This window comes from Pseudomonas sp. ES1 (assembly GCF_050586605.1).
In the GTDB taxonomy this organism is placed as follows: Bacteria; Pseudomonadota; Gammaproteobacteria; order Pseudomonadales; family Pseudomonadaceae; genus Aquipseudomonas; species Aquipseudomonas sichuanensis.
The window spans coordinates 1-57,671 of record NZ_JBOBDM010000034.1; the positions used below are offsets into that span (position 1 = coordinate 1).

Genomic DNA, 57,671 nt, shown 5'->3' on the forward strand with positions numbered 1-57,671 from the left:
TCCATCAGGCATGCACTAAAAAATTTAGTAGAAACAAATTCAGCCATAAAGCCACCTTGACTAGGTCATTAACCCATTAAAAGCCCCTTAATAACATTCTATTTCCGTACACACATACCCTCTCACTCGATAGCACTAAGCCTTATCTAACCGCCTTGCATAGCACAACAACCACTCTCACTTACGCTTCCCCAAGCCACTTTCACCATAAAATGACATCAATTTATTACACACATCCAGAACACCCCCTATCACGATAAACTCCCCTCTCACACCAATCCCGTATAATTTCCGCCCCTCTGGCATAGTACATACGGAGCTCTTACCCATAAACTCAAAAGCCATTGACTCCCCGCACCCATCAATCACAGCTAAATGCCCAAAACCTCACTCCTCTTTAGCTTCCCCTACAACCGTTAGCGACTTCTGAGCTTTCAACCTCTCCAAACAACAACACCATCTCAGCACATTTCTCAAGCACCCTCTCCCTATTCTCCGAAACGTTAACTTCACACCATTGCAAAACAGCTAGAGCCCCTTCAGTCATTGGACAAACAAAATACTCACCCATAAATTCAAATGACATATCAAAACGCCCTACAAAAACATTGCTCGGAATGTCTTCCGGCCCTGCGGGCTCTGCATCACACCCAAGAAAGACGCTTGACATCTCCATACCCATACCCTCAAGTCTTAAAAGCGAGTCAATCATTACCTCAAGAAGACTTCCGCACTCCACATCTCTGCAATCCCTGAAGTCTGTTAAACACAAGTCAAATACCTCACACTTCATGACACTCATAATTAAAATCACTCCGCTTTCGGATGAAAATTTCTTACCGCCTTTGTCTCCGCATCCAAATACACCCTAAAGCTTATGCCATTGAAAGTCGAATCATACATTCTACCTCCTTTTTTAATCGCCTCATCATAGCCTAACAATGCGGCCCGTAACCCTGACAAATATACCTTATTTATTGAGATAACCTCGCCATCGAACACCGTCTTTGGAGACCGAAAATTTTTCGCCCCCGCAACAGTCATATCTGAATTGAAGATATTTCTCCCATACTTCATCTGAGTAATCCCAGGAATATCCGTAGTTTCCTCCGAAACAATGAAAAGCCCATTATCTTCTACAGCCTTTATAAACTCATCACTCTGATGTGCTCCCTTGATACCGCGTTTGTTTGAGTAACCATCAAATCCTTGCAGGTGTTTCTTTATTCCTGAGTTAACCGACATCCCCCGGTAGGTAAATATTTCCGGACAACACGCCTCCAACCCCAACGGATCCACCCACCCCGTCGGGTTCACACCATACAAATACCCATTAACCCCACCCGCCAGTCCAATCGGATCCGGCGTCAGGTACCGCCCGGTCTGAGGGTTGTAATAGCGGTGCCGGTTGTAGTGCAGCCCGGTTTCTTCATCGTAGTACTGCCCCTGGAACCGGAGGGGGTTGTCGACGTGGTCCACGCCCAGCCGCAGCACGTGGCCGTATATTGCCAATTTTCACGTTCACACACGCCCCTTCACACAGAGTTATCCAAACACAAAAAACTGCCAATTAGCCATAATCACCGTACAGACAAACCAAACGATCACACTTATTCATCACCTCCTCTTTATCCTTACTCACATTCACCTCGCACCAATCAAAAATCATTCTTGCACCCTCAGACATCTTATACACAGCAGACTCCCCAATAAACTCGAACGCCATTCCGCTTTCAAAATCAACTAGGTATGCTGGCATATTATTCAAATCTTCATCTTTCTGAACGAACACGCCAGACATCTCAATACCGACACCCTCAAACTGCAGCAAGCAATCAAGCAAAACATCAAGATAGCTCTCTACATATTTTGCCCCTGAATCTCGAAAATCCATTAAGCACGCACTAACAATTTCAGCAGAACCAAATGCAGCAATAAAGCCACCTTGACCAGATCATTAACCCATTAAAAGCCCCTTAATAACATTCTATTTCAGCACACACACCCTCTCACTCGATAGCACTAAGCCTTATCTAGCCGCCTTGCACAGCACAACAACCACTCTCACTTACGCTTCCCCAAGCCACTTTCACCATAAACTGACACCAATTTATTACACGCCTCCAGAACAACTTCCCTATCACGATAAACTTTCCTCTCACACCAATCACGTATAATTTCCGCCCCCTCCGGCATAGTACATACGAAGCTCTTACCCATAAATTCAAAAGCCATACAACCTTCTCGACCAACCAAGTACGATGGAATCATTTGAAAATCCTCATCACACTCCAAGTACACACCAGATTCTTCTACGGCAATACCCTCATAGACCAATAGCTTTCGCAACATTACACCTATGTAGCTATCCGCACAGCTACTAGAACACTCTCTAAAACCCACCAAACAATCCCATATAACAGATTTATCGCCTCCAAGTTTCATTAGCCTTACCTCATGGGCGAATCTAAAACCACACCAGAAATACCTTTATAAACTTCAAGCCCCACCCCTTACACGCCGCTTTACAAATCCCTGATATACAAACTACGCACACCACCGCCAATCCAAAAATTTCTCACAGCACTCAAAACCTCCAGATCACCATGAAGAGCGGAATAAGCACTTGAATAAAGGCAATGAACGACTCCCTCACATCTCTTTAAATCAAATAAGCTCTCCACTAGGATGCAGCCAATTGCGGCCTGCACCATCCAAGGCTCCTTATTCGCGTCAATAACTTTAATCGCCGATGCAATCAAGGAAACGTCAGCCAAAATAATCCCCTAATCCTCTCCCATGTCCTCAGCTGAGAGGCTTAACAACTTTGTAACTCGCACTCACACATCCGGCGGCGCGCCAACGCACTCCATAAATTCCTCTCAACCAAACTCCCAGTCCATCTAATAAAATCGCATCCGAACAAATTATAAAACCCTGCAAGACCTATCCATCTACAGAACGCGCCTAGCGCGACAAAAACCATCACAGAGCTCCACCAACTTATCACAAGCAGCTATTATCGCTACTTTATCTGAAGCATCACCTACGGAATGGATATTATTCTTACACCAATTTTTAATATAACTAGCACCTACCAAAATAGAACAAGTGATACGCTCACCCATAAATTCAAAGACCATACTCCTATCACAGCCAAACACCTCCCCCTCCTTCACATACACCCCAGCGATGCCCACTCCCATACCCCCACCTTTAACCAAACAATCCAACAACTGTAAAATCTTACTATTTCCACACGTATCCAAAGAAAGAAAAACAGCAAGCAGACACTCACCTGAAATCTCACTCCGAGTGAGGCTACTCATCCCGCCATACAGGCTAACCAACTTACTACATGCTTTTAGTGTTGACTCCCTTTCAACGACCACATTTCTATAACACCACTCCTCTATAAACCTCGCGCCAACCCCCATAGGGCAAACTACATGCTCATCATTATATTCAAACGACATATCAAACCCATCAGGATCCAAGTAATTTGGAATACTCAGAGGATCACTATCACAACCCAATGAAATATCCGACATTTCCGTACCCACCCCTTCAAAATCAAGCAGCCGATCAATCAGCACCCCAATGAAGCTCACACCTTCAACATCTGCAGAGATTTTGAAATCAAGCATACAGATGCTCATTATCTCTTTATCAACTTCACTTAGCATTTGACTTACCTACGGAAGGATGGAAGTTTGTAACTGCCTTGGTATCCCTATCAAGATAAACCCTATAACTAATCCCATTATAACTTGAACTATAAACAGCCTGACCGCCTTCAACAGCCTCTTCATATTTAAGAAGCGCCGCCCTCAGACCTCCAAAATACACCCTATCCGTTGGATGCTTAACATCATCATAGACAGTTTTCGGCCTATCAAATTTCTTTACACCAATCACAGTCCCGTCCCGCTCCAGTAAATCCCGCCCATAAAAAACCTGAGTAACCCCATCCACATCGCCTGGAGCTTCCGAAATAATATGCAACTGCATTTCATCCACTACCCTCACAAATTCACTTCGACTATGTGCCCCTTTAACTCCATGTTTTTTGGAAAAACCATCATACCTCTCCATATGTTGCTTTATCCCCTTGTTAACTGGCATTCCCCGATAGGTGAATACCTCCGGACAACACGCCTCCAACCCCAACGGATCCACCCACCCCGTCGGATTCACACCATACAAATACCCATTGACCCCACCCGCCAATCCAATCGGATCCGGCGTTAGATACCGCCCTGTCTGTGGGTTGTAATAACGGTGCCGGTTGTAATGCAGCCCGGTTTCTTCATCGTAGTACTGCCCCTGGAAGCGCAGGGGGTTGTCGACCTGGTCCACGTCCAACCGCAGCACGTGGCCGTAGGCGCGGTAGCGCGCCGACCAGCGGATGCGGCCATTGACGGCGGTCAGCTCCTGGGGAGTGCCAAGGTGGTCGAGGTGGTAGTGCAGGGCCTCGGCGGGGGTGTCGCCGTCGCGTAGCAGCATCACCATCGGGCGGAAGCTGCCGGGTTCGTACACGTAGCTGCGCCAGCGACCCTGGCAGTGCTCGGCCAGCAGGCGCTCGCCTTGCCAGATGAAGGCGGTTTCGGTGCCGTCGACGTCCTTGGACACGCGCCGTCCGAAGGTATCGTAGCGGTAGCGGGCTTGGCGGCCGTCGGGCAGCTGGACGCTGGCAAGGCGGTGCTGGCTGTCGTACTGGTAATCGGTGACCAGCTGCTGGCCGTGGCCGCGGCGTTCGCTGGCCTGGTTGCCGAAGCGGTCGTAGCTGTAGTGGCAGTCGCCGTGCATCAGTAGGCGGTTGGCCTGCACCTGCACGTCGCGGGGGTCGCCGCGCAGGCCGCTCTGGGCCAGGAGGTTGCCGGCGGGGTCGTGGACGAAGTACTCGGCCAGTTCGCCGCGCACGCTGGTCAAGCGGTCGAGCGGGTCGTAGTGGTAGCTGCGGGTGCCGCGGCGGGTGTCCTCCAAACGCGCCAGGTTACCGCTGTCGTCGTACTGGTAGCGGCGCATGAACACCGGGCCTTCCTTGCGATCGACCCGTTGGCTTACCAGGCGGCCCTGGCCGTCATGCTGGAACTGGCTGAGCAGCTCGCCCTGCTCACGGGCCAGTTCCTGGCCGAGGCCATGGCGGTGGGCGGTGAGGCGCTGGCCGTCGAGGTCGATGGTTTGCAGGTGGCCACCGGGCTGGTAGCGGTAGTCGAGGCGGCTGCCGTCGGGCAGGCGGCAATGGCTGACCTGGCCCATCACGTCGTAGCCGTAGTGCAGGGTCGCCCAGCCCTGGTGCTCGGTAACCAGGCGGTCGCACAGGTCGTACTCGTAGGCCAGCGGCCAGTGGCCGTCGTCCACCCGCACCAGGCGGCCCAGGGCGTCGTACTGGTGGCTGACCTGCTGGCCGTCGGGCAGGGTCTTGACCAGTAGCCGGCCTTGCTTGTCGCGGGTGTAGCGGGTCAACCAGGGCTCGCCGTCGTCGCCCAGCTCGGTCTTTTCCAGTAGCTGGCCATTGAGGTCGTAGCCGTAGCGGGTGACGCGTCCGTCGAAGCCGGTTTCCTCGGCGAGCAGGCCGTTGGCGTGGTAGGCCAGGCGGTAGCATTCGTCGCGCTCGTTGATGACTTGCGACAGTTGCAGCTGGCCGTTGTCGTAGCGGTAGTGCAGGCAGCTGCCATCGGGGTTGATGCGCCGCGACGGCAGGTGCAGGCCGCCTTCGTATTCGAAGCGGGTCACCCGGCCCTGCTCGTCGCTTTGCGCGGTCACCCGGCCATAGGCGTTGTACTGATAGCGGCGCACACCGCCGCCAGGCAGCGACACTTCGCTCAGGCGCCCGGCCAGGTCCCAGGTGTACTGGGTGGCCGAGGCATTCTCGCGCAGGCGCATCACCAGGCGGCCGAGGGCGTCGTAGCGGTAGCGCCGCGAACCACCGCCGGGCAGGGCTTCGCTGACCAGTTGCCCAGAGGCGTTCCAGCCCAGCTCGTGCAGGCCGCCGTCGGCCTGGCGGATGGCGACCAGGCGGCCCTGTTCGTCATAGCGGTAGCCGGTGACCTGCCCGCAGGGGTCGGTCTGGCTGAGCACATCGCCCTGGGCGTTGCGCTGGTACAACCAGCGCGCCTGGCCACGGCGCACCTCGCACACATGGCCGTCGCGGTAGTGGTAGTGGGTAGCCTCGCTGTCCTCGGGGCGCACCGACAGCAAGTAGCCGGCGTCGTCGTAGCTGTAGAAGGTTTCGGTGCCCAGCGGGTTGCGCTCGCCGATCAGCCGGCCCTTGGCGTCGTAGGTCTTGTGGTGCTCGGCGCCGTCGGCGTCTACCTGGCGCACCAGCCGGGCCTTGTCGTCGTGCTGATAGAACTGCTGGCTGCCATCGGCGTTGTGCACCGTCACGCCGCCCTGGCCGTCCCACTGGTAGCGGGCCTCCAGGCCCGGCACGCTGGACCAGTGGCGCACGCAGCGGGCGTGCCGGCCCTCGCCTTCCCACTCCCAGTAAAACGCCGCGCCCCCCGCCAGCTGGCGTTCGAGGATGACGTTGGCGGCGTCATAGCGGTAGCGCTCGCGCTCGTCCAGGCCATTGCCGGCTTCGGTCAGTTGCCCGGCGTCGTTGTAGTGGTAGGTGGCCAGGGTCGCCACCCGCACCCAGGGCGCCTGCTCGCGCCCCTTGCTGTCGTACATCGACTGCCAGAACTGCTGCTCCACCGTCACCAAACGGCCTTGCTGGTAGCTCAGCAGCAGGCGGTTGCCGGCGCCGTTGTCGATGTGCTGCAAGCGGCCGCTGTGATCGTACGCCAGGCTTACGCGGTTACCGTAGGCATCGCTCAGGGCCATCAGCCGGCCATCGATGAAGTGCAGGTAGCGTGGGCGCGCGCCGGCCTCGGCGATCACCAGCTCGCCGTCGGCCTGGCCTAGGTAGATGGCCGCGCTGCACAGGCTGTTGCCGATCACCGGGCGCTGGCTGTCCGGCATCGGGAAGTGGGTGCGGCGGTTTTCGTGGTCGCACCACAGCACGCCCTGGCCGTCGGCCTGCAAGCGGTGGCACAGGCTGTGGCTCCAACCGGGGCCCAGGCCGTGGTCGATTTCAGCCGCGCTGGTGCGGTACAGGCGCACCCACTCTACCGGCAGCACGCCGAACAGCTCGGCATCCTTGAGGGTGAGCAGCTCCTCGCCGGTGACCATCGACACCGGGCAGCGGTGGGTGGCGGTCTCGTCGGCGCGCTGGGCGGGCTTGTCGCTGGGGGTGCGCGGCTGGCTGGGGGCATCGGGCAGGTCGAGCTCCTGCTCCACCCGCAGCGTGCTGTGGCGCTTGCCACGCACCACCGACACGGCGTCGTCCACGACCAGGTCGAGGTCCTGCGCGGCGCTCTTGATTGCCAGCGGTACCTTGGCCGCGCTGTTGACCTCGATACTGCCGCCGGTCAAGAGCGTCTGGGCGCGTTTGGTATGGGTCGCCAGGGCATGCTGGCGGCTGAGGTCGATCAGCCGTTGCAGGCCGTCCAGCAAGCCGTCGGCCCCCCGGGCGGTATTGCTGGCGTACTTGAGGCCCTTGGCGGTGAGGCGGAACGCCAGCCCCAGGCCGCCGGACAGCACGATCCCCAACAGCACATCCAGCAACAGCCCGGCATTGAGCATGGCGTAAGCCTGGGCCTGCCATTCGGGCGGGCTCAGGGCCAGCCACTGCAGGATCGCGGTGGCGTAATAGAACATCAGCAGCTCGTCGTCGAGCATCAGGAAGGCGGTGTGCAGCAGGCTGCCGGCCTGGGCCTTGAGCTTGTCGAAGTCGGCCTCGCTGATGAACTGCAACAGCTGGTCGCGCGCGCCGTCGAGGTTGAACAGCAGCTTGACCAGGGCCTTGAGGTCGTCGAACAGGTTCATCAGCACGCTGCCGACACCCTTGGCCATCGCCTTGTGGATGTCGCTCACGCGCTGCATCGACCCCACCGGCGGCATGCGGTCCCAATGTGGGGCAATACGTTCAGCCCACTCGCCGTCCAGCCAGCCCTTGAGCTGGTCGAGCAGGCTGTCGTACGAGGCGTACAGGGCCTGGACCTCGGCCGGGCTGACCTTGGGATGGAAGTGCAGGCGATAGCGGCGGTTGGCGTGGCAACCGCTGATGGTTGCCTGGCCGTTGGCATCGAGCACCCCTTCGAAGCGTTGCGGGGTCTGGCCCGCCGCCACCTGCTCGACCAGCTGGTAGGGGGTGCCGCCGATGGGCACGAAGGCCAGGCTTTCGAAGCGGTGCACGATGTTCAGCACGCCATTGGCCGGGCAGTTGGCGTAGCCGGTGATGCGCCGTTCGCCAAGGCCCTTGGCTTGGCGCATCACCTCGTTGCCGGCACTGTCGGTGAAGCGCAGCTCTTGCTCCAGGTCCAGCGCCCAGCCCAGCAAGAAGCTGTCCTGCAGCGCTTCGAAGGTGGCGAGACTGTGCTGGCGGAAAGCGGCGATGCGAGCCGGGCCATCGGGCTTGTGAGCATCGAGATTGTCGAGGAGGAACTTGGCGTAGATGATCAGGCTCATGGCGTGATGTCCTTGTTCACGTGCGCCAGCAACCGTTCCAGGGCCGGCGGGTCGAGCGGAGCACCCAGGGCCAGGCGCGCGACCTTGCAGCGCAGATTGGCCTCGGGGAGGGCGAAGTAAAGGTCGGCATGGGCCTCGCGCAGCCATTGCATGAGGTTGTCCAGCACCGGGCCGGGGTCGTGGCGGTGCAGGCGCTCGAGTAGCGCGGCACTCACCTGCCACCAAGGGAAGGGTTCAATGTTCAGGCGCTGCGCCTGGCGCAGCGGACGGGCCTGGCCGTTGCACCAGACGCGGCTGAATACCGGCAGCAGCGGCGTCTCGCCTGGCGCGTGGTGATCGAGCAGGGCCAGCAACTGATGGCCGTCCCACAGACGCAGGAACACCGCGGTGCCGTCGGCCAGCTTCACCTGGGTCAGGCTGCGCAGGTAGTCGAACACCAGGGTCGGTGGGTGCGAGGACACCGCCAGCCAGCCCCAGTCAAGGCAGCGTTGGTTACTGCACCAGGTGAGGAAGTCCCCTTGCGGCGCGGCCTCCACCAGGTAAGGCATGGCCTCCAGCCAGCCGGCATAGGGGGTACCTTTCCACAGCGGCTGGGGCACATGGGAGCCATCGAGCTGCCGGTAGGCAACCAGCGTGTTGGCCTTTGCAAGGCTGCCGAACACCAGGTAAAGCCGCTCACCATCAGCCAGCGGGCTGGCTGCCAGCCAGTCTTGGGGAGTAAGGGATTCACAGCTCACAGGCACCCTCCTTGCACCGCTCGCATTCCTCGCAGAACGCGGCATTGCGCCGGAAGGTGTCGAGCTGCGCCTGGGTCAGCGGCAGGCCTGCCTCCGAGCGTTCGGCCTCGGCCGTGATACCCGGCAGCAGTGGCGCGGCCGGGGTGCCGGCGGCGACCTGGCCGCTGGAGTCGACATACAGCGCGCCCCCCACGGTCACCCCGCCAGCCGCGATCCGTACGAAACCGCCGCCCGCCCGCAGCACCACCTCGCTACCGGCATCCAGCACCAGGCGCTTGCCGGCCGACAGGTGGATTTCCTGCCCGGCCTCCACCAGCAAGGCCTGGCCCAGGGTGATATGCCGGCTGTTGGCGACGGTCAGGTGGTCGTCGCCGCGCAGCTCGGTCTTGCGATCGCCGTGCACGGTGCGGTGTTGCTGGGCGTGGTAGTCGCTGTGTACATCGGCCAGCACAGTGTCGTGGCGCTCATGGCCAACGTGGCTGCGCTGGTCGTGGCCGATACGCTGTTCCCAGTCACGCTGGGCGTGGATGTAGATCTGCTCCTGGCCGGCGCGGTCCTCGATACGCAGCTCGTTGTGGCCTTCGGCGGCGGGCGAGCTGCAGGTCTTGAACACGCTGCGGGTCTTGTTGGCGGGCAGCTCATAGGGCGGCTGGTGCTCGGCGTGGTACAGGCAGCCGGTGACCAGCGGCCGGTCAGGGTTGCCGTCGAGGAAGCTCACCAGCACTTCCATGCCAACCCGCGGGATGACCAGCCCGCCGTACTGGTTACCGGCCCACTGGCTGGCGACGCGCAGCCAGCAGCTGGTCTTTTCATCGAGCCGGCCATCGCGATCCCAGTGGAACTGCACCTTGATCCGGCCAAGGCGGTCGCAGTGGATCTCCTCCCCTTGCGGGCCGGTCACCCGGGCGGTCTGGGCGCCGTGCACGCGAGGCCGTGGGCTGGGGGCTGGAGGCCGGTAGGGGGTGCCCCAGGGCAAGGCTTTGAAGGTGTTGCGGTAGCCTTGCCAGGCCTCGCCGGCGGTGCTGGCGGCGGCCTCCTCCAGCACCTGGGGCTGATGGCCCTCGTGGGTCACCTCCGCCAACAGCCAAAGCACGTTCCAGGCGGCGCGCGGGTGTGCTTCGAGGGTGAAGAAATGACCGCAGCGCAAGGCCGGTTGGTCACTGTTGCCTTCGGCTTGCAGGTAGTCGGCGCGGTGGCCTTCCAGGGCCCGCTGGCTCAGTTGGCGGCCACGCTCGCGGTCGGTGAAATCCCCCGGGTAGCCGTAGTCCTCCAAGTCCGGCTGGGGCACAGGCAGTTCGGGTTGATGCTGGGCTTCGAGCAGCAGCTTGGGCTTGAGCGGGTCGTAGTCGCGCCGGCTGACCCGCCCGGTACGCGCCGCCACCCGCGCGCCGAACTGGCTGACCACCGGCTGCTGCGCGACCTGGCCGCTGTCCGGCGCGAAAGGGGTGGGCCGCGCCAGGCGCGGGAAGGCGCTCTGCTCGTCGCCGAACACCAGCAGGTGGGCGTCGGCGCTGTGCTCGAAGTGGTAGTGCAGCCCCTCCTCCTCGCATAGGCGCTGCACGAAGGCGAGGTCGGTCTCGTCGTACTGGGTGCAGTACTCGCGTTTTGGGTATGGGGTGGGGCCGAGGCGGAACACGTAGGCGTCGGCGAGGATACCGTGAGCCTTGAGCACCCCAGCGATGATCTGCGGCACGTTCTGCTGCTGGAAGATCCGCAGGTTGCGGCAGTGCGCCAGGCTGGCCAGGCGCGGCACCAGCTCCAGCCGGTAATGGGTCAACCGCCGCCCGCTGTCAGCCTGAGCGACGCTGGCAACCTGGCCGTGGAAGCACTGCTCATCGTTGCCGACCCGCAGCGTGGCCAGTTTGTGCAGCAGGCTTTCGAGGTCGAGCGACGGGTCTTCACTGACCAGTTCGAGGTGGAATGAATAGGGGCAACTCAGTGCCTCTACCCCTTTGAAACGCAAAACCTGCAAGTCCGTTTGAACACCATGAACCTGCAAACTGAAAGGGGCTTGATCGCCAGGGCCGGACATTCACATTCCTTATGACAGGTACGTCCAAAGCGCCCCACTTACATTCCGTGCAAGTAAGGAGTCGCTCTAGAGCGGTAAATAAGCACCCGAATCATAAGACAATGAAAATGCGCAAACTTCTGCGTAATGGAACACAAGCGAATGATTTAAAAGAGGAATTACGAAATTATTTCAAATCGTTATTTATAAAAACACCGGGATATTTTAACTTCTCTGCATTTATCAATTCGGACGCTTCCTATAGGCACATCGGAAACATCCGAATAATAAAGCAAACAATTAAACAAACTTATAAACACCGCCCGGCACGACCAGTCCGTTTCAGACGGGAACAGCCAGAATGAACTCGCGATACCCAGACAAGATCACGTACACCGCGAAGTAACAGAAGATCGCCGCCGACAGCAGGTACGACCAGGTCAGCAGCCGGTCGCCGAGCAAGCGCCCGCCATGGCTGGCGATGCCGCACAGCGACAGGCACCAGACCAACCCGGCAGCGAAGAAGCCGGTAAGGAACATCCCGGCTTCGAACAGGCTGCCGCCACCCGAACGGGAGATCAGCACCCCGCCCACCGCGGCGAACCAGAGGATCGCACTGGGCGAGGACATGGCCAGGAAGATCCCGCGCAGGAACTCGCGCCAGCCCGACTCCACCACCACCTGCCCACGCCCCTCCAGGTGCCCGCCGCGCCAGGCCGCCAGCAGCATCTTCACGGCAAACCACACCAGCAGTACCGAACCGCCCAGCCACAAGCTCCAGCGCACGGCTTCAAACTGCAGCAGCACGGTCATCCCGGCCAGCGCCGCCACGGCGTAGATCAGGTCACCGACGCAGGTGCCCAGCCCCAACCAGAAGCCCTGAAGAAAGCCCCGCTGCATGGCCAGGGTGATCATGGCGATATTGGCCACGCCGATGTCCAGGCACAGGGACAGACTGAGGAGGAAACCGTTGGAAAAAGGCATGGCGCACTCGGTGCAGTGAGAAAGTTGGCCAATTGAACACTGGGCTAAGCGCGCCGGTATTGGAAAAAATTGCGCCTGCTCAGGCCATCGCCGCTTGCTCGAAGACCTCATCCGCCCATTGGTTGAGGCTCTTGCCGGCAGCATGGGCGGCAATACTGGCGGCTGCATGGACTTCCGGACGGATGCGCAGCATGACTTTGCCAGAGGCTGGTTTTTCAGGGGTGATGCCCTGCTCGGCGCAATCAGCCAGGTAATCGTCCAGCGCCTCGCGAAACGCTTCATGCAGCTCGGGTACGGAGCTTGCGTGGAAGCTGATGATATCGCGCAGGCCAAGTACACGGCCGACGAAGATATCGTCACGTGCGTCGTAATCGATGCGGGCGGCATAGCCCTTGTAGCGCATGCAGCTCATGGTCGGACTCCTGCCCGCAGCAGAAACTCGCGGGCTTCTTCAATCTGATACCGCCTGGCCTCCTTGCCAGGATGTGGGCGGTGGCATCGCCAGCACTGCTCACCCAGCAGGATCTTCACTCGGGAGCCCTGCCGCTCAAGTACCTGGCCGCCGAGATACAGCACCAATGCCTCGATTTCGGCGAAAGGCAGTGATGCCGTGGTCGGCGTTCTGAAAATACTGTCCAGGATCTTGCGATATCGTGTGTTCATCGGAAAATGCTATCAAATTAAGATAGCACTTCCGTCCACGACATTCATTCAGGATTTTTCATCACCCGCCAACACCCGCGCATAGCGTTCACGGTCCACATTCGCCCCGCTCAACACCACCGCCACCCGTTTGCCGGCCTGGCGCCCACGCTCCTGCATGAGCGCTGCCAGCGCGGCGGCCCCTGCGCCTTCGGCGGTGTTGTGGGTAGTTTCGTGATACAGGCGCATGGCGCCGGCGATCTCGTCATCGCTCACCCGCACGATACGTGCGGCATGCTCGCGCACCAGCGCAAAGGCCTCCGGATGGGGAACCCGGCAGGCCATGCCGTCGGCAAAGGTGTTGGCGCTGGCGGTGGTGACGATGCGGCCCTGTTCGAAGCTTTGCGCGTAGGCATCCGCCGCGCTGGAGACCACACCGACGATCTCGGTGCGCAGCCCCAGCAGGTTGCGCGCCTGGATCAGCCCGCAAATGCCCGAGCCCATGCCGATCGGCACATACACACAATCCAGGTCGGCGACCGCCTCGAACAGCTCCAGGGCGTAGGTGGCAACGCCCTTCACCAGTTCCGGATGGAACGACGGCACCATGGCGTAACCACGTTCTTCGGCCAGGCGGGCCGCCTCTTCACGCGCCACGTCGAAATCGACGCCATGCTCCACCAGTTCGGCGCCGAGGGCGCGCATGGCGGCGTTCTTCTCCCGCGAGTTGCCTTCTGGCACCACGATCACCAGGGGCAGGCCAGCCTGGCGTGCCGCCAAGGCCATGCTCTGGCCATGGTTGCCACGGGTGGCGGTGACCAGACCACGGGGCAACACAGCCTGCGCCAGCAGCGAACGCACATAGACCAACCCGCCGCGCACCTTGAAAGCGCCGGTGGGCGCATGGTTCTCATGCTTGACCCACAACTGGCAGCTAACCCGCTCGGCCAGCAGCGGCCAAGCGTGCTGCGGGGTCGGCGGGACGTGCTGATGGACGTAAGTGGCCGCTTCACGCAGCGCAGGCAGGTCGAACATGACGATCATCCTTCATCGGTACGAGGTTGAACCGATCCTAAGCGCCGGGCATTGTATGGGTCCAAAGTTATATTGCATGGGTAGCAATATCGTGTGGACTCCAACCCTGGCCGATGACGGCCAGCCGCGTTACCTGGCATTGGTGGCAGCCATTGCCGATGCCATCGAACGCGGTGAACTCAAGGTGGGTGAGCGCCTGCCGCCCCAGCGCCGGCTGGCCTGGACCCTCGGCCTCAACCCCAGCACCACGCAGCAGGCCTACCGTGAAGCGGCGGCGCGGCACCTGGTGTCCGGCGAGGTGGGGCGTGGCACCTATGTGCTGGCGGGAAGCAAGGAGGCGACGCTGTTCCGTCTCAAGCAAGCGGACCACCAGCAGGCGGTCATCGACCTGTCGACCAACGTGCCGGTAGCCGACCCGCATAACCTGGACCTGCAGCACAGCTTGCAGGCCCTGCTCGGCCAGGGGCAAACCGCGCTGCTCGAACACTACCTGGGGCCCGAGCAATTGCTGCTCGGCCGTGTGCAGGGTGCCCGCTGGCTGGCCAACCGCGGCCTGACCCTGGCGCCGGATGAACTGCTGCTGTGCGGCGGTGCCCAGCAAGGCCTGACGACGATATTGCAGTCGCTGTGCCAGGCCGGTGAACCGGTCATGGTCGAGGCGCTGACCGCCCCCGGCATCAAGGCCGCTTGTCGCCAGCTGCGCCTGCCGGTGCACGGTGTGGCGCTGGATGAGCAGGGCCTGTGCCCAGAGCAACTGGACCGGGTTGCCCGCGCCAGCGGTGCGCGCATGCTGGTGACCACCCCGACCCTGCACAACCCGACCGCTGCCTGCCCCAGCGCCGCACGGCGCCAGGCCCTGGCCGACGTGGTCAGGCGCCACCAACTGCTGGTGATCGAAGATGACGTGTATGGGGCGCTGGCAGACAGCCCGCCGCTGTATCCGTTGCTGGAGGGCCGCGGCATCCTGATCAGCAGCCTGTCCAAGACGGTCGCCGCCGGGCTACGCCTGGGCTGGATCACCGCCCGCCCGGGCTTGCTCGAACAGATCGACCCCCATGCCCAGGCCACCCACTGGCCGGTTTCGCCGCTGAATTTGCACATTGCCTGCCAGTGGATTGCCGACGGCACCGCCGCTCGGCGGCTGGCCTGGCAAAGGCAGGAGATCGGCGAGCGCTGGCGCCTGGCGCGGGCGACATTGGGCGATCACCTTGTGGCCGGCGCAGTGCCTTCACCGCATGCCTGGGTTGCCACGCCTGGCGATGCCGAAACGCTGGTGGGGCGCTGCCGCGCGCAGGGTGTCGAGGTGGTCCCGGCGAGCGTGTTCGCGATTGGTACACAGACGCTGCAGGCGGTGCGGATCAGCCTGTCGGCGGCACTTGGCCGCGCCCAGTTGAAGCAGGGGCTGGAAATTGTTGCCCGGGTGATGGCGCAACAGGGGTAAAGGACCAGCGGTTTGCAAGGCCTGTACGGGCCTCATCGCTGGCAAGCCAGCTCCCACTCTGATCGCGCACGGCTCGAGGTCAGCGCGGTCGAGGTGGGAGCTGGCTTGCCAGCGATGAGGCCCGCACAGACAACACAGGACAGTTGCTCCCACAGGGGAAAGCAGCGGCTTGTCGGTGATGAAGGGGTCAGGCTCACCCCTGCTGGCAGCCCTCGCCCATGGCACGGTACTGCAGCGTGTGCACCTGCCCTTGATGATCCTCATAGGTCATGGTGGCGGGTACCACTTCACAGACGTTGGGAATGGTCGACAGGTTGATCACGCGCTTGATGTCGAGGTTGGTGGAGTAGTCGTACTGCTCGACCACGGGTTGGCTGGTGGCGGGCTTGGCCTCGTCTGCCAGGGCGAACGAGGACATACCGACCAATGCAAGAATCAGTAGGGCTTTCATGGGCAACGACCTTGATGGCTATCAAGCTGATCGAGTGACTTCTGATGCCGTCAATGGCGCGGAGAAGTTGTCATCGGCGATGCAGATGACACGAAGTACCGATCCCGCTGTGTCGTACTGCTGGGGGGATGAGGAAAAGTCTACTCCCCGCCTGGAATAGTTGAACCCCGAAGTAGGACAATCACCCTTGCCGGTTTTGCAACAATCTGCGACAAAGCCAGGCCCAGATCGTTACCCGCCATTGCATCGCCTTTGACCATGCCCACACTGACCTTCACTCACCTCCCTCACCTGCAACGCCGCCTGCTGGACCATTTCTACCGCCAGCACGGCTCACGCATGCGCGCCGCCGGTGAGGGCGAGCAGTGGGTAGCGCGCGCAGGCGACATGATCGCAGGGATGAACCTCATAAGCGTGGCGGACGGCCGCTGGCTGACCGGGCTGTTCGTCGCGCCGGGCTGGCGCGGCCAGCGGGTGGCAGCACGGCTGATCGAAGCAGGTCTGCAAGGCAGTGCTGGCCCCACCTGGCTGTTCTGTGAGCCGCAACTGGTAGCCTTCTATGAGCGGCTGGGCTTCTGCGTTACCGAGCAGTTGCCCGAAGCCCTGGCCTCGCGCCTGGCCCGCTACCGGCGCAGCAAGCCATTGGTGGCGCTGGTGCGCAATCAGTCCTCGGCCACATCAAGCCCGGGGAATAACACCTCGGTGTAGCCGAATTTGCTGAAATCCTGGATTCGCGAGGGGTAGAGCCGGCCGATCAGGTGGTCGCATTCATGCTGCACCACCCGGGCGTGGAAGCCGTCGGCAAAGCGGTTGATCGGGTTGCCCTGCGGGTCGATGACTGAATAGCTGATGTGCTTGTAACGTGGCACCACACCCCGCAGGCCCGGCACCGACAGGCAGCCTTCCCAACCGTCCTCGACCTCCGTGGCCAGCGGCGTGATCACCGGGTTCAACAGAATGGTCGTGGGCACCGGCTCGGCGTCCGGGTAGCGCTCGCTGCGCTCGAAACCGAAGATCACCAGTTGCAGGTCGATACCAACCTGCGGCGCCGCAAGCCCCACACCGCCGACGTGACGCATGGTCTCGAACATGTCGTCGATCAACTGTTGCAGTTCGGCGCTGCCGATCATCTTGGCGGGCACGGGCGGGGCGATGCGCAGCAGGCGTTCGTCGCCCATCTTGAGGATGTCACGGATCATCGGGTGTTCGACTCGTGGGGGTGAGGTTCGGGTGTCACCGGGTGTTCATGGCCAAGCACGGTGATGGTTTCCTGCGGATTGTCATGGGCAAAGCCCTTCTCGCCAGGGTTCTTGCCCTCGCTCGACATATGCTCGATCACCGCGTTCATCTCCGCACCCAGCAGCAGCACGGCGGCAGAAATGTAGAAATACAGCAAGAGCACGATGATCGCACCAATGCTGCCGTACATGGCGTTGTAGTCGGCGAAGGTCTTCACGTAATAGGCAAAGCCCAATGACGCGATGATCCACACCACCACCGCCAGCACCGAGCCTGGGGTGATGAAGCGAAATTTCTGCTTCACGTCGGGCATCACAAAGTAGATGAGCGCCACCGCCACCATCATCAGGATGATGATCGCCGGCCAGCGCAGCACGGTCCAGACGAAAACCACCGCCTCCTGCAGGCCCACCTGGGCGGCGATCCACTCCATGACCTGCGGCCCGAGCACCATCAGCGCAGCGGCGGCCAGCAGCATGCCGGCGATGCCGATGGTGTAGATCACCGACAACGGAATCCGCTTCCACAACGGCCGCCCCTCGGGCACGTCATACGCGGCGTTCATCGCGCTCATCATCAGGCGCACGCCCGCCGACGCGGTCCACAGGGCAATCACGATACCCACCGAGAGCAAGCCACCTTTGGATTGCTGCAACTGGTCGATCACCGGGTTGACCTGCTCCAGCGCCTGCGGTGGCAGCACCAGCTCCGACTGCAGGCGCAGCCAGGAGAAGAAATCCGGCAAATGCAGGAAACCGATCAGGGCGATCAGGAACAGCAGGAAGGGGAACAGCGAGAACAGCATCTGGTAGGCCAGCGCGGAGGCGTAAGTGGACATCTCGTCGTCAAGGAACTCCTTGACGGTGCGCACCAGCACGCGGTGCAGGGGCAGGCCGCGCAGGTCGGGGAAAATCATAGCGTCTCCTTTCGCCGCTTGATCGTCTGAGGGTCTGGCTCACTACAGGGGAAGGCCTGTCAATGCAGACAAGTCTAATAGACCCTGCCGCAGCTGTGGTTGCTCAGTGCGCCTTTGAAGAAAAACCCTACACCCGCCCCCACGCGACCGTGGGCGCGGGCTGCCCCGCGATCAGCCGTTCAGGATCAAGGTTTCTTCAGCGCATCCTTGGCCTTGCCCACCGCCTGCTGCGCCTCGCCCTTGAGCTCCTGGGCCTTGCCTTCGGCGCGCAGCCGATCGTTGTCGGTCACCTTGCCGACGCCTTGCTTGATGTTGCCCACGGCCTCGTTGGCCAGGCCTTTGGCTTTGTCTTTGGTGCCACTCATGGGATGTCTCCTTGCGCGAAAGACACGGGAAATCGTGCCGACAGTGGGTCGACCCGCGCCCCTTTGCCAGAGTTTCAATCGGTTCGATTGTCGCCAGCCGAACGGTAAACAGCGGGCGAATACCGCACCGATTCACCTGCCACGGCGCCGCGAAGGCGAACGGCTGCCCTAGAATCGCCCCCAGACAGCCCGCCCGAGCACGGCGCGGCGCATAACAACAAACAGTCAGTGGAACCCCGCACCATGCGCCTGATGCCTGCGCTGGCAGCCCTGCTGCCGCTACTCCCCTTGTCCGCCCACGCCGTTGCGCCTGCCCAAATGCAGACGCTGACGGTCAACCGCTATGCCGACGACGGGCAACCCGGCACCCTGCGCTGGGCCATTGAAACCAGCAACCTGAACCCCGGCCACTACCGCATCGATATCGCCGCCGTGGGTAAACCGCCCCATGTGATCCGCCCGAACCGAGCGCTACCGGAAATCAAGGGGCCGGTCAGCATCACCGGCCTGGCCTGGGCCCGCGACGGCCAGTACATCACCCTCGATGGCTCGGGTTATATCAAGGACCAGGGCGTACACACCTGCCCTGGCGCCCTGCCCGGCCAGTACGGCACCAACGTACGCACCACCACCAACCCCGGCCTGGTGCTGCGCGATACCCAAGGCGTGCACCTGCAGGGCCTGGAAGTGCGCAACTTCTGCATCGGCATCCTGGTCAACCGCGCCAGCTACAACGTCATCGAAGACAACCGGATCGTCGCCAACAAGGGCGGCGCCGGAATCATGCTGACCGGCGACGACGGCGCCGGCAACCCGACCGCCACCACCACGAACAACAACAAGGTCCTGCGCAACCAGCTGATCGACAACGGCGATGGCCTGGAGCTGACCCGTGGCGCGGCCTTCAACCTAGTAGCCGACAACCTGTTCCGCTCCACCCCGGCCAACCCGGAACCCTCCCAGGGCATCGAGATCCTGCTGGGCAACGACAACAGCGTGGTGCGCAACCGCTTCGAGAATTACTCCGATGGCCTGCAGATCAACTGGGGCAAGCGCAACTACCTGGCCGGCAACACCTTCAGCGGCAACTCCATCGGCGTCAGTGTCACCGGCGAGGGCAATATCCTCGACGGCAACCTGATCCACGGCAACCGCATCGGCGTGGCGCTACGCCCGGAGCCGGAGATCACCGCCACCCGCCTCACCGCCAACCGCATCTGGGGCAACAGCCAGGATATCCGCCGCTGCGAAGCCGGGGGCTCGTGCGTGGCCGACCAGCGCACCGGCGCCATCGTGTTCGGCGTGCCGGCCCAGGCCCATGCGCTGTACGTGGGTTCGCGCGGCATCGGGGCGCAGTTGGCGAAGCAGGACCAGGCCATCATCTGCGACGGCAAGGGCGAACCCAAACCCTGCCAGCCGCTGCCCAACCATAACCAGCAGCCGCCGACACTGCTCGCCCTGCAAGGCAATGTGCTGCGCGGCGAGGTGCAGGGGCCGGCATCAAGCCTGCTGCGGGTCGAACTGTTCGGTAATGCCGAGGCGGAGGCGACCGAGGCCGAGCAGTATCTGGGTGAAGTGCTGGTGAACAGCGATGCCAAGGGGCAGGCGCGGTTTGCTCAGGTGCTTGAGCAAAGCGAAGGGCTGCAAAGCTTCACCGCGACCGTCACCACCGCTGATGGCGCCACGTCGGCATTGAGCGCAGCGCTGCGCCGTTGAGGCCACAGACCTTATCGCCGGCATGCCGACGATAAGGTCGCCCCGCGCCCCAGGCAGCCATTGCAGATTTCACGTAGCATGCGCACATTCCCACCACCACTGCCCATCGCCATGCTGATCCCCTACGAGCAACTCGAAGCCGACACCCTCACCCGCCTGATCGAGGACTTCGTCACCCGCGACGGCACCGACAACGGCGACGACACGCCCCTGGAAACCCGTGTGCTGCGGGTGCGCCAGGCGCTGGCCAGGAAGCAGGCATTCATCCTGTTCGATTTCGAGAGCGAGCAATGCCAGTTGCTGGCCCGGCATGATGTACCGCCGGAATTGCTGGCACCCTAGGCCTTTTTTATGCCCGCGCTTTCGCCTGCTGCTCCTTGATCCGTTCGTACACCTCTACCCGGTGCACATCGACATGGCGCGGTGCGCTGATGCCGAAGCGAACCTGGCCATTCTCGACCGACACCACCTGGATGCTGATGTCGTCTCCGATGAAAATCACCTCACCCACTTCACGTCCGATTACCAACATGCTCCGATCCTCCAGCCATAGGGAAAACCGGAGACTGCCTTGATGGCTTTCTCCTACTCAATCACTCCAGGGTGAAAGAGACCTAGCCTACCAACAGAGGTAAAAGGTCCTACAAAAATGCGGCTCAACCATAATGCCAGCCAGTCAAGCCAATTGGGGCCGCTCTGCGGCCCTTCGCGGGTAAACCCGCTCCCACAGGATTGCGCAAAATCTCAAGCTAGCGCTGTACCTGTGGGAGCGGGTTTACCCGCGAAGGGCTGCAAGGCAGCCCCATTAGTGGCTTTGAAGCGCTATCTGACTGGCATTAGGCTCAACCAGCACTTTTGCCGGCCTTGGCGCGCATCTTGACCGCCATATCGGCCATTTCGTCATACAGCCGCTGGGGCGCCTGGCACTTGAGCTGCCATGCCTGGCGCCCGGCCTCGTGGGGCAGGATGAGGAACTCGCCGGCAGCCACCTGTGCATGAATGTACTCGGCAATATCGGCAGCACTGATGGGCGAGCCTTCCAGCAACTTGCCCACCTGGGCCTTCATTGCCGGGGTCGGCCCACGGAACGAATCAAGCAGGTTGGTCTGGAAGAACGACGGGCAGACCACGTGCACCGCCACCCCGACCTGGCGCAGCTCAACCAGCAGGCTTTCCGACAGTGCCAGCACCCCGGCCTTGGCCACGTTGTAGTTGCTCATGCCCGGGCCCTGCATCAGCGCGGCCATGGAGGCAATATTGATGATCCGTCCACGGCTGCGTTCGAGCAGCGGCAGGAACGCCTTGCAACCCTTGACCACGCCCATCAGGTTGACCGCGATCTGCCAATCCCAGTCTTCCAGCGACAGCTCGCTGAAGAAGCCGCCCGAGGCCACCCCCGCGTTGTTGACGATCACGTCGCAGCCACCCAGACGCTGTTCGCAGGCTTGGGCCAGGGCGGTGAGCTGGCTGTAGTCGCGCACGTCGCAGCGCTGGACAAAACCATCGCCACCGGCGGCGCGCACCTGCTCCAGTGTCTCGCGCAGGCCCACCTCGTTGACATCGGCCAACGCCAGTTGCCAGCCCTCACGGGCCCAGCGCAGGGCAATCTCACGGCCCAGGCCGGAACCGGCCCCGGTGATCATCATTCGCTTGTGCATGGTCGCTGCCTTGTCCAGAACAGTGGGAATGCCTGGCAGTCTAGCGACAACCAAGGCTGCGCCGGTGTGGCATCAGGCAGCTGAATGTGGGGGTATCGGGCGACTCTGGGGGGGACTGGCCGGCGTGTACCGACGGCCGATTGAATTTTTACCGGCACGCACCGGTCGGAAATTGTGAGCGGCCAGCATTGTTCCGCGGCCCTTGACCCCCAACCACGCAAGGACTCCGCCATGACCACGATCCTCATCATCATCCTGATCCTGCTGCTGATCGGTGGCTTACCGGTCTTCCCCCACTCGCGCAGCTGGGGCTATGGCCCTTCGGGCATCGTCGGCGTAGTGCTGGTGGTGCTTTTGATCCTGGTGTTGCTGGGGCATATCTGACCTAGCCAGGCGGCGGCACCAGTCGCATGTCACCGCGCAGGCGCCGCAACAGCGCCTCGCGGTCCAGCGGCAGTGCGAGGTAGTCGCCCTGGGCGCTCTCGCAGCCCATCCCCAGCAAGGCCAGATGCTGTTCGGCGCTGGATACCCCGACCACCGTCAGGTGCTGTTCGAGGGCCAGCGCCAGGTTCAGGCAATGCTGCACCACGGCCCGGCATCGGGCTTCGTGGGGCAAGCCGCGAATGAAGCGCTCAGCCAGTTTGATCCGGGTGAACGGCAGCTGGCACAACAGCTGGCTGCCTGCCTGGTCGCTGCCGAACTCGGCCAGGCTCAGCTCGCAGCCCAGCGCCCGCAACCGCAGCAAGTTCTCAAGTTCCACCACGGTGATGTGGTAGAGGCTGCGCCCGCTCAGCTCGAAACACAGGTGACGCACATCGAAGCGCTGCTGGTGCAGCAAGGTGCGAATACGCAACACCAGAGAGCGGTCCAGCAGTTGCGGCCCCTTCAGGCGCAGGGTGATGCGCAACCGGCGCCCCTCGGCCTGTAGTTCGCTGTGCAGCGCCAGGCCCTGCTTAAGCAGTAGCAACGCCAGTTCATCGAGCAAGCCACAACGTTCCACGACGGGCAGGAAGACCTCAGGAGCTAGCACCCCCATCAACGGATGGTGCCAGAACGGTATCAGGTCGACGCCAGTGATGCGCCCGTCGCGCAAGTCGAAACTGGGTAGGTAGAACGCCGTGAACTGCCCATCGCGCATGCCGCGGCGCACCCCTTCCTCACCCGGCCAGAGTACCGCCGGGCGGGGTGACGTGCTATCTGACGACAGCGGATTCGGCAGGCACTGGCGCAGCATCTCCACCGACAAGGGTGGGTCCATGTCGGCGATGAAACGCATGCCCAGCCGCTCCACCAGCTGCTGTACGCTGCGGCGCATGCTCGGGCTCAGGCTGCAGGTCAACAGCACCGCCCCCGCCAACCTGGCCTTGCCCAGTCGATGGAGAAACTCCAGGGTATCCATGCCGCCGTCGCTCCCACCCGTCAGGGCACACACCGCCAGATCGACCCGTCCGGCCCGCTGCAGGCACAGCATGGCTTCGTTGGCATCCTGTGCCTGCAACACCTCGGCACACCCCAGGTAACCAAAGGTCTTCACCGCGATCACCCGCTGGAAGCGGTGCTCTTCGACTACCAGCACCCGCAACCCGTCTACTTCCATGTTCCACCTCTCGCTGCTCAACCCTGGCCGACGTGTCTGTCACGTGCGGCGCTGTTCTGTGTGCTGTAGCGCTGCAACACCCGTTCGAGCTCACTCAGTGCCTGGCAAACGGCCTCCAGTTGCCCGGGCGGGAGCGTGCCGCCGGCACAACTGCGCTCGACCTGCTCGCAGGCTTCGATCACCTTGCGGGCGCGAATGATCCGCGCCCCACCCTTGATTCGGTGAGCCAGCGCAGCCAGTGCCCCCAGATCCTCGTCTTCGCCATGGCCGAGCAGTTGGCCAAGGTCTTTGCGGTTGCTGGCCAGCAGGTCATTGAGCAGTGCGTCCAACGCCTGCTGGTCCCCCCCGGTCAGGCGCTCCAGGCTGCTCAGGTCGAAGCCGTCGCCCACGGCGACGGGCGCGTCGTCACTCACCCGCTGCGTGCCCACCAGTGCCAAGGCCAGCGCCTTGAGCCCCAACGGTTTGAAATGGCAGGCATCCATGCCGGCACGCTCGCAGCGCTGGCGCTCGCCCACCAACGCATTGGCAGTCAGCCCCAGCACCCGGCAGGCCCGGCGCCCCTGTCGACGCTCGTGCAGGCGAATCGCCCGGGCCAGGGTGTAGCCATCGAGCACGGGCATGTTGCAGTCGCTGATCACCACATCGAAATCGCCCTGCAACCACGCGCGCAAGCCCTGGGCGCCATCTTCGGCAACGCTGGCACGATGGCCCAGGTAGCCCAGCTGATTGGCCAGCAGCAGGCGATTGGCCGGATAGTCGTCCACCACCAGCACACGCAGCTGGCCGCCGTGGTGCGGCTCGAAGACATCGCCTGGCACCACCTGGCTCGCCAAACCCTCGAAGCAGGCCGTCACCCGCAGCCCCAGATCGATGCGCGTACCCACACCCAGGGTGCTGCGCAAGTGCATGTGCCCGCCCATCAGCTCGCACAGCGTACGGCTGATGGACAAACCCAGGCCCGCACCACGCCGGGCCGAATGGCGGTTGTTGCTGGCCTGCCAGTAAAGCCCGCCCAGGCGCGACAGTTCGGCCTCGGGGATACCGACCCCGGTATCTTCGATTGTCAACGCCAACTCCAGGTCACTGCCTGCAGGGCAGGCGCGCAGGCTGACCCGCACACAACCCTTGTGGGTGAACTTGATGGCATTGCTGATGAGGTTGGCCAGGATCTGCTTGAAACGCAGAGGGTCCAGCAGCACCTCGCATTCCGCCTGCCCATCCACCTCCAGCACCAGTTGCAGGCCCTTGGCCCTGGCCTGCTGCTCGAACAGGGTGACCACGCCCGTCACGTGCTGGCGCAAATGCACGCGCTGCGGCGCCAGTTCCAGATGCCCCGACTCGATGCGCGTGACATCGAGGATGTCGCCGATCAGCTCCAACAAACCGCGAGCGGCATCGGAGGCCACCTCGATGGACAGCCGGTCCAGTACGCCCTGCTCGGCCTTGCGCATGGCCAGTTCGAGCATGCCCAACACCGCGTTCAACGGGGTACGGATCTCATGGCTCATGGTCGCGAGGAAGTGGGTCTTGGCCTGGTTGGCACTGTCGGCGTCCTCCTTGGCCTCCTGCAGCGCGGCATGCAAGCGCTGGCGCTCCGACACATCAATCCAGCCGGCGATGACCCCGGCCTCGCCCTGGCTGCGATAGGGCAGCATCCAGTGGCAGAGCGTCCTGGTCTGCCCCTTGGCCAGCGCCACCTGGCAATCCTCGATGCGCGCCTGGCCGGTGGCCAGCACCTGGCGCCACCCACGTTGCCAGGCCATCTCGTCGGTCTCTCCTACTGGCTGGCCGATCGCTTCGGCTTTCCTCAGCCCCAGTGCTTTCAGGTAACTGCTGTTGCAGGTCTGCAAACGGCCCTCCTGATCACAGACATAGATCGGGTGCGGAGTGCCATCGATCATCACGCGCATGAACGCCAGTTGATTGGCCAACGCCTGCTCGGCCTGCTCGCGCACCCGCACCAGCTGGCGCAGGTAGCGCACCCAGACCAGCGCCAACACCAGCGCCGCGGCGACCGCGGCAAAGCCCTGCAGCACCTGCACGCGATAACGCTGCCAGAAGCTGTCGGCGATGATCACCTCGCTGCGCCAGCGCCGGCTCAGTGCCTCCATTTCCTGGGGCGAGAGACTCAGCAGCGCCTTGTTGAGGATCGACTGCAACTCCAGTGCCCCCCGATGGCTGGCGAAGGCGAAATAGGCCGGCTCCAACGGCAAGCTTGCGCTGACCTTCAACCGGGTCGGGTAGAGCCGCTCCACCAGCGCCTTGGCGCCGATCAGTGGCACCAGGGCGGCGTCGGCCCGCCCACTGGCGACCCGCCACACGGCATCCACCGGCCCCAGGGCCTCGACCTTGCGGATCTCCGGATGCCTGTCGTGCAGGTATTCAACGGGCAGGCCACTGCGACTCATGGCCAACCGCCGCCCCGCCAGATGTTCCAGGTCGACAGGTGCATCGGCGTTATCGGCGGTGACCAGCACCCGCGGAGAACTGGCGAATGCGCGGCTGAATGCCAGGAATGTCTCACGGCGGCTACTGGGGCTGAGCCCGGCGATCAGGTCGGCGTTGCCCTGGCGCACGTCTTCGACCATGCGCTCCAGGTAGTTGCCGTCGGTGAACTCGAAGTGCAGCCCGGTGCGCCGGGCGATGCGTTGCAGTACATCGACGGCCAGTCCGCGCAAACGGCCCTCGCCGTCCCGATAACTGATTGGCGGGTACTGCGCATTGAGCAGCACGCGCACGGTCGGATGCCGCTCTATCCAGCGTCGCTCCTCGTCGCTCAGCGCCAGCGGGCGGCGCTCCACCGGCCCCTGCCCCCCCCAACGCCGACGTATGCGCTCATGTTCCTCCTGCGGCACATGCGCCAGCACCGCATTGACCATTTCAAGCAACGGCTGGTTCAATGGCGCGATGGCGAATCCCATGGGTTGTTCGCTCAATGCCGGGCAGTCGATGGCCTCGATGTTGCTCATCAGGCCCTTGCCGATCTGGTACTGGCTCTCCAGCGCCCCGCCCAGGTACAGCTCGGCCTGGCCGAACGCCAAAGCGCCCAACGCCGCTCGGCTGGAGGCATAGACCTGCACCTGGGCCTGTGGATAGATCGCCAGCACACTGTCCAGGCTGCGATAACCCTCGCGCATGGCCAGGCGCAACGGCTCAGTTGCCGCATCGATGCGCTCCTCATCCTCACGCGCCACCAGCATCGGCCGATCCTCGACATAGGGCGCCGTCAGCCGCAGGTTGGCGAAATCAGCCTGCTGCGCGGTGACGCTGCCCAGCAGATGAGCCTGCCCGGTGCGCACCGCCGACAATGCCTCATCGACCGAAGCGAACAAGCGCAAGCGCACCTCCACCTGCAGTTGCTCGGCGATCAGCCCTGCATAATCGGCACTGATGCCTTCGTACTCATGCCCGATGCCGAGAATGTCCAGCGGCGGGTTGTCCGGGCGCACCACGGCCAGGATGATCTGGCGATGCTCCCATAGCCACCGCAGTTGTGCCTCGCTCGGCACCACACGCGGCCCCTCGAGGCTGGAGCGCCCATGCAGCACCGGCTGGGGCTGGGCGGCCAGCAGCGGTGCGACGCTCAGCAGCAGGCCTAAGAAGAATATCTGTGGGATAGGCAAGGTCGGCCTGGCTAAATCAGCAGATTGCGCCGAGCAAGGTCGGCCAAGTCGACCACCGAGGTCACCCGCAGCTTTTCCAGCAGACGTGCCTTGTACGTGCTGATGGTCTTGTTGCTTAGCAACATCTGCTCGCCGATGGCCTTGTTGCTCATGCCCTTGGCCAGTTGCTGGAGAATGATCACCTCGCGATCGCTGAGGCCGGCGATGCGCTGCGTATCGCTGGCGGCGATGTCCTGCCGGTGCACCGAGCTCAGTGCCACATCGGGGAAATAGGTGTAGCCGGAGCGCAGGGCCAGCACTGCCTTGCTCAATTCACTGAGGTCATCACACTTGGAGACGAAGCCAGCAGCCCCGGCCTTCATGCAGCGCAGCGAGAAATATTCGGCCAACTGCGAAGTCAGCACCAGGATCTTGGCCGGCCGGTCCTGGGCCCTGATCCGCTCGATCACCTGCAGGCCGTCCAGGCCCGGCATGGTGATGTCCAGCACCACCAGGTCGGGGCCGCGTTCACGGGCCATGCGGACCGCATCGATCCCGTTGTCCGCTTGCCCCACCACGTCCAGGCGGTCCTGGCGCAGTTGCAGGCAGACACTGGCGCGAATGAAGGGGTGGTCGTCGACGATAAGCGCTTTCATGTTGCGATCTCCCTGATGATCAGCCTTTGAAGGCCATTTCCTGACGTTTCTCGCCTTCGTGCAGTTCGAAACGGTAATGCCGGCCAGGTTGCGCCTCGAGTATGCGCACACGCCCCGGCAGCAGGTGGTGCTTGGTCGCCGGCGCGCAGTCGCGGCCGTCCGCCGTGCAGTGGCGCAAGTGGTCGAGGACCACCGTGGCGTTGCCCTGGTTGCTCACCCTCACGGCCCCGCCCTCGCCGTGCACCGGAGTGTCGTAGCGGGTCTCGCCCGGGCGCACAAACAACAGAGTGCCGTAGCCGGCCAACACGTTGACCCCGGCCTTGAGGTTGTTGCGGTATTGCTCGGCATCCTCGTCGCTGACCCGGAAGCCATCGTCGTGCTCGGGCAGCACGGGCATGAAGCGCAGGCGGAAATAGCGTTCCTTATCTCGTTCGCCGCGATACAGCAGGCGTACCGCTTGCATGCCCCGGGCTGGCACGATCAACCGCGCCGGGCTGACCACCAGGCCACGCAGCTCAAGTGGCAGACCTTCCTGATCGACTTCACGGGCCACGCCAGCGGAGTCGTACACCAGCTCGGCGACGCTGACCTTGACGAACGCGGTGGTGTCGCCACCGTTGCGCACTCGTTTGAGCAGCGTGCTCTTGTCCCCGTCCATGTAGTCGTAAAGCCCGCCCACGTTCAGCTCCGGGCCGGCTTGCGTCGCCAGGGGTGTCAACAGCAGGGCCAGGTACACGAATTTCCATGCGTTCATTTCAAACCTCGTGATAGATGCCGTGATAGCCAATAGATATCACCACCTGTCATTCTTCATGGATGTGCCAAACGGGAAAGATTGACGCTTCCTAAAGCACAAAGAGAAATTTCCTAAAGACCCGGATCGACGCCTACAGCTCTGCGTCAAATACCACCGTGGCCTGGCCTTCATAGCGGCTGCCCGGCTGGGCCAACATCGCGGTCAGCGCCTCGCCGGTCACATCGAAGTGCAACTGTCCCTGACGACTGAACAGGCCATCCCGTGGCCGTAACTCGACGGCCAAGGCCTTGCCGGTAGGTATGCTCAGGCGGCTGATCGGCCTGCCCTGCTGCGCACTCACGGCAGGCAGACTCAGGGCGATCTCCACCGGCACCTGGTGTGCGCTGGTGTTGCGGATTGCACACTGGCTACCCTGGTCGTACTGGCAAAGTTTGTAGATCTTCAGGGGGCCGGAGCTGGACAGCCGAAATGGCATGTCGCGCGACAGCTTAGAGGGTTGCCTGCGCCCGCCGAGCCAGGCCAGCCATCCTCCGGGCGGCTCGAGCACCGCACGCTCCGATCCAGGAGGGAACCACAGATGCAGGTCGTGCTGAACATCGAGTACGAAATGCACGGTAAGGAGGTTGTCGTTGAGATCGGTCACAGCATTGCCAAAGTCAAAATCACCGCCCGAGCCGACGCTGTACTGGGTGCTGCCACGGTATTGGCCCTGAGGCATGCTGACGGCCGCGGGCATGATCAAGCGAAAAAGCACGCCAGTCTCAAGTACGACCATGCTGACCGTTTCCCCGTCCGGCGCATCGCGATGCTCATTGTGGCAAGCCTCGGGGGCCTGAGGATTGCGCACACCCCAGAGGTACTGAGCCCTCAGATTCTGCCAATGGACGCTGTTCAAAAGTGTACAGCCGCCTACGAGACCTCCTTGGTATCCGTTCACCGGCAGCAGTCCTTCAGTTCCCACTTTCTCCATGTACTGGCCGATACCCGAGAACTGCAACTGAAGTGTGAAGCGCTCGCCACTGGCCTGGTTGAATACCTCGACGTCCCGACGTGACGGCACCTTGACGTAATAGCGATGACGAAAATCGACCGCGCCCTTGACCGTGGTCTTGGTAAACGAGATGGGCAAATCGACCGTACTCTCCCCGATGCATTGGTTTGGCCAGCGTGCGCACAGGTTGGCGGGAGGCGTGGTGTTCTCGAACTTCCCGGCGGCATCACCTCGATAACGCGCAGAAATGGTCGCGTCCTGTGCCCAGCCAGGTTGAGCTAGCAGGCTACCCAGCACGCAAGCCGGGGCGAACAACCGCAGGACCCGGAGGTATGAGCGGGCATGTCGAGCGATCGGCATCAACTTTTGTCTCCAGTGCGTGCGAGCGCAGCTCGCAACTGATTGTCACCAAGGCACGGCAGATCACCGGCCAACAGCAAGCTGCCCTCCCGAACCATCCTGGAAAGCTCAAGCTCCAGCAGACAGATCGCCTTGCCGCCGTGGCGAATCTCCAGGTTTGGCTGCGCCTCGCTCATTTCGACGGCGAAGTGCCCGCCGACCTCGCTGATCCCGCGGCTGGCGTGGTTGATAACTTGCGCGCCGCTCAATGGCTGCCCCTGATGATCGACCAGCCGTCCAAGCACAGTGACCGTGCGCAGTACTTTCAACTTCCGATACTCCACCCCGCCCCGGTTCAGGTGATAGTCCAGGCTGCTGGGCTGGATCACCGCTGCCGGATCGTGTGTACCGGCGAAGTCGAACTGCACATGCCCAGCCCGATAGGCTCCGACCGGCACGATGTTGCGACCGGGCCGCAACGTGGCACTCAGGCCCTGTTGATCGTCGGCGCGCACCTCCAACGCTGGCAGATCGGTTTCGACGTCGATGATCAAACCTGCTTCGTGGGCCAGGTGTTGGCCACTTACGGCCAGCTCGCCGCCGCCCATGGCCACCACGCTCTGCAAGTTGAGGCCGCCGCTGATGCGGTCGTTGTAGGAGGAGCTCTGCGCGAAGGCATCACCAAACAGCGCCTGGCTCTGGAACTGGGCATTGCCACCAAAGCCCACGCCGTAACGATCCACGCTGGCGCTAGCGCCCAGGTTGCGCAGCGGCCCCAGCTCGACATCCTGCTGATAGGCGATCGAACCGTTCTGATCGCGACCGCCGTCGCGTGAGGTGCGGCTGCCCAGACTGGCGGCAATACGCCGGCCCGGCCCACCAAGGCTCATGCTCAGGCTCAGGTTGACGCCGCGATTGCGCGCCCCGCCGCTGCTGGCGGTGCCGGGCCGATCGAACAGCGACAGCCGCCAGTTGGCGTCGGAGCCTGCCAGCTTGCCGTAATAGGACCAACCCAGGTCGACACCCAGCCCGCTGGCTGCGCCGTTGCTGTGGGCCAGGCGCAAGGTCGCGGTACTGCGCGAGGTGACGTGGTGGTTGAACGACAACGCGGTCTGGGTGATTTCCTGCTGCTGGTCGACCTTGCCGTTACCCGTCGTGTCGATGTCCGTCCAGGCCTGGTTGTGGCTGAGCACCAGCGAGCCCAGGGCATGGCTGTGGATCATCTGCAGGTCGTAGCCATCGCCCTGGCCCTCGGTACGGTACAGGTTGCCGTAAAGCTTGAGACGGTCTAGCAGGTCCCAGTCCAGCGAGGTGCCGTATTGCATGGCTTCGTCCACCCGTTGCACGGAGGTGCCAACGATGGCCCGTGGGTGCACCAGGTAGTTGAGCATGACCCCAGCCCCGAGGCTGTTGTCATGCGCGTCATCCCAGTTGCTCAGCAGGCTGGTCTGCTGGCCGAGAAAGAGGTTGTAGCGCCAGCGGCTGTCACTGTTGCGCCAGTTGGACGGCTTGTAGATGAATTCCTCGGTGCGCGAGGTCTCCTGGCCATCTTCGATCAGGCGCACTTCCACCTGGTAGATGCCACCTGGCAGCACGCGGGTATCCAGGGCCTGCAGCCCTGGCTGCACCGGCTGACTGTTGATCAGTACACCATTGCGGTAGAACTCCACCTGGCCGGGCCGATTGGGCGTGACGTAGATCGGCGTCGAGCTGGGTTGGCCATTGTCGATCAGCAGGCTGTCGCTGCTGCCGAACATCAAGCCGAGTGTGGTGTCCGGGCTGCTGCCCAGCAGGCGCGGCTGGCGGGTGAGCCCCTGAGCACCTGGAGTGAAATAGCCCAGGCGAAAGAAATGCTGGTCGTGCAGGCGCTCGGCATAGAGCTGATCCATACGGTGGCGGGTACCGTGCTGGCTGACGCTGCCTCGGTCGAACTGGGCGTCGGCCAGGGCCGTCCAGTTGCCCAGGCTGCCCTGCCCCTGCAGGCCGAAGCGACCACTGGTGGCCTGGCCATCGTTGACCAGGTTGAGTTGGTTGCGCAGCAGCAGGCCATGACTACCCTGCTCAGGCAGCGCATGAAAACGCGGTGCCTGGCGGTCCTGCTCGGCATCGTTGGTGAGCAGCGACAACTGCGAGTTGACCAGGCTGTAGTGGATCGCGCGCAGGCCATCGATGCAGTCACGCGAGCAATCACCCAGCGGACGCCCTTCGCCCAGGCGCTCCTGCCAGCGTCGGCGCACGGACGCGGACTCACGGCTGTCCTGGGTGTCGGTGAATTCGAGCAACTGCACGCGCTCGTCACGCCCGAGCACTACCATTGCATCGCCCAGGTAACGGCCGTCGAGATCAACCCTGACCGCCAGGGGCACATCGAAGAAATGCGCTTCGAACTCCCGCGGCAAGCCCTTGGCCTGGCTGACCACCCCCAAGGCTTCGCGCGCTGGGTCGGCGATCGCCGGAGAAGCGCACAGGCAGACGGCGACAAGGTAGCCTCGAGCGCCACGCATGAAAACAAATTTGTTGGCCATGACCCTGTCTACAGGCAAAGCTTCCCCCTGCCGCCAGTAACGCCGGGCGGCAAGGGGCAACTACGGATGGGAAACGGAAAAATGCGGGATCAGGGCGCTGCGGTTTCGAACATCATGCTGACCAGACCTTGGTAGGCACCCGGCTTGTAGCCGCCGGCTGGCGACTGGGCCTCAACCACGAAGTCCATCAGCGAGCCGGCTGCGGCTTGGGCCTGGGGCAGCACCACCTGCGCCGTAGTGCTCAGGTCGGTAGCACCCACCCGAACATTCAGGTCGATGGCGTCAATGCCACTGACGATGGAGGCCGGCGACAGCAGGCGGGCGGTGATCGGGCCGATGGTGCTTTTGGCCTGCAACTGTTTGTTGATCGGGTAGAACGAGCTGCTGACCGGGTTCCAGGCCATGTCCTGGGGGTCGTTCATCCAGTTGCCGCCCACCGGCTCGACGTAGAACGCAGCGGTCGGCACGGTGGCGGTGATCAGCACCTGTTTCTCGATGGGGTCGGCGGCCTGCACGCCAGTGGCGGCCATGAGCGCCAGCGGAAGTGCCAGAAGGAATGCTTTCACGAATAATCTCCTTGAAACCTGCAGGGAACGTCACAGGGGAACGTGCCAATCGGCGAGTTGCCGCGGGCTGATGGGATTATTCGGATTCACCACGGAGCACGAATCAGGAACGCTCCTGTCGTCTTGTTGAAATTTCCCAGAGTGCTGTCATAGCGCCATAAATGAAAACGCCCCGACAAGCGGGGCGTTCCAGGTCAAGGCCTTTCAGCGATCAGTGCGACACCGCACCGCTGGCCCCCAGGCCAGTCTGCGAGCGGACGAACTGCGGGTAGAACAGCGCGCGTTCGTCTTCGGCAGCCTTGGACTTGTCGGTGACCGAGAAGAACCAGATACCGACAAAGGCGATCAGCATCGAGAACAGCGCCGGGTACTCGTAGGGGTAGATGGCTTTCTCGTGGCCGAGGATCTGTACCCAGATGGTCGGGCCGAGGATCATCAGGCCCACCGCGCTGATCAGCCCCAGCCAGCCGCCGATCATGGCGCCGCGGGTAGTCAGCTTCTTCCAGTACATCGAGAGCAGCAGTACCGGGAAGTTGCAGCTGGCGGCGATGGAGAAGGCCAGGCCGACCATGAAGGCGATGTTCTGCTTCTCGAACAGAATCCCCAGGCCGATCGCCAGTACGCCCAGGGCGATGGTGGTGATCTTCGACACGCGGATCTCGTCCTTGTCGTTGGCCTTGCCCTTGCGCCAGACGCTGGCGTACAGGTCATGGGACACCGCCGAGGCACCGGCCAGGGTCAGGCCGGCAACCACCGCCAGGATGGTGGCGAAGGCCACGGCCGAGATGAAGCCGAGGAAGATGCTGCCACCCACGGCATCGGCCAGGTGCACCGCCGCCATGTTGTTGCCACCCAGCAGGGCGCCGGCGGCGTCCTTGAAGTCCGGGTTGGTGCTGACCAGCAGGATCGCGCCGAAGCCGATGATGAAGGTCAGGATGTAGAAGTAACCGATGAAGCCGGTGGCGTAGAGCACGCTCTTGCGGGCTTCCTTGGCGTCACTGACGGTGAAGAAGCGCATCAGGATGTGCGGCAGGCCAGCAGTACCGAACATCAGCGCCAAGCCCAACGAGAACGCCGAGATCGGGTCCTTGACCAGGCCGCCCGGGCTCATGATCGCCTCGCCCTTGGCGTGCACCTTGATGGCCTCGGAGAACAGGGTGTTGAAGTCGAAGCCCACGTGCTTCATCACCATCAGCGCCATGAAGCTGGCACCGGACAGCAGCAGCACGGCCTTGATGATCTGTACCCAGGTGGTGGCGAGCATGCCGCCAAACAGCACGTACAGGCACATCAGCACGCCGACCAGGATCACCGCAACATGGTAGTCAAGGCCGAACAGCAGCTCGATCAGCTTGCCGGCACCGACCATCTGCGCGATCAGGTAGAACGCCACCACCACCAGCGAGCCGGAGGCCGACAGGGTGCGGATTTCTTTCTGCCCGAGGCGGTAGGAGGCAACGTCGGCAAAGGTGTACTTGCCCAGGTTGCGCAGGCGTTCGGCGATCAGGAACAGGATGATCGGCCAGCCGACCAAAAAGCCGATGGAGTAGATCAGGCCGTCGTAGCCCGAAGTGAACACCAGGGCGGAAATACCCAGGAATGAGGCTGCCGACATGTAGTCGCCGGCAATCGCCAGGCCGTTCTGGAAGCCGGTGATCTTGCCACCGGCAGCATAGTAGTCGGCGGCAGAATTGTTGCGCTTGGAGGCCCAGTAGGTGATGCCCAGGGTAAAGGCGACGAAGGCCACGAACATGGCGATCGCGGCAACGTTCAGCGGTTGCTTCTGCACCTCGCCGGTCAGGGCATCGGCTGCCCACACGGCGGGTGCGAAAGTGCCGCAGGCCAGGACGGCCAGGGCTTTGGCATGACGGATCATTGCTTGGCCTCCTCGAGGATTGCCTTGTTCAACTCGTCGAACTCGCCGTTGGCGCGACGCACGTAGATGGCGGTAAGCACGAACGCCGAAAGGATCAGGCCGACGCCCAGGGGGATACCCCAGGTGATCGACGAGCCGGGGCTGAGCTTGGCACCGAGCAGGTGCGGGCCATAGGCGATGAGGAGGATGAAGGCGCAGTAGAGGCCGAGCATGACTGCCGAGAGAATCCAGGCGAAACGCTCGCGCTTGGTGACCAGTTCCTTGAAGCGCGGACTGTTCTGTATCGATTGGTAAATGCTGTCGTTCATTGTTTTTGTCCTAGCAGCACAGATGTAGGGAGAACCCGACTCCACTTTATGCTGCCGCTGGACGCCAACCAGACGACCTTAGTCTTAGATGCAAGGGTGTTTTACAGATTTGGTAACAACCCTTGGGGCCGCTGCGCGACCCAATCGCTGGCAAGCCAGCTTCCACAAGGGCTGAGATCCCCTGTGGGAGCTGGCTTGCCAGCGATTGGGCTGCACAGCAGCCCCCGGAGTGCGCCGCTTACTTACCAGTCCACTCCTTGACCCGCTCCGGATGCTTGGCCACCCAGTCCTTGGCCGCCGCTTCCGGCTTGGCGCCTTCCTGGATCGCCAGCATCACTTCGCCGATCTCATCCTTGGACTGCCACTGGAACTTCTTCAGGAACTCGGCCACTTCCGGGGCCTTGGTGGCCAGCTCCTTGCTGCCGATGCTGTTGACCGTTTCCGCGGCGCCATACACGCCTTTCGGATCTTCAAGGAACTTGAGCTTCCACTTGGCGAACATCCAGTGCGGCACCCAGCCGGTGACGGCGATGGATTGCTGCTTGGCATAGGACCGGCCAAGCTCGGCGGTCATTGCCGCGCCGGAGCTGGCGGTCAGTTTGTAGCCGCTCAGGTCGTAGTCCTTGATGGCCTGTTCGGTCTTGAGCATGACCCCGGAGCCTGCGTCGATGCCGACGATCTTCTGCTTGAAGCTCTGGTCGGTCTTGAGGTCTTCGATGCTGTTGGCCTTGACGTACTCGGGGACGATCAGGCCGATCTTGGCGTCCTTGAAGTTGGGGCCGAAGTCGACCACGTTGTCCTTGTTCTTGGCCCAGTACTCACCATGGGTGACCGGCAGCCAGGCCGACAGCATGGCGTCGAGTTTGCCGGTGGCCACGCCCTGCCACATGATGCCGGTGGCCACAGCCTGCAGTTTCACGTCGTAGCCGAGCTTCTGCCTGATCACTTCGGCGGCCACGTTAGTGGTCGCCACGCTATCGGACCAACCATCCACGTAACCGATGCTGACTTCCTTGGCCATGGCTTGCGCAGTGCTCATGGCCAGTACCACAGCAGTGCCCACGCCCAGGAAACGTCGCATTCTTGTAAAAGTCGCCATCAAAGCATCCCCTCGTCAGGTCTTGGAGATTGCATCATCAACCTGACACAACAGGCGACCTGCTCTGTCAGCGACCTTTAGCGAACGATCAGCGACAGCACTGTGCCATTAGCGCCAGCAGCCCGCGCCGAACTGCGCGATCCTTGCATGCCAAACGCTTGGCGCCGGGCTACTATCACTGGTTCGCCCGCACCGGGCCCATCGCCGGCAAGCCGACTCCCACAGGGTTCATGCGATTCTCTGTGGGAGCCGGCTTGCCGGCGATGGCCCGCGCAGCGGCCCCTGCTCACGAATCCGACGATGGACCGCCCGATGTTCCGCACGACCTACCTGCTCGCCTGCCTGCTCGCCCTCCTCGGCCTGGGCGCCCTCTGGTACGGCCTCGGCAAGCCGGTGCAGCTGCCAGACGCCGCCAGCCCCACACACAAGTTGCAGTGCGCCTCCTACACCCCGTTCGACAAGGACCAGTCGCCGTTCGACCAGCCGTTTCGCCTGCGCCCGGCGCGCATGGACGCCGACCTGGCCTTGCTGGCCGAGCGATTTCAGTGCATCCGCACCTACTCGATGAGCGGCCTTGAAGCCATCCCGGCACTGGCCCGCAAGCACGGCCTGAAGGTGATGCTGGGGGCCTGGGTCAACGCCAACCCGGTGGACACCGACAAGGAAGTCGACCTGCTGATCGCCGCCGCCAACGCCAACCCCGACGTGGTCAGCGCAGTGATCGTCGGCAACGAGGCGCTGCTGCGCAAGGAGGTCACCGGCGAGCGCCTGGCCGAGTTGATCAACAAGGTGAAAAGCCAGGTCAAGGTGCCGGTGACCTACGCCGATGTCTGGGAGTTCTGGCTGCAACACCCGCAGATTGCGCCTGCGGTGGACTTCCTCACCATCCACCTGCTGCCTTACTGGGAGGATGACCCGCGTGGTATCGATGCGGCCCTGGCGCATGTCGCCGACGTGCGGCAGGTGTTCGGCAACCGCTTTGCGCCCAAGGACATCCTGATCGGCGAAACCGGCTGGCCTAGCGAGGGCCGCCAGCGCGAGACGGCGGTGCCGAGCCGGGTCAACGAGGCGCGCTTCATTCGTGGTTTCGTCGCCCTGGCCGAGGCCAATGGCTGGCACTACAACCTGATCGAAGCCTTCGACCAACCGTGGAAGCGCGCCAGTGAAGGCGCGGTGGGCGGCTACTGGGGGCTGTACGACGCCGACCGCCAGGACAAGGGCGTGCTCGAAGGGCCGGTGAGCAACCTGGCGCTGTGGCCACAGTGGCTGCTGGCCTCGCTGCTGTTGCTGCTGGCGACCCTGGCCCTGGCCGGGCGCCCGGCGCATGCCCGCGCCGCCTTGCTGCTGCCGCTGCTGGCGGCGCTGGGCGCCGGCAGCCTGGGGCTGTGGGGCGAGCTGATGCGCACCAATGCACGGTTTGCCGGCGAGTGGCTGTGGGCCGTGCTGCTGGCCGGGCTCAACTTGCTGGTGCTGGCCCAGGCGGCCTTGGCCCTGGCCCGCCGTGACGGCTGGCGGCAGCGGTTGTTCGCCTGGCTTGAAGGGCATGCTGGCAAGTGGTTGCTGGCTGCGGGGTTCGCGGCGGCGGTGAGCATGCTGGCGATGGTGTTCGACCCGCGCTATCGCAGCTTCCCCAGCGCGGCACTGCTGCTGCCGGCGGTGGTCTACCTGCTACGCCCAGTGCGCGCGCCTCGGGCCGAGGTAGCGTTGCTGGCGTTCATCGTTGGTGCGGGCGTGGCGCCGCAGCTGTACCAGGAGGGGTTGGCAAACCGGCAAGCATGGGGTTGGGCGCTGGTCAGCGTGTTGATGGTCGGGGCGTTGTGGCGCAGTTTGCGATTGCGCAAGGCCTGAAGATGCCAGTCAGTTAAGCCAACTGGGGTCGCTGCGCAACCCTTCGCGGGTAAACCCGCTCCCACAGGGCATCGAGATCCTGTGGGAGCGGGTTTACCCGCGAAGGGCTGCAAAGCAGCCCCATCAACCGCGGCTTTCGCACAGCCCGATCGGCTTCAAATGCGCAACAAAGTTGCACGGCCGGTGCCGGGCATCCAGCTGCTCGGCCAGGATCCCCTCCCACGCCGTCCGGCACGCCCCGGTCGACCCCGGCAGGCAGCAGACCAGGGTGCGGTTGGCCAGCCCGGCCAGCGCCCGGCTCTGCACGGTCGAAGTGCCGATGTCGAGGATCGACAGCGCGCGGAACAGCTCGCCAAAACCATCGATGCGCTTGTCCAGCAGGCACTCGACCGCTTCGGGCGTACTGTCGCGGCCGGTAAAGCCCGTGCCGCCGGTGATCAGCACCACCTGCACCTGCTCATCGGCAATCCAGGTGGCGACCTGGGCGCGGATCTTGTAAAGGTCGTCCTTGAGCAGTTCCCGTGCGATCAGCCGATGGCCGACCTCCACCGCGCGGCTGGCCAGCAGCTCGCCGGAGGTGTCGTTGGCGTAGCTGCGGGTATCGCTGACAGTCAGTACGGCGATGTTCAGTGGCACGAACACCGCATCCGGTTTAACACTCATCAAGCTCTGCTCCGTAATTGGCCTTGCGGCCACGTTAGAGGCAAGCCTCGGACCGCGTCCAATCGATAGGGCGAACCAACCGATCAAGGGCCTCTATCAAGCGGTCACCATTAAAGATTGGCCAGCCCACGCGGAGTTGGTTAAGGTCGCCGAACCCGCCACCCCGCTCGCCAGGCCGCACCATGGACATCAAGCAGCTCAAGTTCCTCATTGCCCTCGACCAGACCCGCCACTTCGGCCAGGCCGCAGCGCTGTGCCATATCACCCAGCCGACCCTGTCGATGCGCCTGCGCAACCTGGAGGACGAGCTGGACCTGGTGCTGGTCAAGCGCGGCCAGCGTTTCGAGGGTTTCACCGAGGCCGGCGAGCGCATCCTGGCCTGGGCCCGCACCTTGCTGGCCGCCCACGACGGCCTGCAGGCCGAGGCCGCCAGCTGCCGAGGCCAGGTGGTCGGCAGCCTGCGCCTGGGCACCGTGCCGCTGGCCAGCTTCAACCCGATGCAACTGCTGCTGCCGCTACGGGAAAAATACCCCGAGCTGAGCTTCCAGCTGTCGTCGCTGAGCTCCGAGCAGATCATCGACGGCCTGTCGCGCAACCAGCTGGACTTAGGGATCTGCTACCTCGACCAGGTCAATGCCAGCTTCTTCGAAGTGATCGAGCTGAGCACCACCACCATGGGCCTGCTGCACGACACTCGGCACTTTCAGTTCGACGCCGACACCCTGCGTTGGGATGAACTCGGCGAGATTCCGCTTGGCCTGCTGAGCAAGGGCATGCATTACCGCCAGTCACTTGACCTGAGTTTCCGCAGCCGTGGCCTTGAACCCAACTCCGTGCTGGAAAGCGACTCGACCTTCCAGCTGATCCAGGCCATCAACGTTGGCGTGTGCTGCGCGATCATGCCGCTGGATTGCGGCCTGGAAGAGCTGAGCACGCACCTGCGGATCATCCCGGTGGCCGACGCCAGCATCCACAGCCCGGTGGGCCTGCTGCTGCGCCGCAGCGAGCCGCGTTCAGCCATTGCCGAACAATGTTTCGCTGAAGCCAAGGCGCTGTTTCAACCTTCCTGAGCCGTCGCCTGGCGATATTGCCTCGGGGTAAACCCGGTCAGTTGCCGGAACTGGCGGCTGAACGCGCTGTGGTCGGTGTAGCCGCAGCGCAGGGCGACCTCGGTGATCGGCAGGTCCGAATGCAGCAACTGATGGGCGTGTTCCAGGCGGGCTTTGTGGATCATCTGCCGTGGCGTCAGGTGGAACACCCGTTTGCAGTAGCGCTCCAGCTGCGCCACTGAAATCCCGGCGATACGGGTCAGCTCGCCCATGCTGATCGGCTGGTGGAAATGCGCGCGGATATGCGCGTCCACCGCGGCCAGGCGCTGATAGGCGGGGTGGGTGTCGGCGGCGGATTGCAGATCCACGGAAATACCCACCAGGCCGATGATCCTGCCGGCGGGATCGTACAGCGGGCGCTTGTGGGTCAGGCACCAGCCCGGTTCGCGGCTGCCGTACAGGTGCAGTTCCAGCTGGTCCTCCAGCACCAACCCTTGCTCCAGCACACGGCGGTCCTGCTCGGTGTAGCCGGGGCCGAGCCGGGCCGGGAACACCTCGGCGCTGGTCTTGCCCAGCAGGGGTTGCAACTGTTTCAGGCCACAGCGCTGCACCAGCGTGCGGTTGGCCAGCACGTAACGGGCCTGCTCGTCCTTGATGAAGATCGCCGCGTTGGCGATGACGTCGAGCATCGGCAGCAGCCAGACCACCCCGGTGAGCAGCGCCTCCAAGGATTCGGGGCGGTGCTGGTCGAGTTGCTGGTAGAGGGTGGCGAGAGGTTGCTGGGGCATCGGTATCTTCGCTCTTGATTGTTGGCCTCTCGCGGGGCAAGCCCGCTACCTGACCGCGCCGCACTCAAGACCTGCACGCTGCCTGTGGGAGCGGCGGTTCGCCGCTGCGATTTACCCGCGAAGATGACACCTCGGTGCCTGGCACGGGCTATGCCCGTGTTCGCGGGTGAACCCGCTCCCACAAGAATCGCACAGCAATTACGGCAAGGCCTGCAGCCTATCCAGCCACATCGACCTTCACCAGCGCTTTCGCGAACTGTGCCGATTTCGTCATTCCCCTTGCCGAAAACCATCAAGAACCCCCGCCCCGATCGGTCCACTCTATGCCCCACGCAAGCCGCCCCATGACCTACAAGAACGCGGCCCGCAAAGCCGCATCGTGACATCAGACCTGCCTATCCAAAACCTACAAAAAGGCGACCCCATGTCAGGCAAATTCAAGAAACAGCTGTCATTGCTGGACCTCACCTTCATCGGCCTCGGCGCCATCTTCGGCTCCGGCTGGCTGTTCGCCGCCAGCCACGTGTCGGCCATCGCCGGCCCGGCCGGGATCCTCTCCTGGTTCCTCGGCGGTTTCGCCGTACTGCTGCTGGGCATCGTCTACTGCGAGCTCGGCGCTGCACTGCCACGCGCCGGTGGCGTGGTGCGCTACCCGGTGTATTCCCACGGCCCGCTGCTGGGCTACCTGATGGGCTTCATCACCCTGATCGCCTTCTCCAGCCTGATCGCCATCGAAGTGGTCGCCTCGCGCCAGTACGCCGCGGCCTGGTTCCCCAGCCTGACCAAGGCCGGTTCCAGCGACCCGACCGTGCTCGGCTGGCTGGTGCAGTTCGCCTTGCTCGGGTTGTTCTTCGCGCTCAACTACCGCAGCGTGAAGACCTTCGCCAAGGCCAACAACCTGGTCAGCGTGTTCAAGTTCATCGTGCCGTTGCTGGTGATCGGCGTGCTGTTCACCTTCTTCAAACCGGAAAACTTCGAGGTGCAGGGCTTTGCCCCGTTCGGCATGTCCGGCGTGGAAATGGCCGTGTCGGCCGGCGGCATCATCTTCGCCTACCTGGGCCTCACCCCGATCATCTCGGTGGCCAGCGAGGTAAAGAACCCGCAGCGCACCATCCCCATCGCGCTGATCCTCTCGGTCCTGCTGTCCACCGCGATCTACGCCCTGCTGCAACTGGCCTTCCTCGGCAGCGTGCCGACCGAAATGCTGGCCAATGGCTGGGCCGGGGTGACCAAGGAACTGGCCCTGCCCTACCGTGACATCGCCCTGGCCCTGGGCGTCGGCTGGCTGGCCTACCTGGTGGTGGCCGATGCGGTGGTCTCGCCCAGCGGCTGCGGCAACATCTACATGAACGCCACCCCGCGGGTGATCTATGGCTGGGCGCAGACCGGCACCTTCTTCAAGTACTTCACCCGCATCGACGAGCAGTCCGGTATCCCGCGCCCGGCACTGTGGCTGACCTTCGCCCTGTCGGTGTTCTGGACCCTGCCGTTCCCGTCCTGGGAGGCGCTGATCAACGTGGTCTCGGCCGCCCTGGTGCTGAGCTACGCGGTGGCGCCGGTGACCGTCGCCGCTCTGCGCCGCACGGCCCCGGACATGCCACGCCCGTTCCGGGTCAAGGGCATGGCGGTGCTCGGCCCGCTGTCGTTCATCATCGCCGCGCTGATCGTCTACTGGTCGGGCTGGAACACCGTGTCGTGGCTGCTGGCCCTGCAGATCGTGATGTTCGTGCTGTACCTGCTGTGCCGCCGCTTCGTGCCCACCGAGCATCTCTCCATTGGCCAGCAAGTGCGCTCGTCGGCCTGGCTGATCGGCTTCTACGCCGTGACCATCCTGCTGTCCTGGCTGGGCAGCTTCGGCGGGCTGGGGGTGATCGGGCATCCGTTCGACACGGCGGTCGTGGCTGCCGCGGCGCTGGGTATCTATTACTGGGGCGCGGCGACCGGCGTGCCGGCGCAGCTGGTGCGGCTGGAAGGTGAGGATGAAAGCGAAGCCAGCCATGAGCCCCTGGTTGGTCACCGTCCGGCTGCACTGGCTCCGTGAAGGCTACTGGCCCTATCGCCGGCAAGCCGGCTCCCACAGTTTCAACGCGGTCCCTGTGGGAGCCGGCTTGCCGGCGATGAGGCCCGCACCAACAGCACAACACTTCGCTTATCGGAAGACGGACAAGCCCATGAAACAGATCCACGTCATCGACTCCCACACCGGCGGCGAACCGACCCGCCTGGTCATGCAAGGCTTCCCGCAACTGACCGGCCGCAGCATGGCCGAACAGCGCGACGAACTGCGCGAGCTGCACGACCACTGGCGCCGCGCCTGCCTGCTGGAGCCACGCGGCAACGATGTACTGGTGGGGGCGCTGTACTGCCCGCCGGTTTCCAGCGACGCCACCTGCGGGGTGATCTTCTTCAACAACGCCGGCTACCTGAACATGTGCGGCCACGGCACCATCGGCCTGGTCGCCTCCTTGCAGCACCTGGGGCTGATCGAACCGGGCGTGCACAAGATCGACACCCCGGTGGGCCAGGTCAGCGCCACCCTGCATGAGGACGGCGCGGTCACCGTCGGCAACGTGCCGTCCTGGCGCTACCGCCAGCAGGTGGCGGTCGAGGTGCCGGGCTTTGGCCCGGTGCGCGGCGACATCGCCTGGGGCGGCAACTGGTTCTTCCTGGTCAGCGAACACGGCCAGCGCATCGAACTGGACAACGTCGAGGCCCTGACCGACTACACCTGGAAAATGCTCAAGGCCCTGGAAACCCAGGGCATCACCGGCGAGCACGGCGCGCCGATCGACCATATCGAACTGTTCGCCGACGACGCCCACGCCGACAGCCGCAACTTCGTGATGTGCCCGGGCAAGGCTTATGACCGCTCGCCCTGCGGCACCGGTACCAGCGCCAAGCTGGCGTGCCTGGCCGCCGACGGCAAGCTCGCCGAGGGCCAGGCCTGGGTGCAGGCGAGCATCACCGGCAGCCAGTTCCAGGGCCGCTTCGAGCGCGAAGGCGAGCGTATCCGCCCGTTCATCACCGGCCGCGCCCACATGACCGCCGACAGCACCCTGCTGATCGACGAACAAGACCCGTTTGCCTGGGGCATCTGACCCCGCTTTCTTCCCAACGAACACTGCAAGGAGTGACAACAATGACTGACAACATCTTCACCGGTTGCATGCCCGCCCTGATGACCCCGTGCACCGCGCAGCGCACCCCCGACTTCGATGCCCTGGTGCGCAAGGGCCGCGAGCTGATCGAGGCCGGCATGAGCGCCGTGGTGTACTGCGGCTCGATGGGCGACTGGCCGCTGCTGACCGAGGCCGAGCGCCAGGAAGGCGTGGCGCGCCTGGTGGCCGCCGGCATCCCGACCATCGTCGGCACTGGCGCGGTGAACACCCGCGAGGCGGTAGCCCACGCCGCCCACGCGGCCAAGGTCGGCGCTGCCGGGCTGATGGTCATCCCCCGCGTGCTGTCCCGTGGCGCGTCGCTGATTGCCCAGAAGCATCACTTCTCGGCGATCCTGGCGGCCGCGCCCAAGCTGCCGGCGGTGATCTACAACAGCCCCTACTACGGCTTCGCCACCCGCGCCGACCTGTTCTTCGAATTGCGCCGCGAGTACCCCAACCTGATCGGCTTCAAGGAGTTCGGCGGCGCTGCCGACCTGCGCTACGCCGCCGAGCACATCACCTCCCAGGATGACGACGTGACCCTGATGGTCGGCGTCGACACGCAAGTGGTGCACGGCTTCGTCAACTGCAACGCCACCGGCGCCATCACCGGCATCGGCAACGCCCTGCCACGCCAGGTGCTGCAACTGGTGAGCCTGAGCAAGCAGGCGGCCAAGGGCGACGCCAGGGCCCGGCGCCTGGCGCGGGAACTGGAAGCCGCGCTGGCGGTGCTGTCGTCGTTCGATGAAGGCTGCGACCTGGTGCTGTACTACAAGCACCTGATGGTGCTCAACGGCGATACCGAATACAGCCTGCACTTCAACGAGACCGACGCCCTCACCGATGCCCAGCGCCACTACGCCGAGCAGCAGTACAGCCTGTTCCGCACCTGGTACGCCAACTGGTCGGCCGAGCAGAACCTGGCCTGAAGCCCTGCTCGCCAGCAAGGACGGCTCCTGTGGGAGCCGGCTTGCCGGCGATCACCGGCCTGGCCGGTGCCATCCTCCGAACCCTCCGCCCCAAGGACGCCCCCATGCCCCTCACAGGCAACCTGCTGATCGGCCAACGCGCCGTAACCGGCACCCAGGCCGCGATCCGCGCCATCGACCCGGCCACCGACATACCACTCGATCCGCCCTACGCCGGCGCCAACGCCGAGCAAGTGGCCCAAGCCTGTGCCCTGGCCTGGGCGGCGTTCGATGAATACCGCGCAACCTCGCTGGCGCACCGCGCCCGCTTTCTTGAAACCATCGCCGAGCAGATCGAAGCACTGGGCGATGAACTGATCCATCGCGCCATCGCCGAAACCGGCCTGCCCGCGGCCCGCATCCAGGGCGAACGCGCACGCACCTGCACCCAGTTGCGCACCTTCTCCCGAGTAGTGCGTGCCGGCGAATGGCTGGACGTGCGCATCGACCACGCCCTGCCCGCGCGCCAGCCACTGCCACGCGCCGACCTGCGCCAGCGCCAGGTGGCCCTGGGCCCGGTGGCGGTGTTCGGCGCCAGCAACTTCCCGCTGGCCTTTTCGGTGGCCGGTGGCGATACCGCGTCGGCGCTGGCCGCCGGCTGCCCGGTGGTGGTCAAGGCCCACAGCGCCCACCCCGGCACCAGCGAGCTGGTAGGCCAGGCGGTGGCCCGGGCGGTGCAACTGTGCGAACTGCCCGAAGGCATGTTCTCCCTGCTGTACGGCGCCGGCCGTGACGTCGGCCTGGGCCTGGTCAACGACCCGCGCATCAAGGCGGTCGGTTTCACCGGCTCGCGCAGTGGCGGCGTTGCCCTGTGCCAGGCCGCCCAGGCACGCCCGGAACCGATTCCGGTGTACGCCGAAATGAGTTCGATCAACCCGGTGTTCCTGTTCGACTCCGCCCTGCAAACCCGCGGCGAAGTACTGGCACAGGGTTTCGTCGCCTCGCTGACCCAGGGCGCCGGCCAGTTCTGCACCAACCCCGGCCTGCTGATCGCCCGCCAGGATCCGGCGCTGCAAGGTTTCATCGCCGCCGCCGGCGAACAACTGCAGCGCACCGCCGCGCAGACCATGCTCACCCCTGGCATCTTCGCGGCCTATGCCGCCGGCATCACCGCGCTGGCCGCAAACCGCAACGCCCAACGGGTCGCCAGCGGCCAGGCGCCGCAGGGGCCGAACCAGTGCCAGGCGCAGCTGTTCCTGACCGAGGCTACGGCATTTCTGGGTGACCCGGCCTTGCAGGCCGAAGTGTTCGGCGCAGCTTCATTGGTGGTGGCCTGTGACAGCGATGCGCAGGTGCGCCAGGTGGCCGAGCACCTGGAAGGGCAACTGACGGCCACCTTGCACCTGGACGAGGCCGACTTCGACAGTGCCCGGCAACTGCTGCCGACCCTGGAGCGCAAGGCCGGGCGCATTCTGCTCAACGGCTGGCCGACCGGCGTCGAGGTGTGCGATGCGATGGTCCACGGTGGACCGTCCCCCGCCACTTCCGATACCCGCAGCACCTCGGTGGGGACGGCGGCAATCCTGCGTTTCCTGCGCCCGGTCTGTTACCAGGACCTCCCCGATGCCCTGCTGCCCGCTGAGTTGCAGCGCGCCAACCCACTGCATCTGCGCCGTCTGGTCGACGGCAAACGGGAAGGCTAGGCATGCTCGAAACCCCTGAAACCGATATCGCCGTGGTCGGCGCCGGCATCGTCGGCGTCGCCTGTGCCTTGCAACTGGCCCGCCAGGGCAAGCGGGTGTTGCTGATCGACCGCCAGGCCCCCGGCCATGGCGCGTCCTGGGGCAATGCCGGGCACCTGGCCACCGAGCAAGTGTTCCCCATCGCCGACCTGTCGATCCTCAAGCGCCTGCCGGCCATGCTGCTGGACCCGATGGGCCCGCTGCGCCTGGACTGGAAGTACCTGCCCAGGGCGTTGCCCTGGTTCACCCGGCTGCTGCTCAACCTGCGCCCGGCCCCTTTCCAGCGCAGCGTGGCCGGCCTGCGCGCGCTCAACGAGGCCAGCCTGGGCGCCTGGCAGCGTTTGCTGGGCTCGATCGGGCGCGCTGACCTGCTGCATGAGGATGGCTCGCTGCTGGTATTCGAACGCGCCGAATCGCGCCCGGTACTGCAGGCTTTGCGCGCACGCCTGCAGCAGCAGGCGGTGCCGGTGGACTACTGGTCGGCGCAGGCCGTACACGCCGCAGCTCCTCAGTTGAGCCCGTCGCTTCAGGGCGGCCTGTTCTTCCCGCGTACCGGGCATTTCGTCGACCCGTATCGGGTGGTCGGCGCGCTGTTCGACGCCGCCCAAGCAGCCGGTGTGCGGTTTGCCAGGCGCCAGGTAAGCGGTGGCCGGCTGCACACCGGTGGGGTCACCCTGCACAGTGACCAGGGCGAACTGCAGGCCCGCCAGGTACTGATCGCCTGCGGTGCGCATTCGGCAAAGCTGGTGCACAGCTTGACCGGCAAACGCGTCCCGCTGGACACCGAGCGCGGCTACCACCTGATGCTGCCCAACGAGCAGCAGCGGCTGCCGTTCGCGGTCACCTCGCTGGAGCGCAAGTTCATCATGACGCCCATGGCCGGTGGCTTGCGCCTGGCCGGCACGGTGGAGTTCGCCGGGCTCGATGCCGCACCGAGCATGCAGCGGGCGTGGCAGTTGCATCGGTTGAGCAAGGGGTTGTTCCGGCGCGAGCTGGATGCCGAGGGGGCGACGCCGTGGATGGGGTTCAGGCCGTCGTTGCCGGATTCGCTGCCGGTGATTGATCGGGTAGCGGACGGCAAGGTGTTGCTGGCGTTCGGGCACCAGCACTTGGGGCTGACCCAGGCGGCGGTGACGGCGCAGTGGGTGGGGCAGTTGACTGAAGGTTTGCGGATTCCCGAGGCTTACCGGTTGGATCGGTTTTGATAGCGGGGGCCGCTGCGCGCCCCTTCGCGGGTAAACCCGCTCCCACAGATTCTGCGCCGATCTGAAAGGCAGCTCAGATCCTGTGGGAGCGGGTTTACCCGCGAAGGGCTGCGCAGCAGCCCCCATTCACTCAGCGATAACGCTCAAGCCAGTGTGCGTAAGGCGCAGGCAGCGTCCACGAGGCCTTGTCCACGCCCAGCGCCTTGGCCGCGAAATACGGCCAGTGCGGATCAGCCAGGTGCGCACGCCCCACCGAGACCAGGTCCAACTGGTTGGCTTGCAGCGCCCCTTCGGCCAGCTCCGGCGTACCGAAGCCCCACGCCGAAGTTACCGGCAGCTTCGCTTCCCGGCGTACACGCTCGGCAATCGGCCCCATGAAGGCCGGGCCCCACGGAATGTTGGTCTCGGGAATGGTGAAGCCGACGCTGACGCTCAGCAGGTCCAGGCCACCGGCCTTGAAACGCCGCGCCAGTTCGATGGACTCCTGCAGGGTCTGCTCGTCACGCCCGTCGTATTCCAGCACACCAAAGCGCGCCGTCAGCGGCAGGTGCTCCGGCCACACTTCACGCACGGCCGCCAGGGTTTCCAACAGGAAGCGGCTGCGGTTGTCGAAACTGCCGCCATAGGCGTCGGTACGCTGGTTGGAATGCTCGGAGAAGAAGCTCTGCCCCAGGTAGCCGTGGGCGAAATGCAGCTCGATCCACTCGAAACCGGCCTCACGGGCACGGCGGGCGCCGTCGACGAAGTCCTGCTTGACCCGGGCGATGTCTTCAAGGGTCATGGCCTTTGGCACTTTCGGCAGGTGGGCGCCGAAAGCGATGGCCGATGGGGCGATGGTGTCCCAGCCGCGAGCGTCGTCGGCGGCGATATGGTCGTCACCTTCCCATGGGCGGTTGGCGCTGGCCTTGCGCCCGGCGTGGGCGATCTGGATGCCCGGCACCGAGCCTGCGGCCTTGATCGCCTGCACCACCGGCACGAAGGCCTGGGCGTGGGCATCGCTCCAGATACCGGCGCAGCCAGGGGTGATGCGGCCTTCCGGCGACACGGCAGTGGCTTCGACCACCACCAGGCCGGCACCGCCCCGGGCCAGGCCGGCCAGGTGGACGTGATGCCAGTCGTTGATCATGCCGTCCTCGGCCATGTACTGACACATCGGCGGGATGGCGATGCGGTTGCGCAGGGTGACGTCCTTGAGGGTATAGGGTTCGAACAGGGCGGACATGTGGTTACTCCGGGGGTGAGTTAACTTACGATTGTTCGATCATATTCGAACTATGGCAATTTGTGAAACCCCCGTTATCATGTCGGCCATGCGAACCTATACCCACCCCTCCCCCGACAACCTCACCCTGGAGCGCCTGCTCTACGCCCTGAGCGACCCTGTGCGCATGGAAATCGTCCGCCACCTGGCCGGTGTGGCCGAGGCCAGCTGCGGCGAACTGGATGGCGGGCGGCCGAAGTCGAGCATGTCCCATCACTTTCGCGTGTTGCGTGAGGCGGGGCTGGTGTTTACCCGCAATGTGGGGACCACGCACATGAATTCGCTGCGCAGCGATGAGCTCGAGGGGCGCTTCCCCGGGCTGCTGGGCAGCATTCTCGGGCAGCGCTGACAGGCGACGGGCCCATCGACGCGTATTTCGCCACGTCCTGAGTCATCACGGCAGGCCCCATCGCTGGCAAGCCAGCTCCCACCCCGACCGCGTGCGCTGCACCTGTGGGAGCCGGCTTGCCGGCGATGGGCCGCAAAGCGGCCCCATATTGCAGACACAAAAAAACCACGAGGCCGCCTGGGGCGACACTCGTGGTTGGTGTTGCCGGGTTTCCCCGGCAAGCAGCAGGGCCTTACAGGGCCATGTCGTTAGCAGGCTTGCTCTCGACCGCTGCGGCTGGCGCAACGCTGGTGCCGACGCTCTGGTCGATCACTGGCGGCTTCTCCAGCTGCAGTACTTCGGCGGTGTAGTTCCACTCTTTCTGGGTGGCCGCTGCCGAATCGTTCAGCTTGGTACCGTAGCTCGGGACGATCTCCTTGATCTTGGCCTGCCACTCAGGGGTAGCCACCTTTTCCTTGAACACGGTCTGCAGCACGTTGAGCATGATCGGCGCGGCAGTCGATGCACCTGGGGAGGCGCCCAGCAGGCCGGCGATGGTGCGGTCTTCGGAGGCAACCACTTCGGTGCCCAGCTTCAGCACGCCGCCCTTCTCTTCGTCACGCTTGATGATCTGCACGCGCTGACCGGCCTGCCACAGGCGCCAGTCTTCTTTCTTGGCGTTCGGGAAGTAGGTGCGCAGGGCTTCGAAGCGGTCATCATCCGACAGCATCAGCTGGCCGGCGAGGTACTCGACCAGAGGGTACTGTTCGATACCGACCTTGGTCATCGGCCACACGTTGTGCATCGTGGTGCTGCCCAGCAGGTCCAGGTACGAGCCGTTCTTCAGGAACTTGGTCGAGAAGGTGGCGAATGGCCCGAACAGGATGACGCGCTTGCCGTCCAGAACGCGGGTGTCCAGGTGCGGTACCGACATGGGTGGCGCGCCGGTCGAAGCGATGCCGTAGGCCTTGGCCATGTGCTGCATGGCAACGGTCGGGTTCTCGGTCACCAGGAACGAACCGCCCACCGGGAAGCCTGCGTATTCCTTGGCTTCCGGGATGCCCGACTTCTGCAGCAGCTTCAGCGCGCCGCCGCCGGCACCGATGAACAGGAACTTGGCGTCGGTAGCCGATTCGGTACCGTCCTTGAGGTTCTTGTACTCGACGTGCCAGGAGCCGTCCGCATTGCGGGTGATGTCCTGCACTTCGGTGGACAGCTTGAGGTCGAAATTCTCTTTGGTCTTCAGGTGGCCAACGAACTGGCGGGTGATCTCGCCGAAGTTGACGTCGGTGCCGATCGGCGTCCAGGTCACGGCTAGCTTCTGGTTCGGGTCACGCCCTTCCATCATCAGCGGGACCCACTTGGCGATCTGCGCGTGGTCTTCGGAGTACTGCATCGGGCGGAACAGCGGGCTGGTCTGCAGCGCGTCGTAACGCTTCTTGAGGAACTTGATGTTGTCATCGCCCCAGACGAAGCTCATGTGCGGGGTGGTGTTGATGAACGAGTGCGGGTTCTTCAGTACGCCCTGACGCACCTGCCAGGCCCAGAACTGGCGGGAGATCTGGAACGACTCGTTGATCTCGATGGCCTTGGTGATGTTGACGTTGCCGTCTTTGTCTTCCGGGGTGTAGTTCAGCTCGGCCAGCGCGGAGTGGCCAGTACCGGCGTTGTTCCAGCCGTTGGAGCTTTCTTCGGCGACGCCGTCCAGGCGCTCGACCATTTCCATCGACCAGCTCGGCTCCAGCTCGTTGAGCCAGACTGCCAGGGTGGAGCTCATGATGCCGCCGCCAACCAGCAGCACGTCAACTTTTTTGGTCTCGGCCGCGTGCGCTTGCATGAAGCTCGCTGCAACAGCCAGACCCAGCAAGGTCTTGCCAGCTTTCTTGAACATTGATCAATTCCAGTGTGTAGAACGGAGGGTGGGCCTGTGGCTGGCCCTGGTGTTCCATGTTCTTCAGCGCAGGCTTGTTGTGATCATTGTTCAGCAGCCAGAGAGCATTGGACGCGCCAGCCTTTGGTCGGATTGACCGGCAGGGCTGAAACGATTTACGGATTGTATCTGAATTGCCAGCACAAACAAATTGCGGGGCAACCCGCAAGGCGGTGGGTTGTCACGCGACAAGGTGCCACGCCCCAGTGGCCAGTGGCGGACGGTAAAAACAAAAACCCCCGGCCACATCCATGGCCGGGGGTCTTGGATCAGGTCGCAAACGACCCGATCGGGGTGCAACCAAGATTACTGCTGAGGCAGTTTGTCGATCGCGCCGCAGCCGCCGATGATCTTGGAGATGGAAACCGATGGGTGGAACAGGTAGTCGTACGAGCAGTTCTTAGGCTGGTTGTAGACTTGGCCGGTGCAGCCGGACAGCAGGGCAACGCCCGAAACGAGAGCAACGGCAACAGTAGCTTTGATCAGCTTTTTCATAAAAAATCCTTTAGTCCATGATCCGCCATCATTCTGATGGCCGCCGGATGATACGGGAAAAGTTGCCCGAGTAGAAGCCAGATAGTGCATTCGTAATAACTGCCCTGCTCCCAGCAAGTTTTCGGCAGCGACTAACTCATGTTCAAGCAGCGCATTATTGCGGACGCACAGCGCACTGCATGTAATGAATTCAGTACTTGTTGGAATGAACTCGAGCATGCTCTGCCGATGATTTAGCGATAATCGGTAAAGACCTGAAGGCCCTGGGTAAAACAAGGTAAATGCTCTACCGATTGTGCTGCACTCCACCTGCCCCCAATGAAAGATAAGCCCGCACAACCGCCAGTCGTACGGGCCTTCGATCACCTGATCAGAGCTTGAACTGCCCCACCAACGTTTGCAGTTCTGCCCCCAGGCGGGCCAACTTGACGCTGGACGCCGCTGTTTCCTCGCTGGCCGCCGCAGTCTGTTCCGAAACCTCGCGCACATTGAGCACGCTGCGATTGATTTCCTCGGCCACAGCGCTTTGCTGCTCCGAAGCGGTGGCAATTTGCAGGTTCATCGATTCGATGGTGGCCACCGAACGGCTGATACTCATCAATGAAGTGCCCGCTCGGCGCGTCAACTCTACGCTGTTGCTGGTCAGTTCGCGGCTGCGCTCCAGAATATCACCCACTTGCTGCGTACCACGGTGCAGGCCGCCAATCAGCCCTTCGATTTCTTCGGTGGAAGTCTGAGTGCGTTGCGCCAGGCTGCGAACTTCATCGGCGACTACCGCAAAACCACGGCCGGCCTCACCGGCACGTGCGGCTTCGATGGCTGCGTTCAAGGCCAGCAGGTTGGTCTGCTGGGCGACCGACTTGATCACATCCAGCACCGTGCCGATCTTGTCGCTCTCACGCTTGAGTTCGGCCATGGCTTGCGTCGAGTGCCCCACCTCGGAGTCCAGGTGGGTAATCTGCTCGATGGCCTGATTGACCACCACGTCACTTTCGCGCGCCTCCTGGCTGGCATTGACCGCCGCAGTCGATGCCTGCTCGGCACTGCGCGCCACATCCTGTACGGTCGAGGCCATCTGGTTCATGGCCGTCGCCACCTGATCGGTCTCGACCTTCTGGCTGCTGACCCCTGCGCTGGTCTGCTCGGTCACGGTGGACAATTCCTCGGCTGCACTGGCGATCTGCACCACACCGTCACGCAATCCACCGATAAGACCACGCAGATTCAGGGTCATGCGCTGCATGCTGGCTTGCAGTTCACCCAGCTCATCTCGTCGGGATACCTGGATATCCTGGCTCAAATTGCCATTGGCGACCCGCTCGACGCTCTGCAGCACCTCTTTCAAAGGCACGACGATCAGGCGGGTGATCGACCAGGCGGCCAGCACTCCGAGCATCAGCGCCAGCACAGCCGCGACGATCAACCGCTGGATGAAAGACTGCACTTCGTTGTCACGCTTGCTCGACTGGCTGTCCGATAACTGCCCGAACGCCTCGAGCAGGCTCTTCAGGTTGGCCTCCAGGGCATCGAGGGCCTGGGCCGCCTGGGCATCGTTGTGCCCGTCGATGGCGCGGGCATAGTCCTGGAAATGGGCGCGGTAAAGTTCGACGGCGCTACTTGCCTGCTTGGTCCAGCGCAAGTCGTTCGGATCGCTGAGCAGTTTGGCGAGCGTATCCACCCGAAGATTGAGTTCATCGAGCGCCTTGACCAAGAGCGTTGCTTGCGCGGCACCAGGAGAGACTGTGTAGTTCAGGCGTGCAATGCGAACCTCGCGTGCCTCTTCATTGACCTTGGCGATACTGCTGAGTTTGGCACTGCGCTCGCCCAGCCCCCTCAACCCTCCCCAACCAATGCCCGCGATAATGATGGTCAGCAATAAAACCAGTGCAAAGCCCAAGGTCAGTTTCGACCTCACACTCATATCGGCCAGCACCTTCACACTTGCATCGAACATCTGCACAGCCCTTATATCTATGTTCTTCAGACAACCATCGCCGGGTAATACCCGCAGCGGTTGCATGAGGTAGGGAATGCCGTCAGGTCCAACAGAAGTGACGGCGCAAGAGAAATAGAGCAAGGCCTGTACATGATGAATGCGCGCAATTCATGCGCCCTCGCAAACACAAAGGGAAAGCCTGAGCGGATTCGAAGGATTGAAACGACGCAACTCATAGCACTAAGCCATCATTCGCGGAGGAATATACATCTGAGAGGAATTTTCGACAACATAACACCATGCTATATGTGACCAATAGCACGCTTAGATTGTGAACAATATTAAGCTGGCGTCCGCCATCTCGCTGATGTGCCACCGCGCTTCCCAGGCAAACCGCGTACTAGCTGGCTGAGCGAGGGGCTGTCGTCGAAGCATGGCGAAGGGAGGCTGTGCTGACGGTGCCCGGAAACGACGAAGCCCCCGAAAACTCAACGTTTTCGGGGGCTTCGACTACTTCGCGTATGGCGGAGAGATAGGGATTTGAACCCTAGGTACTGTTGCCAGTACAACGGATTTCGAATCCGTCCCGTTCGACCACTCCGGCATCTCTCCAATGGCGCGCATCATACCAGCGATTTAGATTCTGGCAAACCTTTTTTTGAAAAAAAATCGCGTGGTATCAGACGCTTGCGTGAACGAGCCGGTTACAGCGGCACGCCCAGGCGTTTTGCAACTTCTTCGTAGGCTTCGATCACATCACCCAGGCCCTGGCGGAAGCGGTCCTTGTCCATCTTCTTGCGGGTCTCTTTGTCCCACAGGCGGCAGCCGTCCGGGCTGAACTCGTCGCCCAGGACGATCTGGCCGTGGAACACGCCGAACTCCAGCTTGAAATCGACCAGCAGCAGGCCTGCGTCATCGAACAGCTTGGTCAGCACTTCGTTGACCTTCAACGACAGCTTCTTCATCTCGACCAGTTGCTCGGCGGTGCCCCAGCCGAACGCGACAACGTGGGATTCGTTGATGAAGGGGTCGCCCTTCTCGTCGTTCTTGAGGAACAGTTCGAAGGTGGACGGCTCGAGCTTGATGCCCTCCTCCACGCCCAGGCGCTTGACCAGGCTGCCGGCGGCGTAGTTGCGCACCACGCACTCGACCGGGATCATGTCGAGCTTCTTGACCAGGCACTCGTTATCACCCAGCAGTTTGTCGAACTGAGTCGGCACGCCGGCTTCTTCGAGCTTCTGCATGATGAAGGCGTTGAACTTGTTGTTCACCATGCCTTTACGGTCGAGCTGCTCGATGCGCTTGCCGTCGAACGCCGAAGTGTCGTTACGGAACAGCAGGATCAAGCGATCGGCGTCATCGGTCTTGTAAACCGATTTGGCCTTGCCACGGTAGAGTTCTTCGCGTTTTTCCATGATGGGCTCCGCTTGCTTGAGTAGGTGGGCTAGGCGATCAGGCGCCAGTCGAGCCCATGGTCTTGATTAGCCACCTGGAGCCAGTCCGGGTCGCACCCGAGGGCGTCGACGAAGCACTGGCGGGCCAGGTGTGGCTGGTTGTTCTTGCTGCTGAGGTGGGCCAGCACCAGGTGCTGAAGGTTCTGCCAGCCCAACTCGGCCACCAGGCTTGCGGCCTGGTGGTTGTTCAGATGTCCTTGGCTGCCGCCGACCCGTCGCTTGAGGAACTGCGGGTAGTGCCCGCGTGCCAGCAGGTCACGGCAGTGGTTGGCCTCGATCAGCAGGGCGTCGAGGGCCTGGTAACGCTCCAGCAGGTACATGTCGTAACTGCCAAGGTCGGTCAGCATGCCGAAGCGCCGGCGACCATCGCTGATCACGTACTGCAGTGGCTCGTAGGCATCATGCTCGACCCGTGCGGCGCTGACCTGCAGATCGCCGACCTGCAGTGTATCGCCACAGCTGAGAAACCCCGCTACCTCCACCGGCTTGCGCAGGCCACGCAATGTGCCCTGGCTCATGTAGACCGGTACATTGTAGCGGCGCGCCAGCAAACCCACCCCATGCACATGGTCGGCATGTTCGTGGGTGACCAGTACCGCGCTCAGTTGCGTGGCCGACACCCCGAGCAGCGCCAGGCGCCGCTCGGTTTCCCGTAGCGAGAAGCCGCAATCGACCAGAATGAGCGTGTCACCACTGGCGATCAGCGTGCCGTTTCCCTGGCTACCGCTTCCAAGAACCGCGAAACGCACTTAGCCCAGACGGTCCTGGATTGCGCTCAGCACGCGGCGGGCCACATCGGCCGGGGCCACGGTATTGATGTTCTTCTCGACGGTGACCTGGACGTTATCACCGACCTTGCTCAGGCGTACCTGATAACGCTCGGCACGGGCCTCACGCTCTTCCTTGCTCGGTTCGCTGCCGAACAGACGGCTGAGGAAGCCAGGTTCCTTGTGCTTGTCGTCCGGTTTTTCCGAGAGGTTGATGTAGTACAGGCCCAGGCTGCGGTTGATGTCCTCGACGCGCCACTCGCCCTGCTCCAGGGCACGGCCCACGCCGGACCAGGCACGGTCGAGGTCGGAGCCCAGGTACAGCACCGGGTTGCCGCTGCCGTCCTCGCTGAGGCTGACCTGGCTCGGTGCATCAAAATCACGCGCGGCCAGCAGCGACACCGAACCGCCCTTCTCGGCGTTGCGGTTCATGCTGGCGAGCATCTCGTCGACCAGCAGCGCGTCGGCGCCAGTATTGCTCGAAGTGGACGGGAACTCGGGCTCGGCAGTGCTGCCTGCCGGGCGCTCGACGCTGACTACATACACTTCCGAAGTGTTGCGCTGCACGCCCGGTTCCATGCGCACCCGCACCCGAACTTCGCTGTCGGGGCTGCTGGAGGCGCTGGCCAGACGCTGGCCGAGCGACGCGGAGAGCTCGTCGAAACGCTGCCAGCTGGTGCTGAACTCACCGGTCTGCGGGCGCTCTTCGGCAATGCGGAAGCCGTTGTCTTCGAAGAACTGGTGGGTCACCGGCCAGACTTCGGCCGGCGAGCGCTGGGCCAGCACCCAGCGGCTGCTGCCACTGCGCTGCAGGCTGAAATCGCTGATGTCGGCGCTAGCCGACAGCGGTTGCGGGCGCGGCACTTCGAACTCGCCGGTGGCGCGATCGTCGGCAACGTTGCGCGGGATCGGCAGCAGCGGGTCCATGCGTTTGACGTTGCTGGCGTCCGGCGGCAGCTGCATCGGCGCGGTGGGCTGCGCCTGCAGGTAATCGCTGCCGCGGTCGCGGAAATAGCCATCCTCGCCCCACAGCCAGCCACAACCGCTGGTGCTGGAGATGATCAGGGCAAGGGTGGAAAGACCAGCCAGTCGCTTCATGCGGTGTACTTCCTCGATTAAACCAGTACGCCGGACTGGCGCAAGGCAGTACGGACTTTTTCGTGACAGCTGTCGCTCAGCCAGGTCAGCGGCAGGCGGATACCTTTGTGCATCAGGCCCATTTCAACGAGCGCCCACTTCACCGGGATCGGGTTGGCTTCGCAGAACAGGTCTTTGTGCAGCGGCATGAGTTTTTCGTTGATCGCGCGGGCCTTCTCGGCATTGCCCTCAAGGGCGGCCTCGCACAGGTCGGCCATTTCGCGCGGGGCGACGTTGGCGGTAACGGAGATGTTGCCCTTGCCGCCCATCAGGATCAGTTCGACGGCAGTCGGATCGTCGCCGGACAGGACGACGAAGTCCTTGCTGACGCCATCCAGAATCTGCTTGGCACGCACCAGGTCGCCCGTGGCCTCCTTGATACCGATGATGTTCGGCACGGTCGACAGGCGGATCACGGTCTCGGCCTGCATGTCGCAGGAGGTGCGGCCGGGTACGTTGTAGAGGATCTGCGGGATGTCGACGGCTTCGGCGATGTGCTTGAAGTGCTGGTACAGGCCTTCCTGGGTCGGCTTGTTGTAGTACGGGACTACCAGCAGGCAGGCATCGGCGCCGGCGTTCTTGGCGTTCTGCGTGAGATGAACGGCTTCGGCAGTGGAGTTGGCACCGGTGCCGGCGATGACCGGGATGCGCTTCTTGCTGTGCTTTACACGCTCGACCACGTGCTTGATGACCAGGATGTGTTCTTCTACATCCAGGGTGGCCGACTCACCGGTGGTGCCGACAGCGACGATCGCGTGGGTGCCATTTTCCAGGTGGAAGTCTACAAGTTTGTCGAGGCTGCCCCAATCAAGACGCCCTTGTGCATCCATGGGTGTGACCAATGCCACCATACTGCCCGCAATCATGTAACTGCTCCTGCCGGAAAAAGAGAGCGGTAATGGTACTGGGGGCATCGGCCTTGCACAAGCGAAGCAGGCGGGCGGAGCATTCCCCTTCGCGCCGCTTTTCGCTACCCT

49 protein-coding genes, 1 tRNA gene and 1 pseudogene are annotated in these 57,671 nt (G+C 63.1%); 13 read left to right on the forward strand and 38 right to left on the reverse strand.

Translation table 11 applies throughout. The features are described from left to right. Positions 1-397 precede the first annotated feature (397 nt). From ACQ4N9_RS15415 to ACQ4N9_RS15465, 11 genes and pseudogenes are all read right to left on the reverse strand, one after another. Positions 398-802 carry a hypothetical protein gene (locus tag ACQ4N9_RS15415; RefSeq protein WP_390971456.1) on the reverse strand — a complete coding sequence of 135 codons (405 nt, stop codon included), beginning with the start codon at positions 800-802 and terminating at the stop codon, positions 398-400. Positions 803-810: 8 nt separating this feature from the next. Continuing rightward, a pseudogene (locus tag ACQ4N9_RS15420) lies at positions 811-1,503 on the reverse strand (RHS repeat-associated core domain-containing protein); the annotation flags it as partial. Positions 1,504-1,570: 67 nt separating this feature from the next. Continuing rightward, positions 1,571-1,894: a hypothetical protein gene (locus ACQ4N9_RS15425; protein WP_390971454.1), complete on the reverse strand. Its 324-nt coding sequence runs from the start codon at positions 1,892-1,894 to the stop codon at positions 1,571-1,573. 1,060 nt (positions 1,895-2,954) lie between these two features. After that, the gene (locus ACQ4N9_RS15430) at positions 2,955-3,647 is read right to left on the reverse strand and encodes a hypothetical protein (RefSeq protein WP_258642785.1); all 693 of its coding nucleotides are present in this window, start codon (positions 3,645-3,647) and stop codon (positions 2,955-2,957) included. 28 nt (positions 3,648-3,675) lie between these two features. After that, positions 3,676-8,514, reverse strand: a complete 4,839-nt coding sequence (locus tag ACQ4N9_RS15435; RefSeq protein WP_430933203.1) for an RHS repeat-associated core domain-containing protein — start codon at positions 8,512-8,514, stop codon at positions 3,676-3,678. Then, positions 8,511-9,251, reverse strand: coding sequence for a DUF4123 domain-containing protein (locus ACQ4N9_RS15440; RefSeq protein ID WP_390967940.1), 741 nt, complete (start codon positions 9,249-9,251; stop codon positions 8,511-8,513). The genes ACQ4N9_RS15435 and ACQ4N9_RS15440 overlap by 4 nt, the downstream gene beginning before the upstream one ends. Further along, on the reverse strand, positions 9,241-11,283 hold the full coding sequence (tssI, locus tag ACQ4N9_RS15445) for a type VI secretion system tip protein TssI/VgrG (protein WP_390967941.1): 2,043 nt from the start codon (positions 11,281-11,283) through the stop codon (positions 9,241-9,243). The genes ACQ4N9_RS15440 and tssI overlap by 11 nt, the downstream gene beginning before the upstream one ends. Positions 11,284-11,604: 321 nt before the next feature. Further along, on the reverse strand, positions 11,605-12,246 hold the full coding sequence (locus ACQ4N9_RS15450; protein WP_390967942.1) for a LysE family translocator: 642 nt from the start codon (positions 12,244-12,246) through the stop codon (positions 11,605-11,607). Between the two features lie 79 nt (positions 12,247-12,325). Next, positions 12,326-12,658 (reverse strand): type II toxin-antitoxin system HicB family antitoxin, encoded by a 333-nt coding sequence (locus tag ACQ4N9_RS15455; RefSeq protein WP_125465099.1) that lies wholly within the window; start codon positions 12,656-12,658, stop codon positions 12,326-12,328. Next, positions 12,655-12,909, reverse strand: a complete 255-nt coding sequence (locus tag ACQ4N9_RS15460) for a type II toxin-antitoxin system HicA family toxin (protein ID WP_390967943.1) — start codon at positions 12,907-12,909, stop codon at positions 12,655-12,657. Before ACQ4N9_RS15460 ends, ACQ4N9_RS15455 begins: the two co-directional genes overlap by 4 nt. A gap of 48 nt (positions 12,910-12,957) precedes the next feature. Then, complete coding sequence (locus tag ACQ4N9_RS15465; protein WP_390967944.1) at positions 12,958-13,923, reverse strand: threonine dehydratase; 966 nt, start codon at positions 13,921-13,923, stop codon at positions 12,958-12,960. Positions 13,924-13,999: 76 nt separating this feature from the next. Between ACQ4N9_RS15465 and ACQ4N9_RS15470 the strand changes: the two genes are divergently transcribed. After that, on the forward strand, positions 14,000-15,364 hold the full coding sequence (locus ACQ4N9_RS15470) for a PLP-dependent aminotransferase family protein (protein ID WP_390967945.1): 1,365 nt from the start codon (positions 14,000-14,002) through the stop codon (positions 15,362-15,364). 193 nt (positions 15,365-15,557) lie between these two features. On the opposite strand, the gene ACQ4N9_RS15475 is transcribed toward ACQ4N9_RS15470, so the two are convergent. Next, the gene (locus ACQ4N9_RS15475; protein WP_347148552.1) at positions 15,558-15,815 is read right to left on the reverse strand and encodes a DUF2790 domain-containing protein; all 258 of its coding nucleotides are present in this window, start codon (positions 15,813-15,815) and stop codon (positions 15,558-15,560) included. A gap of 258 nt (positions 15,816-16,073) precedes the next feature. On the opposite strand from ACQ4N9_RS15475, the gene ACQ4N9_RS15480 reads away from it, so the two are divergent. Next, complete coding sequence (locus ACQ4N9_RS15480; protein WP_390967946.1) at positions 16,074-16,523, forward strand: GNAT family N-acetyltransferase; 450 nt, start codon at positions 16,074-16,076, stop codon at positions 16,521-16,523. Here ACQ4N9_RS15480 and def read toward each other — a convergent pair. The 3 genes from def to ACQ4N9_RS15495 all read right to left on the reverse strand — a co-directional run bounded on the left by def (position 16,478) and on the right by ACQ4N9_RS15495 (position 18,335). Further along, a complete protein-coding gene (gene def / locus ACQ4N9_RS15485; protein WP_390967947.1) occupies positions 16,478-17,014 on the reverse strand; it encodes a peptide deformylase in 537 nt (178 codons plus the stop codon). The genes ACQ4N9_RS15480 and def overlap by 46 nt on opposite strands. Further along, positions 17,011-17,970, reverse strand: a complete 960-nt coding sequence (locus tag ACQ4N9_RS15490) for a YihY/virulence factor BrkB family protein (RefSeq protein WP_390967948.1) — start codon at positions 17,968-17,970, stop codon at positions 17,011-17,013. Before ACQ4N9_RS15490 ends, def begins: the two co-directional genes overlap by 4 nt. Before the next feature lie 185 nt (positions 17,971-18,155). Then, complete coding sequence (locus ACQ4N9_RS15495) at positions 18,156-18,335, reverse strand: CsbD family protein (protein WP_125465105.1); 180 nt, start codon at positions 18,333-18,335, stop codon at positions 18,156-18,158. A 243-nt stretch (positions 18,336-18,578) separates the two neighbouring features. Between ACQ4N9_RS15495 and ACQ4N9_RS15500 the strand changes: the two genes are divergently transcribed. Together ACQ4N9_RS15500 and ACQ4N9_RS15505 are read left to right on the forward strand one after the other, a co-directional pair. Beyond that, the gene (locus ACQ4N9_RS15500; RefSeq protein ID WP_390967949.1) at positions 18,579-20,051 is read left to right on the forward strand and encodes a right-handed parallel beta-helix repeat-containing protein; all 1,473 of its coding nucleotides are present in this window, start codon (positions 18,579-18,581) and stop codon (positions 20,049-20,051) included. A 111-nt stretch (positions 20,052-20,162) separates the two neighbouring features. Beyond that, a complete protein-coding gene (locus ACQ4N9_RS15505) occupies positions 20,163-20,393 on the forward strand; it encodes a YheU family protein (protein ID WP_125466238.1) in 231 nt (76 codons plus the stop codon). Positions 20,394-20,400: 7 nt separating this feature from the next. Here ACQ4N9_RS15505 and csrA read toward each other — a convergent pair whose 3' ends face one another. Both csrA and ACQ4N9_RS15515 read right to left on the reverse strand, forming a co-directional pair. Next, the gene (csrA, locus tag ACQ4N9_RS15510) at positions 20,401-20,583 is read right to left on the reverse strand and encodes a carbon storage regulator CsrA (RefSeq protein ID WP_390967950.1); all 183 of its coding nucleotides are present in this window, start codon (positions 20,581-20,583) and stop codon (positions 20,401-20,403) included. 310 nt (positions 20,584-20,893) lie between these two features. After that, on the reverse strand, positions 20,894-21,709 hold the full coding sequence (locus tag ACQ4N9_RS15515) for an SDR family oxidoreductase (RefSeq protein ID WP_390967951.1): 816 nt from the start codon (positions 21,707-21,709) through the stop codon (positions 20,894-20,896). A 231-nt stretch (positions 21,710-21,940) separates the two neighbouring features. Between ACQ4N9_RS15515 and ACQ4N9_RS15520 the strand changes: the two genes are divergently transcribed. Beyond that, positions 21,941-22,093, forward strand: coding sequence for a DUF3309 family protein (locus ACQ4N9_RS15520; RefSeq protein WP_110996334.1), 153 nt, complete (start codon positions 21,941-21,943; stop codon positions 22,091-22,093). Between the two features lies 1 nt (position 22,094). Here ACQ4N9_RS15520 and ACQ4N9_RS15525 read toward each other — a convergent pair whose 3' ends face one another. The 10 genes from ACQ4N9_RS15525 to ACQ4N9_RS15570 all read right to left on the reverse strand — a co-directional run bounded on the left by ACQ4N9_RS15525 (position 22,095) and on the right by ACQ4N9_RS15570 (position 36,025). Continuing rightward, positions 22,095-23,306, reverse strand: a complete 1,212-nt coding sequence (locus tag ACQ4N9_RS15525) for an EAL domain-containing response regulator (protein WP_390967952.1) — start codon at positions 23,304-23,306, stop codon at positions 22,095-22,097. Between the two features lie 17 nt (positions 23,307-23,323). Next, a complete protein-coding gene (locus tag ACQ4N9_RS15530; RefSeq protein ID WP_390967953.1) occupies positions 23,324-26,929 on the reverse strand; it encodes a transporter substrate-binding domain-containing protein in 3,606 nt (1,201 codons plus the stop codon). Between the two features lie 11 nt (positions 26,930-26,940). Then, positions 26,941-27,564 (reverse strand): response regulator, encoded by a 624-nt coding sequence (locus ACQ4N9_RS15535; RefSeq protein ID WP_390967954.1) that lies wholly within the window; start codon positions 27,562-27,564, stop codon positions 26,941-26,943. Between the two features lie 19 nt (positions 27,565-27,583). Continuing rightward, the gene (locus ACQ4N9_RS15540) at positions 27,584-28,318 is read right to left on the reverse strand and encodes a molecular chaperone (RefSeq protein ID WP_390967955.1); all 735 of its coding nucleotides are present in this window, start codon (positions 28,316-28,318) and stop codon (positions 27,584-27,586) included. A gap of 133 nt (positions 28,319-28,451) precedes the next feature. Further along, entirely contained in the window at positions 28,452-29,675 is a 1,224-nt protein-coding gene (locus ACQ4N9_RS15545; RefSeq protein WP_430933214.1) for a hypothetical protein, read from the reverse strand. After that, positions 29,672-32,176, reverse strand: coding sequence for a TcfC E-set like domain-containing protein (locus tag ACQ4N9_RS15550; protein ID WP_390967957.1), 2,505 nt, complete (start codon positions 32,174-32,176; stop codon positions 29,672-29,674). Before ACQ4N9_RS15550 ends, ACQ4N9_RS15545 begins: the two co-directional genes overlap by 4 nt. Before the next feature lie 89 nt (positions 32,177-32,265). Further along, complete coding sequence (locus ACQ4N9_RS15555) at positions 32,266-32,742, reverse strand: CS1 type fimbrial major subunit (protein WP_390967958.1); 477 nt, start codon at positions 32,740-32,742, stop codon at positions 32,266-32,268. A 211-nt stretch (positions 32,743-32,953) separates the two neighbouring features. Further along, on the reverse strand, positions 32,954-34,618 hold the full coding sequence (locus ACQ4N9_RS15560) for a cation acetate symporter (protein WP_390967959.1): 1,665 nt from the start codon (positions 34,616-34,618) through the stop codon (positions 32,954-32,956). Further along, positions 34,615-34,926, reverse strand: a complete 312-nt coding sequence (locus tag ACQ4N9_RS15565; protein WP_323828553.1) for a DUF485 domain-containing protein — start codon at positions 34,924-34,926, stop codon at positions 34,615-34,617. Before ACQ4N9_RS15565 ends, ACQ4N9_RS15560 begins: the two co-directional genes overlap by 4 nt. A gap of 238 nt (positions 34,927-35,164) precedes the next feature. Next, on the reverse strand, positions 35,165-36,025 hold the full coding sequence (locus tag ACQ4N9_RS15570) for a glycine betaine ABC transporter substrate-binding protein (RefSeq protein ID WP_390967960.1): 861 nt from the start codon (positions 36,023-36,025) through the stop codon (positions 35,165-35,167). Positions 36,026-36,325: 300 nt separating this feature from the next. Here ACQ4N9_RS15570 and ACQ4N9_RS15575 point away from each other — a divergent pair, with 300 nt between their 5' ends. Further along, complete coding sequence (locus tag ACQ4N9_RS15575; protein WP_430933218.1) at positions 36,326-37,873, forward strand: beta (1-6) glucans synthase; 1,548 nt, start codon at positions 36,326-36,328, stop codon at positions 37,871-37,873. Between the two features lie 123 nt (positions 37,874-37,996). Here the strand turns inward: ACQ4N9_RS15575 and moaB are convergent, their stop codons facing one another. Beyond that, positions 37,997-38,536: a molybdenum cofactor biosynthesis protein B gene (moaB, locus tag ACQ4N9_RS15580; protein WP_125465115.1), complete on the reverse strand. Its 540-nt coding sequence runs from the start codon at positions 38,534-38,536 to the stop codon at positions 37,997-37,999. A 182-nt stretch (positions 38,537-38,718) separates the two neighbouring features. Between moaB and ACQ4N9_RS15585 the strand changes: the two genes are divergently transcribed. Further along, a complete protein-coding gene (locus tag ACQ4N9_RS15585; RefSeq protein WP_347148569.1) occupies positions 38,719-39,606 on the forward strand; it encodes a LysR family transcriptional regulator in 888 nt (295 codons plus the stop codon). Here ACQ4N9_RS15585 and ACQ4N9_RS15590 read toward each other — a convergent pair. Continuing rightward, a complete protein-coding gene (locus ACQ4N9_RS15590) occupies positions 39,594-40,373 on the reverse strand; it encodes an AraC family transcriptional regulator (protein WP_125465117.1) in 780 nt (259 codons plus the stop codon). The two genes, ACQ4N9_RS15585 and ACQ4N9_RS15590, sit on opposite strands and share 13 nt — an antisense overlap. Before the next feature lie 424 nt (positions 40,374-40,797). On the opposite strand from ACQ4N9_RS15590, the gene ACQ4N9_RS15595 reads away from it, so the two are divergent. The 5 genes from ACQ4N9_RS15595 to ACQ4N9_RS15615 all read left to right on the forward strand — a co-directional run bounded on the left by ACQ4N9_RS15595 (position 40,798) and on the right by ACQ4N9_RS15615 (position 47,386). Next, positions 40,798-42,414 (forward strand): APC family permease, encoded by a 1,617-nt coding sequence (locus ACQ4N9_RS15595; protein ID WP_390967962.1) that lies wholly within the window; start codon positions 40,798-40,800, stop codon positions 42,412-42,414. 130 nt (positions 42,415-42,544) lie between these two features. Then, the gene (locus ACQ4N9_RS15600; protein ID WP_125465119.1) at positions 42,545-43,471 is read left to right on the forward strand and encodes a 4-hydroxyproline epimerase; all 927 of its coding nucleotides are present in this window, start codon (positions 42,545-42,547) and stop codon (positions 43,469-43,471) included. A gap of 41 nt (positions 43,472-43,512) precedes the next feature. After that, the gene (locus tag ACQ4N9_RS15605) at positions 43,513-44,460 is read left to right on the forward strand and encodes a dihydrodipicolinate synthase family protein (protein WP_390967963.1); all 948 of its coding nucleotides are present in this window, start codon (positions 43,513-43,515) and stop codon (positions 44,458-44,460) included. A 104-nt stretch (positions 44,461-44,564) separates the two neighbouring features. Beyond that, entirely contained in the window at positions 44,565-46,142 is a 1,578-nt protein-coding gene (locus ACQ4N9_RS15610; RefSeq protein ID WP_390967964.1) for an aldehyde dehydrogenase (NADP(+)), read from the forward strand. A 2-nt stretch (positions 46,143-46,144) separates the two neighbouring features. Then, on the forward strand, positions 46,145-47,386 hold the full coding sequence (locus ACQ4N9_RS15615; protein ID WP_390967965.1) for an FAD-dependent oxidoreductase: 1,242 nt from the start codon (positions 46,145-46,147) through the stop codon (positions 47,384-47,386). A 130-nt stretch (positions 47,387-47,516) separates the two neighbouring features. On the opposite strand, the gene xenA is transcribed toward ACQ4N9_RS15615, so the two are convergent. Beyond that, positions 47,517-48,608 carry a xenobiotic reductase XenA gene (xenA, locus tag ACQ4N9_RS15620; protein ID WP_390967966.1) on the reverse strand — a complete coding sequence of 364 codons (1,092 nt, stop codon included), beginning with the start codon at positions 48,606-48,608 and terminating at the stop codon, positions 47,517-47,519. 52 nt (positions 48,609-48,660) lie between these two features. Here xenA and ACQ4N9_RS15625 point away from each other — a divergent pair, with 52 nt between their 5' ends. Further along, positions 48,661-48,996 (forward strand): ArsR/SmtB family transcription factor, encoded by a 336-nt coding sequence (locus ACQ4N9_RS15625; protein ID WP_125859639.1) that lies wholly within the window; start codon positions 48,661-48,663, stop codon positions 48,994-48,996. 232 nt (positions 48,997-49,228) lie between these two features. Here ACQ4N9_RS15625 and mqo read toward each other — a convergent pair whose 3' ends face one another. The 8 genes from mqo to dapA form a co-directional block, all read right to left on the reverse strand. After that, complete coding sequence (gene mqo, locus ACQ4N9_RS15630; protein WP_125465125.1) at positions 49,229-50,866, reverse strand: malate dehydrogenase (quinone); 1,638 nt, start codon at positions 50,864-50,866, stop codon at positions 49,229-49,231. Positions 50,867-51,211: 345 nt separating this feature from the next. Further along, positions 51,212-51,400: a YhfL family protein gene (locus ACQ4N9_RS15635; protein WP_110992320.1), complete on the reverse strand. Its 189-nt coding sequence runs from the start codon at positions 51,398-51,400 to the stop codon at positions 51,212-51,214. Positions 51,401-51,770: 370 nt separating this feature from the next. After that, a complete protein-coding gene (locus ACQ4N9_RS15640) occupies positions 51,771-53,354 on the reverse strand; it encodes a methyl-accepting chemotaxis protein (RefSeq protein WP_390967967.1) in 1,584 nt (527 codons plus the stop codon). A gap of 504 nt (positions 53,355-53,858) precedes the next feature. After that, positions 53,859-53,948 (reverse strand) — tRNA-Ser (locus ACQ4N9_RS15645). 92 nt (positions 53,949-54,040) lie between these two features. Continuing rightward, positions 54,041-54,751 (reverse strand): phosphoribosylaminoimidazolesuccinocarboxamide synthase, encoded by a 711-nt coding sequence (gene purC / locus ACQ4N9_RS15650; RefSeq protein ID WP_103444794.1) that lies wholly within the window; start codon positions 54,749-54,751, stop codon positions 54,041-54,043. Positions 54,752-54,780: 29 nt separating this feature from the next. Then, entirely contained in the window at positions 54,781-55,539 is a 759-nt protein-coding gene (locus tag ACQ4N9_RS15655; protein WP_347148577.1) for an MBL fold metallo-hydrolase, read from the reverse strand. Further along, positions 55,540-56,655, reverse strand: coding sequence for an outer membrane protein assembly factor BamC (bamC, locus tag ACQ4N9_RS15660; protein WP_390967968.1), 1,116 nt, complete (start codon positions 56,653-56,655; stop codon positions 55,540-55,542). It lies immediately after the preceding gene. 17 nt (positions 56,656-56,672) lie between these two features. Next, positions 56,673-57,560: a 4-hydroxy-tetrahydrodipicolinate synthase gene (gene dapA, locus ACQ4N9_RS15665; RefSeq protein ID WP_390967969.1), complete on the reverse strand. Its 888-nt coding sequence runs from the start codon at positions 57,558-57,560 to the stop codon at positions 56,673-56,675. Positions 57,561-57,671: the final 111 nt, after the last annotated feature.

Coding starts and splice junctions, on each gene's coding strand:
- ACQ4N9_RS15415 (WP_390971456.1), bottom strand. CDS start 802: ATGAGTGTCATGAAGTGTGAGGTATTTGACTTGTGTTTAACAGACTTC.
- ACQ4N9_RS15425 (WP_390971454.1), bottom strand. CDS start 1,894: ATGGATTTTCGAGATTCAGGGGCAAAATATGTAGAGAGCTATCTTGAT.
- ACQ4N9_RS15430 (WP_258642785.1), bottom strand. CDS start 3,647: ATGCTTGATTTCAAAATCTCTGCAGATGTTGAAGGTGTGAGCTTCATT.
- ACQ4N9_RS15435 (WP_430933203.1), bottom strand. CDS start 8,514: ATGAGCCTGATCATCTACGCCAAGTTCCTCCTCGACAATCTCGATGCT.
- tssI (WP_390967941.1), bottom strand. CDS start 11,283: ATGTCCGGCCCTGGCGATCAAGCCCCTTTCAGTTTGCAGGTTCATGGT.
- ACQ4N9_RS15450 (WP_390967942.1), bottom strand. CDS start 12,246: ATGCCTTTTTCCAACGGTTTCCTCCTCAGTCTGTCCCTGTGCCTGGAC.
- ACQ4N9_RS15455 (WP_125465099.1), bottom strand. CDS start 12,658: ATGAGCTGCATGCGCTACAAGGGCTATGCCGCCCGCATCGATTACGAC.
- ACQ4N9_RS15460 (WP_390967943.1), bottom strand. CDS start 12,909: ATGAACACACGATATCGCAAGATCCTGGACAGTATTTTCAGAACGCCG.
- ACQ4N9_RS15465 (WP_390967944.1), bottom strand. CDS start 13,923: ATGTTCGACCTGCCTGCGCTGCGTGAAGCGGCCACTTACGTCCATCAG.
- ACQ4N9_RS15470 (WP_390967945.1), top strand. CDS start 14,000: ATGGGTAGCAATATCGTGTGGACTCCAACCCTGGCCGATGACGGCCAG.
- ACQ4N9_RS15475 (WP_347148552.1), bottom strand. CDS start 15,815: ATGAAAGCCCTACTGATTCTTGCATTGGTCGGTATGTCCTCGTTCGCC.
- ACQ4N9_RS15480 (WP_390967946.1), top strand. CDS start 16,074: ATGCCCACACTGACCTTCACTCACCTCCCTCACCTGCAACGCCGCCTG.
- def (WP_390967947.1), bottom strand. CDS start 17,014: ATGATCCGTGACATCCTCAAGATGGGCGACGAACGCCTGCTGCGCATC.
- ACQ4N9_RS15490 (WP_390967948.1), bottom strand. CDS start 17,970: ATGATTTTCCCCGACCTGCGCGGCCTGCCCCTGCACCGCGTGCTGGTG.
- ACQ4N9_RS15495 (WP_125465105.1), bottom strand. CDS start 18,335: ATGAGTGGCACCAAAGACAAAGCCAAAGGCCTGGCCAACGAGGCCGTG.
- ACQ4N9_RS15500 (WP_390967949.1), top strand. CDS start 18,579: ATGCGCCTGATGCCTGCGCTGGCAGCCCTGCTGCCGCTACTCCCCTTG.
- ACQ4N9_RS15505 (WP_125466238.1), top strand. CDS start 20,163: ATGCTGATCCCCTACGAGCAACTCGAAGCCGACACCCTCACCCGCCTG.
- csrA (WP_390967950.1), bottom strand. CDS start 20,583: ATGTTGGTAATCGGACGTGAAGTGGGTGAGGTGATTTTCATCGGAGAC.
- ACQ4N9_RS15515 (WP_390967951.1), bottom strand. CDS start 21,709: ATGCACAAGCGAATGATGATCACCGGGGCCGGTTCCGGCCTGGGCCGT.
- ACQ4N9_RS15520 (WP_110996334.1), top strand. CDS start 21,941: ATGACCACGATCCTCATCATCATCCTGATCCTGCTGCTGATCGGTGGC.
- ACQ4N9_RS15525 (WP_390967952.1), bottom strand. CDS start 23,306: ATGGAAGTAGACGGGTTGCGGGTGCTGGTAGTCGAAGAGCACCGCTTC.
- ACQ4N9_RS15535 (WP_390967954.1), bottom strand. CDS start 27,564: ATGAAAGCGCTTATCGTCGACGACCACCCCTTCATTCGCGCCAGTGTC.
- ACQ4N9_RS15540 (WP_390967955.1), bottom strand. CDS start 28,318: ATGAACGCATGGAAATTCGTGTACCTGGCCCTGCTGTTGACACCCCTG.
- ACQ4N9_RS15550 (WP_390967957.1), bottom strand. CDS start 32,176: ATGGCCAACAAATTTGTTTTCATGCGTGGCGCTCGAGGCTACCTTGTC.
- ACQ4N9_RS15560 (WP_390967959.1), bottom strand. CDS start 34,618: ATGATCCGTCATGCCAAAGCCCTGGCCGTCCTGGCCTGCGGCACTTTC.
- ACQ4N9_RS15565 (WP_323828553.1), bottom strand. CDS start 34,926: ATGAACGACAGCATTTACCAATCGATACAGAACAGTCCGCGCTTCAAG.
- ACQ4N9_RS15570 (WP_390967960.1), bottom strand. CDS start 36,025: ATGGCGACTTTTACAAGAATGCGACGTTTCCTGGGCGTGGGCACTGCT.
- ACQ4N9_RS15575 (WP_430933218.1), top strand. CDS start 36,326: ATGGACCGCCCGATGTTCCGCACGACCTACCTGCTCGCCTGCCTGCTC.
- moaB (WP_125465115.1), bottom strand. CDS start 38,536: ATGAGTGTTAAACCGGATGCGGTGTTCGTGCCACTGAACATCGCCGTA.
- ACQ4N9_RS15585 (WP_347148569.1), top strand. CDS start 38,719: ATGGACATCAAGCAGCTCAAGTTCCTCATTGCCCTCGACCAGACCCGC.
- ACQ4N9_RS15590 (WP_125465117.1), bottom strand. CDS start 40,373: ATGCCCCAGCAACCTCTCGCCACCCTCTACCAGCAACTCGACCAGCAC.
- ACQ4N9_RS15595 (WP_390967962.1), top strand. CDS start 40,798: ATGTCAGGCAAATTCAAGAAACAGCTGTCATTGCTGGACCTCACCTTC.
- ACQ4N9_RS15600 (WP_125465119.1), top strand. CDS start 42,545: ATGAAACAGATCCACGTCATCGACTCCCACACCGGCGGCGAACCGACC.
- ACQ4N9_RS15605 (WP_390967963.1), top strand. CDS start 43,513: ATGACTGACAACATCTTCACCGGTTGCATGCCCGCCCTGATGACCCCG.
- ACQ4N9_RS15610 (WP_390967964.1), top strand. CDS start 44,565: ATGCCCCTCACAGGCAACCTGCTGATCGGCCAACGCGCCGTAACCGGC.
- ACQ4N9_RS15615 (WP_390967965.1), top strand. CDS start 46,145: ATGCTCGAAACCCCTGAAACCGATATCGCCGTGGTCGGCGCCGGCATC.
- xenA (WP_390967966.1), bottom strand. CDS start 48,608: ATGTCCGCCCTGTTCGAACCCTATACCCTCAAGGACGTCACCCTGCGC.
- ACQ4N9_RS15625 (WP_125859639.1), top strand. CDS start 48,661: ATGGCAATTTGTGAAACCCCCGTTATCATGTCGGCCATGCGAACCTAT.
- mqo (WP_125465125.1), bottom strand. CDS start 50,866: ATGTTCAAGAAAGCTGGCAAGACCTTGCTGGGTCTGGCTGTTGCAGCG.
- ACQ4N9_RS15635 (WP_110992320.1), bottom strand. CDS start 51,400: ATGAAAAAGCTGATCAAAGCTACTGTTGCCGTTGCTCTCGTTTCGGGC.
- ACQ4N9_RS15640 (WP_390967967.1), bottom strand. CDS start 53,354: ATGTTCGATGCAAGTGTGAAGGTGCTGGCCGATATGAGTGTGAGGTCG.
- purC (WP_103444794.1), bottom strand. CDS start 54,751: ATGGAAAAACGCGAAGAACTCTACCGTGGCAAGGCCAAATCGGTTTAC.
- bamC (WP_390967968.1), bottom strand. CDS start 56,655: ATGAAGCGACTGGCTGGTCTTTCCACCCTTGCCCTGATCATCTCCAGC.
- dapA (WP_390967969.1), bottom strand. CDS start 57,560: ATGATTGCGGGCAGTATGGTGGCATTGGTCACACCCATGGATGCACAA.